General features: G+C 53.9%; 45 protein-coding genes (2 of these 45 running past the window's edge). 29 read left to right on the forward strand and 16 right to left on the reverse strand.

Annotated elements, in window-relative coordinates; all coding sequences use genetic code 11:
• Positions 1 to 181 carry the 3' portion of a DUF5655 domain-containing protein gene (locus VHE34_RS04485; protein ID WP_325585035.1) on the forward strand. It extends 164 nt beyond the left edge of the window, so the window shows 181 of its 345 coding nt (coding positions 165–345); its start codon lies beyond the left edge, outside the window; it ends in the stop codon at positions 179 to 181.
• 46 nt (positions 182 to 227) lie between these two features.
• On the opposite strand, the gene VHE34_RS04490 is transcribed toward VHE34_RS04485, so the two are convergent.
• From VHE34_RS04490 to VHE34_RS04505, 4 genes are read right to left on the reverse strand one after another with little or no spacing between them, the layout of a single operon-like run.
• Positions 228 to 1,103 carry an NmrA family NAD(P)-binding protein gene (locus VHE34_RS04490; RefSeq protein WP_325585037.1) on the reverse strand — a complete coding sequence of 292 codons (876 nt, stop codon included), beginning with the start codon at positions 1,101 to 1,103 and terminating at the stop codon, positions 228 to 230.
• A gap of 4 nt (positions 1,104 to 1,107) precedes the next feature.
• Positions 1,108 to 2,016, reverse strand: coding sequence for an alpha/beta hydrolase (locus VHE34_RS04495; RefSeq protein ID WP_325585040.1), 909 nt, complete (start codon positions 2,014 to 2,016; stop codon positions 1,108 to 1,110).
• Between the two features lie 58 nt (positions 2,017 to 2,074).
• Entirely contained in the window at positions 2,075 to 2,662 is a 588-nt protein-coding gene (locus tag VHE34_RS04500) for a TetR/AcrR family transcriptional regulator (RefSeq protein WP_325585043.1), read from the reverse strand.
• A gap of 46 nt (positions 2,663 to 2,708) precedes the next feature.
• Complete coding sequence (locus VHE34_RS04505) at positions 2,709 to 2,912, reverse strand: hypothetical protein (RefSeq protein WP_325585045.1); 204 nt, start codon at positions 2,910 to 2,912, stop codon at positions 2,709 to 2,711.
• 240 nt (positions 2,913 to 3,152) lie between these two features.
• On the opposite strand from VHE34_RS04505, the gene VHE34_RS04510 reads away from it, so the two are divergent.
• The gene (locus VHE34_RS04510; protein WP_325585047.1) at positions 3,153 to 3,359 is read left to right on the forward strand and encodes a YHS domain-containing protein; all 207 of its coding nucleotides are present in this window, start codon (positions 3,153 to 3,155) and stop codon (positions 3,357 to 3,359) included.
• Between the two features lie 42 nt (positions 3,360 to 3,401).
• Here VHE34_RS04510 and VHE34_RS04515 read toward each other — a convergent pair whose 3' ends face one another.
• Complete coding sequence (locus tag VHE34_RS04515) at positions 3,402 to 4,289, reverse strand: AraC family transcriptional regulator (RefSeq protein ID WP_325585049.1); 888 nt, start codon at positions 4,287 to 4,289, stop codon at positions 3,402 to 3,404.
• 249 nt (positions 4,290 to 4,538) lie between these two features.
• Between VHE34_RS04515 and VHE34_RS04520 the strand changes: the two genes are divergently transcribed.
• From VHE34_RS04520 to VHE34_RS04585, 14 genes are read left to right on the forward strand one after another with little or no spacing between them, the layout of a single operon-like run.
• The gene (locus VHE34_RS04520; protein ID WP_325585051.1) at positions 4,539 to 7,661 is read left to right on the forward strand and encodes a TonB-dependent receptor; all 3,123 of its coding nucleotides are present in this window, start codon (positions 4,539 to 4,541) and stop codon (positions 7,659 to 7,661) included.
• Between the two features lie 11 nt (positions 7,662 to 7,672).
• Entirely contained in the window at positions 7,673 to 9,157 is a 1,485-nt protein-coding gene (locus tag VHE34_RS04525; protein ID WP_325585053.1) for a RagB/SusD family nutrient uptake outer membrane protein, read from the forward strand.
• Positions 9,154 to 11,817 (forward strand): glycosyl hydrolase-related protein, encoded by a 2,664-nt coding sequence (locus VHE34_RS04530; RefSeq protein WP_325585055.1) that lies wholly within the window; start codon positions 9,154 to 9,156, stop codon positions 11,815 to 11,817. The genes VHE34_RS04525 and VHE34_RS04530 overlap by 4 nt, the downstream gene beginning before the upstream one ends.
• A gap of 6 nt (positions 11,818 to 11,823) precedes the next feature.
• Positions 11,824 to 14,523: a glycosyl hydrolase-related protein gene (locus VHE34_RS04535; protein ID WP_325585057.1), complete on the forward strand. Its 2,700-nt coding sequence runs from the start codon at positions 11,824 to 11,826 to the stop codon at positions 14,521 to 14,523.
• Between the two features lie 12 nt (positions 14,524 to 14,535).
• Positions 14,536 to 17,391 carry a glycosyl hydrolase-related protein gene (locus VHE34_RS04540; protein WP_325585059.1) on the forward strand — a complete coding sequence of 952 codons (2,856 nt, stop codon included), beginning with the start codon at positions 14,536 to 14,538 and terminating at the stop codon, positions 17,389 to 17,391.
• A gap of 2 nt (positions 17,392 to 17,393) precedes the next feature.
• The gene (locus VHE34_RS04545; protein ID WP_325585061.1) at positions 17,394 to 18,806 is read left to right on the forward strand and encodes a sugar porter family MFS transporter; all 1,413 of its coding nucleotides are present in this window, start codon (positions 17,394 to 17,396) and stop codon (positions 18,804 to 18,806) included.
• Complete coding sequence (locus tag VHE34_RS04550; RefSeq protein ID WP_325585063.1) at positions 18,791 to 19,945, forward strand: ABC transporter substrate-binding protein; 1,155 nt, start codon at positions 18,791 to 18,793, stop codon at positions 19,943 to 19,945. Before VHE34_RS04545 ends, VHE34_RS04550 begins: the two co-directional genes overlap by 16 nt.
• Positions 19,932 to 20,699, forward strand: a complete 768-nt coding sequence (locus VHE34_RS04555; RefSeq protein WP_325585065.1) for an enoyl-CoA hydratase/isomerase family protein — start codon at positions 19,932 to 19,934, stop codon at positions 20,697 to 20,699. The genes VHE34_RS04550 and VHE34_RS04555 overlap by 14 nt, the downstream gene beginning before the upstream one ends.
• A 3-nt stretch (positions 20,700 to 20,702) precedes the next feature.
• Entirely contained in the window at positions 20,703 to 21,872 is a 1,170-nt protein-coding gene (locus VHE34_RS04560) for a Xaa-Pro peptidase family protein (protein WP_325585070.1), read from the forward strand.
• A gap of 4 nt (positions 21,873 to 21,876) precedes the next feature.
• Entirely contained in the window at positions 21,877 to 23,088 is a 1,212-nt protein-coding gene (locus VHE34_RS04565) for a CoA transferase (protein WP_325585072.1), read from the forward strand.
• A 14-nt stretch (positions 23,089 to 23,102) separates the two neighbouring features.
• Positions 23,103 to 23,897: a glucose 1-dehydrogenase gene (locus VHE34_RS04570; RefSeq protein WP_325585074.1), complete on the forward strand. Its 795-nt coding sequence runs from the start codon at positions 23,103 to 23,105 to the stop codon at positions 23,895 to 23,897.
• 10 nt (positions 23,898 to 23,907) lie between these two features.
• Entirely contained in the window at positions 23,908 to 24,321 is a 414-nt protein-coding gene (locus VHE34_RS04575) for a hypothetical protein (protein ID WP_325585076.1), read from the forward strand.
• 48 nt (positions 24,322 to 24,369) lie between these two features.
• Entirely contained in the window at positions 24,370 to 25,062 is a 693-nt protein-coding gene (locus VHE34_RS04580; protein WP_325585078.1) for an RraA family protein, read from the forward strand.
• 17 nt (positions 25,063 to 25,079) lie between these two features.
• Positions 25,080 to 26,138 carry a mannonate dehydratase gene (locus VHE34_RS04585; RefSeq protein ID WP_325585080.1) on the forward strand — a complete coding sequence of 353 codons (1,059 nt, stop codon included), beginning with the start codon at positions 25,080 to 25,082 and terminating at the stop codon, positions 26,136 to 26,138.
• A 15-nt stretch (positions 26,139 to 26,153) separates the two neighbouring features.
• On the opposite strand, the gene VHE34_RS04590 is transcribed toward VHE34_RS04585, so the two are convergent.
• On the reverse strand, positions 26,154 to 27,083 hold the full coding sequence (locus VHE34_RS04590) for a DUF1080 domain-containing protein (RefSeq protein WP_325585083.1): 930 nt from the start codon (positions 27,081 to 27,083) through the stop codon (positions 26,154 to 26,156).
• A gap of 161 nt (positions 27,084 to 27,244) precedes the next feature.
• Here VHE34_RS04590 and VHE34_RS04595 point away from each other — a divergent pair, with 161 nt between their 5' ends.
• Positions 27,245 to 28,975: a GMC family oxidoreductase gene (locus VHE34_RS04595; RefSeq protein ID WP_325585085.1), complete on the forward strand. Its 1,731-nt coding sequence runs from the start codon at positions 27,245 to 27,247 to the stop codon at positions 28,973 to 28,975.
• Here VHE34_RS04595 and VHE34_RS04600 read toward each other — a convergent pair.
• The 3 genes from VHE34_RS04600 to VHE34_RS04610 all read right to left on the reverse strand — a co-directional run bounded on the left by VHE34_RS04600 (position 28,939) and on the right by VHE34_RS04610 (position 30,692).
• Positions 28,939 to 29,118 (reverse strand): cupin domain-containing protein, encoded by a 180-nt coding sequence (locus VHE34_RS04600; protein ID WP_325585087.1) that lies wholly within the window; start codon positions 29,116 to 29,118, stop codon positions 28,939 to 28,941. The two genes, VHE34_RS04595 and VHE34_RS04600, sit on opposite strands and share 37 nt — an antisense overlap.
• Positions 29,119 to 29,130: 12 nt before the next feature.
• Positions 29,131 to 29,958, reverse strand: coding sequence for an AraC family transcriptional regulator (locus VHE34_RS04605; RefSeq protein ID WP_325585089.1), 828 nt, complete (start codon positions 29,956 to 29,958; stop codon positions 29,131 to 29,133).
• A 152-nt stretch (positions 29,959 to 30,110) separates the two neighbouring features.
• Positions 30,111 to 30,692: a DUF417 family protein gene (locus tag VHE34_RS04610; RefSeq protein WP_325585091.1), complete on the reverse strand. Its 582-nt coding sequence runs from the start codon at positions 30,690 to 30,692 to the stop codon at positions 30,111 to 30,113.
• Between the two features lie 177 nt (positions 30,693 to 30,869).
• Here VHE34_RS04610 and VHE34_RS04615 point away from each other — a divergent pair, with 177 nt between their 5' ends.
• Genes VHE34_RS04615 through VHE34_RS04640 form a run of 6 tightly spaced genes read left to right on the forward strand, consistent with a single transcriptional unit; the run spans position 30,870 to position 36,948 of the window.
• Positions 30,870 to 31,823: an MBL fold metallo-hydrolase gene (locus VHE34_RS04615; protein ID WP_325585093.1), complete on the forward strand. Its 954-nt coding sequence runs from the start codon at positions 30,870 to 30,872 to the stop codon at positions 31,821 to 31,823.
• An 18-nt stretch (positions 31,824 to 31,841) separates the two neighbouring features.
• Positions 31,842 to 32,618: an alpha/beta hydrolase gene (locus tag VHE34_RS04620; protein WP_325585095.1), complete on the forward strand. Its 777-nt coding sequence runs from the start codon at positions 31,842 to 31,844 to the stop codon at positions 32,616 to 32,618.
• A 10-nt stretch (positions 32,619 to 32,628) separates the two neighbouring features.
• The gene (locus VHE34_RS04625) at positions 32,629 to 34,161 is read left to right on the forward strand and encodes an alginate export family protein (RefSeq protein ID WP_325585097.1); all 1,533 of its coding nucleotides are present in this window, start codon (positions 32,629 to 32,631) and stop codon (positions 34,159 to 34,161) included.
• Positions 34,158 to 35,189 (forward strand): alpha/beta hydrolase, encoded by a 1,032-nt coding sequence (locus VHE34_RS04630; protein ID WP_325585099.1) that lies wholly within the window; start codon positions 34,158 to 34,160, stop codon positions 35,187 to 35,189. The genes VHE34_RS04625 and VHE34_RS04630 overlap by 4 nt, the downstream gene beginning before the upstream one ends.
• 5 nt (positions 35,190 to 35,194) lie before the next feature.
• Complete coding sequence (locus VHE34_RS04635; protein ID WP_325585101.1) at positions 35,195 to 36,058, forward strand: SDR family oxidoreductase; 864 nt, start codon at positions 35,195 to 35,197, stop codon at positions 36,056 to 36,058.
• Positions 36,059 to 36,069: 11 nt separating this feature from the next.
• On the forward strand, positions 36,070 to 36,948 hold the full coding sequence (locus VHE34_RS04640; RefSeq protein WP_325585103.1) for an alpha/beta hydrolase: 879 nt from the start codon (positions 36,070 to 36,072) through the stop codon (positions 36,946 to 36,948).
• Between the two features lie 29 nt (positions 36,949 to 36,977).
• On the opposite strand, the gene VHE34_RS04645 is transcribed toward VHE34_RS04640, so the two are convergent.
• From VHE34_RS04645 to VHE34_RS04655, 3 genes are all read right to left on the reverse strand, one after another.
• Positions 36,978 to 38,345 (reverse strand): sigma-54 dependent transcriptional regulator, encoded by a 1,368-nt coding sequence (locus VHE34_RS04645; RefSeq protein ID WP_325585105.1) that lies wholly within the window; start codon positions 38,343 to 38,345, stop codon positions 36,978 to 36,980.
• The gene (locus VHE34_RS04650) at positions 38,342 to 40,651 is read right to left on the reverse strand and encodes a sensor histidine kinase (RefSeq protein ID WP_325585107.1); all 2,310 of its coding nucleotides are present in this window, start codon (positions 40,649 to 40,651) and stop codon (positions 38,342 to 38,344) included. Before VHE34_RS04650 ends, VHE34_RS04645 begins: the two co-directional genes overlap by 4 nt.
• Before the next feature lie 165 nt (positions 40,652 to 40,816).
• The gene (locus VHE34_RS04655; protein ID WP_325585109.1) at positions 40,817 to 41,260 is read right to left on the reverse strand and encodes a DMT family transporter; all 444 of its coding nucleotides are present in this window, start codon (positions 41,258 to 41,260) and stop codon (positions 40,817 to 40,819) included.
• Between the two features lie 155 nt (positions 41,261 to 41,415).
• Between VHE34_RS04655 and VHE34_RS04660 the strand changes: the two genes are divergently transcribed.
• The 4 genes from VHE34_RS04660 (at position 41,416) to VHE34_RS04675 (ending at position 50,475) form a co-directional block, all read left to right on the forward strand.
• Complete coding sequence (locus VHE34_RS04660) at positions 41,416 to 44,793, forward strand: histidine kinase dimerization/phosphoacceptor domain -containing protein (RefSeq protein ID WP_325585111.1); 3,378 nt, start codon at positions 41,416 to 41,418, stop codon at positions 44,791 to 44,793.
• Between the two features lie 584 nt (positions 44,794 to 45,377).
• Entirely contained in the window at positions 45,378 to 46,439 is a 1,062-nt protein-coding gene (locus tag VHE34_RS04665; protein ID WP_325585143.1) for a RiPP maturation radical SAM C-methyltransferase, read from the forward strand.
• An 11-nt stretch (positions 46,440 to 46,450) separates the two neighbouring features.
• Positions 46,451 to 48,067 (forward strand): condensation domain-containing protein, encoded by a 1,617-nt coding sequence (locus VHE34_RS04670; RefSeq protein ID WP_325585113.1) that lies wholly within the window; start codon positions 46,451 to 46,453, stop codon positions 48,065 to 48,067.
• 44 nt (positions 48,068 to 48,111) lie between these two features.
• A complete protein-coding gene (locus tag VHE34_RS04675) occupies positions 48,112 to 50,475 on the forward strand; it encodes an ABC transporter permease (protein ID WP_325585115.1) in 2,364 nt (787 codons plus the stop codon).
• A gap of 95 nt (positions 50,476 to 50,570) precedes the next feature.
• Here VHE34_RS04675 and VHE34_RS04680 read toward each other — a convergent pair whose 3' ends face one another.
• Genes VHE34_RS04680 through VHE34_RS04690 form a run of 3 tightly spaced genes read right to left on the reverse strand, consistent with a single transcriptional unit; the run spans position 50,571 to position 56,078 of the window.
• Positions 50,571 to 53,837, reverse strand: coding sequence for an error-prone DNA polymerase (locus tag VHE34_RS04680; RefSeq protein WP_325585117.1), 3,267 nt, complete (start codon positions 53,835 to 53,837; stop codon positions 50,571 to 50,573).
• An 11-nt stretch (positions 53,838 to 53,848) separates the two neighbouring features.
• Positions 53,849 to 55,339, reverse strand: coding sequence for a DNA polymerase Y family protein (locus VHE34_RS04685; RefSeq protein ID WP_325585119.1), 1,491 nt, complete (start codon positions 55,337 to 55,339; stop codon positions 53,849 to 53,851).
• Position 55,340: 1 nt separating this feature from the next.
• A complete protein-coding gene (locus VHE34_RS04690; protein WP_325585121.1) occupies positions 55,341 to 56,078 on the reverse strand; it encodes an Error-prone repair protein ImuA in 738 nt (245 codons plus the stop codon).
• Between the two features lie 185 nt (positions 56,079 to 56,263).
• On the opposite strand from VHE34_RS04690, the gene VHE34_RS04695 reads away from it, so the two are divergent.
• Positions 56,264 to 56,605, forward strand: coding sequence for a hypothetical protein (locus tag VHE34_RS04695; RefSeq protein ID WP_325585125.1), 342 nt, complete (start codon positions 56,264 to 56,266; stop codon positions 56,603 to 56,605).
• Between the two features lie 341 nt (positions 56,606 to 56,946).
• Positions 56,947 to 57,618 (forward strand): response regulator transcription factor, encoded by a 672-nt coding sequence (locus VHE34_RS04700; protein WP_325585127.1) that lies wholly within the window; start codon positions 56,947 to 56,949, stop codon positions 57,616 to 57,618.
• Between the two features lie 15 nt (positions 57,619 to 57,633).
• Here the strand turns inward: VHE34_RS04700 and VHE34_RS04705 are convergent, their stop codons facing one another.
• Positions 57,634 to 57,671, reverse strand: the end of a protein-coding gene (locus tag VHE34_RS04705) for a UpxY family transcription antiterminator (protein ID WP_325585129.1). The gene runs 469 nt beyond the window's last position; only the last 38 of its 507 coding nucleotides appear in the window; its start codon lies beyond the right edge, outside the window — the gene reads right to left on this strand; the stop codon is at positions 57,634 to 57,636.

Genomic DNA, 57,671 nt, shown 5'->3' on the forward strand with positions numbered 1-57,671 from the left:
CCGCAAAGAGTATATTAATCTGGAAGTCCACCTCAACCGCAAACTAACCGGCAAAAGGGTTGCCAAAGTGGAACAGGCCTCCGCCAATCGCTATCATCACACTATTAGATTGTCAGACCCGAAAGAAGTGGATAAGGAGTTGCTGACCTGGCTGCGCGAAGCGTACGAACTTAAAAAATAGTTCGTACAAGCCATGGATCGTGCCTATTCCCGGATCGACGAATTGGCTATTCAAACGCCGACCTGTTCTTTCGAATATACTCGGCCATCGACATCGGTTTTTGTCCCCCCAGCCGCTCGACGAGATCATTCATCCCCGCCGGCCGCCCCTCCTGGAGGTCCCGGCCGAGGGAAGCAAGATGCTGAAGAAGATAAGGATGGGCATCTTTGGCCCTCTTGACATTAGCGACGAAGGTTTCACTGTCTATCGGAACATACGTGATCGTTCTTCCCAGCGTCGCCGAGAAAATCTCGGCGACCTGTTTCATATCCAGGATAACGGGACCAAATAGGTCATAGCTCTTGCCGGCATGAGGTACGGGGTCGGCAAGGATCGACGCGGCTACCCGGCCGATATCCTCGGTCGCGATCGGCGCAAAGCGGGCATCGCCGAAAGGCAGGAAGAACCTGTTTTGTGTTTTGATAACACCCGCCTGGTACATAAACCATTCCGCAAAAAGAGTCGGCCGGAGTTGGGTAACGGCAAGGCCGGAACGTTCGAGCAGCCGTTCAGCCACCCAATGATTCTGCGCGCCATGGCTTCTTACATGGCGATGCGCGCCGAACTGGGATAGATTGACAATGTGGCCCACCCCGTTCTCCACCGCCGCCTGGGCAAAATAGGCGGTGGCTTCAACGATACCCGGCTTGTCGTTCGGAAAGACGAAGAAGGCGCTGCTAATGCCGTTCATCGCTTCGCTGACTTCGTCAAGGCTCAGGAGATCGCCTTTGACCACCTCCGCGCCCATCTCACCAAGCGCGGCCGATCGCTGATCGAGCTGACGCACCATTACCCTTACCGGTATTTTTTTCTCAAGAAGATTCCTCGCCACGCTTCCACCCGTATACCCGGTGGCGCCGGTGACTAATATATTTGTGTTCATGATTTTAATTTTTTAGAAAATTGGCTGTTTCTTGTACGAACAAGCCGGGATATTGAAAGAAAGACGCATGACCTGCATCCGGCAAAAGGACAAGCCGGGCATTCGGCAGCGTCTGATATAACCTTAATTCACTTGCGACAGGGATGAAAATATCATATTGACCGCCGACGATGAGCACGGGCTTCGTAAAAGCTTTTGCCCGGGCGAACGCAGGTTCGTTAGGCTGCGCCCAGCCCAGCACTGCAGCGACTTCCGCGCCAAGACTTGCCTGGGAGAGCGGAAGATCACGGCCTTCCTTTTTGGCTGAGATCCGGGCAAGAGATTCCTTCCCCAATGCTCTGCTGTGCTCGGAAGGCGAAAAGAATCCTCCCAGGAACTGTTCCTCCGGGCTCAGCCGCTGAGCCGCAGTCAGCTTCTGGCCGATCTGGTCAAGTCCTTCCGATCCCTGCGGTCCGGAGCCGACCAGGATCAGCTTGTTCACCAGCGAAGGCTCCGTCTCCGCGATCTCCTGGGCAATGAATCCGCCCATCGAGAACCCAAGCAGGTCGACCCTGGAATAGCCCAGGTTCCTGATAAAGGCAACCGCATCATGCGCCATGGCGGAAATCGTCGTCGGAGTGGCGCCCGACGATCCGCCGACCCCTTTGTTATCGAATACGATCACCTTCGAATATTTCGCGAGCCCATTGATGACGGCGGGGTCCCAGTCGTCCATGGAAGATCCCAGGGCCGAAAGCAACACCAGCGGCGTGCCGCTCTTATCCCCGTAAATACGATAAACGAGTTTGGCGTCATCGACGGCGATGCTCCTGGTTTCGGCATCGCGACCGCCGCCCGCATAAAGGGTAAAGGGTTGAAAACCGAATAAAATAATGGCGGCCATACCCAGCGCGCCCCTAAGTAACTGTTTCATAAATTAATGTTTGTTTGTTATAGATATGACCGATCGGTCATTTATTGAAGAAAAAAAATCAGCACAACTGTGCCTCGATCATTTTTTTAAGGGTTCGGTTGATGATCATCGTCTTATCGTTCTTCCGGGTTGTCCGGCTGATCATGACTCCACCTTCGATCATCGCGAACATTAACGCGGCAAACTCCTTATAGTCCCAGTCTGCCTTGAACACGCCCTGCCGGATGCCTTGGGTGATGATATCAACGATCATCTGCTGCGTCTTGTTCACTTGACCGGCCACCTTCTCCCGGACCACCTCATTCTGGTCATCCGCCTCCATCCCGAAATTCAACATCGGGCATCCACCTTCCACCGGTGGGTTCAGCGAGTTCCGGTTGATATCGATATAGGCAAAAAGCTTGTCCTTCGGATTGTCGAATTTATTGATGGCCATCAGCGTCCGCTGTTCCAGCAACGCCAGGTTGTAGTCCACCACAGCCTCTACCAGTACATCCTTGTTGTCGAAATGCACATACAGGCTGCCTTTGGAAAGACCGGTAACATCCATCACATCACTCATCGCCGTGGCCGCCATTCCCTTTTTATTAAAAAGAGCCGCACTCCGCTCGATGATCATCTCCCGGGTCTGTTCACCTTTCGTCATGTTCGATTGTTTTACGACACAAAGGTAAGGTGACCGATCGGTCATTTCAAAATTTATTTTTACAATTTCCTCCCCAGACAAACCCCCCCTTTAAATTTTTGCCGTTAGCGTAATCCCGTACGCCCTTGGCGCCCCCAACGAAAACGTTCCAAACGACCCATAAGGAATATATTTCTTGTCCGTCATATTTCTCATCCAGGCATCCAGCTCGAAATGCATGAAGCATCGCTATAAAGAATAGCTTCTTCATATAACAGTTGATTAAATGGGGAAGATTACGGCCGGATCTCAGGCGCGTAAGGCCAGGCCGATTCCGGATGCATACATCAAATGAAAAGCGCCGTTGTTATTTATAATTTTTTTATGGTTGATGTTCTACCTTCGCATCGAATCCACTCGTATTGTATCGTCAATCCATCGCCGAACATTTGTTCACTGAGAAGGGTATGATGATCCTGCTCGGACTCGCCATGCCATCAACAAAGACTCGATGGCCACCCGGGCCTTTTCGAAACCGAAACCCGATCTCCGCAAGCTTGCCTTCGGATATACAAAAGACCCTTACTGTGGAATGCTGCTTCATTCCGGTGTCGAAGATACCCTGACGTACAAAGGCAAGCTCTATGGCTTCTGCTCAAAAGAGTGCAAGGAGGAATTTTTGAAGGATCCGGCAGGCAACCTCGCAAGAGCCAAATAATCTACGCTTGAATAAGCCGCAGAAGGGTCGGGACCCGCACGGCTACATCCTGCCGCCCGCGAATGAATCGAGCAGCTCTTTCCTGTATTGAGAAGGCGTCTCCCCCGTGATTTCCTTGAAGAACTTATTGAAGTTGGTCATATTTTGGTAGCCGGACTGGTAACCCACGTCCGAGATGGACAGTTCATGATTTTGCAGCAGCTTGCAGGCATGTCCTACCCTCAGCTCGTTGAGGAAGCGGGAGAAGGACTTTTGCGTCCGTTTCTTAAAGAAATTGCAGAAGGCAGGCGCCGAGAGATTGGCAACGGCGGCTATTTCAGCCAGCGAGATAGGTTCGGTGAAGTTTTGTATCAGGTATTGATAGACAGTGCTCATGCGCCGGGTGTCCTTTTCATTGAAAGAGTGTTGATACCCGATAGACGCAAGGCACTCATACTCGGGGGCATCGAGGAAGAGGTTGATGATGTCTAAAAAGCCGATAACCTTTTCCAGGCCTTTCTTGTGGACCATCTTTTGCAGCTTTTGGATCGCACGCTGCTGTGTGTCGCCAAGGAACCGGACGCCCCGGCGCGCCTTTTCCAGCAGATGTGTCATCTTGATCCTGTAATGTTCTTCATGCGTCAGGTGCACAAGAAAGTTGGGGTTGAAATACGTGACGATAGCCTTTGCCGTGCTCCGGGTGGTATCTTTCAGGTAGTCCGGATCATTATACCAGATATGCGGCAGATTGGAGCTCATCAGGACGAGATCACCCGAGGAAAAATTGGCGATACTGTCTCCGACGATCCTTTTTCCCGAGCTTTCCACTACATAATTCAATTCACATAGCTCATGGAAATGAAAGGGAGTGTTGAAATGATCGCAATCGAGCTGCTTGATAAAAAATGTCTGCTCTTTCTGCAATCCTACTTCTATCAGTTGGGCCTTCATGACAAGCAGTATTAGGATATCTAAATTACAATATTCCCGGAGTATAAAAGTATTTTCTCCATTTCGGCATGATGCGGCGGGTAAAAGATTAAAAAAATTGTAATAGCCGATAATTGAGTTGTAGATGTGGCCGGTGGTGCGGTCTATCTTCGTATCGTTCATGTCAACATTCCTTCACTGCGGCCGGTTTCCCAATATACCTGACTCCTATACTTTTTAACAATATTATTAATACGACCAACTGCTATTATGAAAAGAGAATCCAGGTTCTTCCAACCTCTTATTACAGCGTTCAGCTTTATTGGTGTCCTGTTCATCAGTATTCTGCCGGCGTTCAGCCAGCAACCGGCGGGTACGGTGAACGGTGTTATTGCGGATAGCTCCGGATCACCCATCCGGGGTGCGAGCGTTCAGGTGCTGGGCAGCCCAACAGGTGTTGTCAGTGATGGACGCGGTGCATTTCATATAAAGGCTTCCGAGGGATCGACCCTTATTGTTTCCATTACAGGATACAGGACCGAAAAGGTGGAGGCACGGATCGGCGTCGAGATGCGAATCACGCTGGCGCCGCTGGCGGCCGTACTGAACGATGTAGTCGTCATTGGGTATGGTACGCAGAAAAAGGCGGATGTAACGGGTGCCGTAGCCTCGGTTAAAGCGGCCGACCTGGCCGACCGGATCACCGCCAATCCGTTGGAGGCGTTGTCGGGGAAGGTCGCCGGTTTGAGCATATACAGCAATTCGGGCCGGCCGGGCGGCGGGGTCAGTGTGAACCTGCGCGGTTTCAATTCCATCTCTGCCTCCAATTCACCCCTGTTTGTCATCGATGGGATCGTAGGGGCGGACTTTCAATCGATCAATCCCAGCGATATCGAGGCGGTGGACGTCCTGAAGGACGCGTCCTCCACCGCAATTTACGGTTCCAGGGGCGCCAACGGGGTTATCATCGTGACCACCCGCAAGGCGAAAAATGGTGATTTCGGCATTTCCTACAATGGCAGTGCCAGTGTCAATCAGCTGGCGAGACGTATGGATATGCTGGATTCGAAAGGCTGGCTGTCCTGGTTCAAACGAGCCTGGGCTTATGATCCCGCCCGCGGACCCCTGCCCGATCTGCATGCGGACTACCCCAACCTTTTCGACGGTAACGGCAACCCTCTCTATAATACGGACTGGCAAAAGGAGGCGACCCGTACGGCGGTGTCGAACCGTCATTACATTTCCCTGACGCAGGGAACCGCCAAATCGAAGAATGGACTCTATGCCGGTTACCAGGACGACGAAGGGATCCTTCGTAATACCTACTACAAGAAATTTTCGGCGCGGTACAACACCGAGATGAATTTGCGATCCTGGTTCACCGTCGGAGGCGACATCGGCTATAACCAGATCCGGACGAACAGGGTCGACGATTTTGCCGTTGGTGCGGAGAATGCCACGCGAATGATGGTTGAGTTCCTCCCTATTTTTCCCGTGAAATATCCCAACGGGGACTGGAGCCGGCTGGATGAGTTCGGCTATAATTTCGATGGTGCAGGCGGGCATAGCAAGGCCGGCATCTACCCGGCGGAGAATCCCGTGCGGCAATTGGACCAGATGGTCAATCTTTATCTTACCGACCAGATCCTGGCCAACTTCTACGGCAATGTCCGGCTTGCCAAAGGGCTGACATTTAAATCCACGTATTCCACACAGATATTATCGACAAAGAACAATCTGTATGTCGGCAAGGACCTCGAGGACATCGGGTTGCCGACCAGTGGGGCGGCAACGGTAGGCAATTCCCGGACGGTGTACTGGCAGGCGGAGAACTATCTCACCTATGACAGGAACATAGCATCGAATCATCACATCAATGCGGTGCTTGGCGCGAGTTGGATGGAATCGACGCAGGAGACGTCTTCGACCAGCGCTACCGGCTTTTCCACGGACTTCTACCAATTTAATAATCTCAGCGCGGGCGCCGTGCAGGGCACACCCCAGTCGGGATATAGCGATTATAAGCTGAACTCTTATTATGGCAGGGTCAATTATGCCTACCTGGACAAATACCTGCTCACTTTTACGGGCCGCTATGACGGATCATCCAAGTTCGGGGACAAGACCAAATTCGCCTTTTTCCCGTCCGGGGCCGTCGGCTGGATCATCTCAAAGGAGGATTTCTTGGCCGATAGTCGGTTTATTTCCTTCCTGAAGCTGCGCGGTAGTTATGGGATCACCGGTAACTCCGAGATCCTGCCGTATTCTTCGCTTGGCAACGTGGGAGTATACACCATCGCACTGAACGATCAGCGGGTAAAAGGCACCGGTCCTGTCAGCGTACCGAATCCTAATCTGAAATGGGAGCAGACTGCGCAGACCGACATTGGTGTCGATCTGCGGGTGCTGGACAACCGGTTGAGCCTTACGGCGGATTATTATAAGAAGAAGACCACGAACCTGTTGTTGAACGTACCTATCTCCTCTGTCACCGGTTATACGGCCGTGACGACGAACATCGGCAGCTTGCAGAATACGGGCTTTGAACTGGCTGTGAACGGAGACATCATTCGCGACCGGGACCTTAGCTGGAGCCTGGGTGCGCAGCTGTCCAGCAATACCAATAAGATCTTGGCGTTGGGTACTACCAATGCCGACATCTATCCCGGACCGAATTTTTTAGGACAAACGAATATTCTTCAAGTTGGCAAACCGATCGGCAATTTCTGGGGATTCCAACGGGTAGGAACATGGAGTGACAAGGAAGCAGGGGAGGCGGCTCTTTATGGCAAGAAGCCCGGTGATATCAAGCGGCTGGATGTCAATAAAGACCATGTATTCGACAACAGCGACGCCATGGTGCTGGGCAATATGTTTCCGAAGTACGAGCTGGATCTTACCACTACCCTGCGATACAAGAATTGGACGCTAAGCGCCGACGTGCAGGTACGGCATGGCAATAAAGTGATGAACATCACTACGCTGACCGTCGAAGACAGACAGTATTATGCCAACAGCTATGGCACCATTCTCAAGGACGCCTGGACGCCCGACCATCAAAATACCCCCGTGCCATCCCTGCGATTCGCCAACATCGATCCATGGGGTACCGATCTGCCGTTCTTTATGGACAGCCGGTGGGTGGAGGATGGGTCCTTCGTGCGAGGCAAGAGTATCAACCTTGGCTATGCTTTTCCTGCCAAACAGGCGGTTCGCCTTGGACTTACCGGTCTGCGGCTGTACGGGAATGTCCAAAACTTCTTCCTCCTTTCCAGGTACAGAGGGTTCGATCCCGAAGTCAGCACATTCGGCGGATCCTTCGCACAGGGTATCGAATTTTATGGGTCGCCCCGGCCACGCACTTATACGATAGGTCTTACTGCTAATTTCTAAATAGATAGAATATGAAAAATATTATTCCCATTTTCCTGATCGCGCTCAGTCTTTCCGGATGTAAAAAATGGTTGGAAGAGTCGCCGAAGTCAGTCATTACCACAAACCTGTATTACAAGACACAACAGGATGCGCAGTCTGCCGTCAACGGTATCTATTATTTTCTGTATCCTCCCTTTACGGGTGGCGGCAGGAACTATTCCTACGCCATGCTCGAACTGGTCACCGGTGAATTTCGCACCGTATCCGAGGGCAATGACCTTGTGAATGTTTATAATCTCCGCCAGAATTCGGCGAGCCCGCTCTTGCAGCAATGGTTCACCGCAGCCTATCAGGGCATCGAGGCAGCGAACCTCGTCATCGCCAATGTTCCGAAAATTTCGATGGACGATGCGGCAAAGAAGGCGATGGTCGGTGAGGCCAAATTCCTGCGGGCTTATTATTATTATACGCTGGTGAATATATTCGGGGACGTGCCGCTCAAACTGAAGCCTACCAGCCAGGCATCGGACGGGCTTATCGGCAAGTCGCCTGTAAAAACCATCTACGAGCAGGCGATTGTGCCGGACTTGCAGGATGCCGAGGCTAGTGGGCTTCCGGCTACGCCGGATGGCAGCGGGCGGGTATCGACAGGTGCCGCAAAGGCTTTGCTGGCAAAGGTCTATCTCAGCATGGCGGGATTTCCGGTCAATGAGGCGGACAAGTTTGCGCTGGCCCGCGATAAGGCGAAGGAGGTGATCGACGGCGGCGACTTCCATCTTTTCCAGTCCGACGGGTCGCTGACATGGTTCGATAAGCTGAACAATCCTGCCTTCGACAACAAAGAGGAAAACATCTTCAGCATCAACTTCGGGCTCGATATAGTCAACAACATTTTGCCGATCGAGCTTTATCCCAAAGGCGTTTCCTTCAACCGGAATGGCTATGTCAACAACGACATGGGGTTGCTGATCCCCGAGACCAGCTTCCTCGCTTCCTACGACCCGGCCGATCTTCGGAGGCAGGAGAACGGCTTCTTCTACGATACGATCAATGTAGACGGCGTGAAATATAATTTCCCTTGGAGCTTGTATAAGTTCTTCGACAAGAGTCTGTTGACTAATGCGCCAAGGTCCGGCAAGGATTTTACGCTGGTACGCTATGCGGATGTGCTGCTGACCTATGCGGAGGCGCAGAATGAGGCGGATGGCGGTCCCGGCGTCAATGCCTACAAGGCCGTGAACGATATCCGCAGCCGCGCCGGATTACCGCCGTTGTCCGGTCTCAGCCAGTCCGGCTTCCGTACCGCGGTATGGAAGGAGAGGGTATGGGAGCTATGCGCCGAGAACAAGGCTTGGTACGACATCGTGCGGACGCATAAGATCTTCGACGCGGTACACGGCAGTTTCGTCGACGCGGTGGGCTTCGTGCTGCCTTCAGGGGCTACGTTCCAAAGCAACAACCTTCAATTTCCCATCCCACTGGCCGAAGTACAGGTTAATCCCTTATTGAAATGAGAGGACTCGTAACCATTGCATTGGGTGTGACCATTGTACTGGCGCCGGCAGCCGGCCGGGGCCAGTACGCTTCACATGATTACTTTACCGGCGGAAGGATACATGTCGTACCTTCCTCTCACCAGGATATCGCGTGGATGGATACGCCTGACAGCTGCAGGAGGTTTCGCGACCTACACGTGATCACGCCCGCACTGAAGCGGCTAAGAGAAAGCCGGGATTTCCGATTTTCGGTGGAAAATGCATTGCTCCTGTATGAATACATCGACAGGCATCCCGAAAGGCTCGCCGAGATCGCCAAATACACAAGAGAGGGCAGGCTGGAGTGGGGCGCGACGTATAATCAGCCCTATGAAGGAATGTATGACGGTGAGGCGCTCATCCGCGAGGTTTATTATGGCAAGAAGAAATTACAGAAGCTGATACCCGGCGCGAATTTCAATTGCGCGTGGTCGGAGGACGTGCCGGGCCGGTCGATGCAGACCGCCCAGATCTTTTCGAAGGCCGGCATACCCTATTTACAGTTCAGCAGGTTCCAACCCGGAGTCTACAAATGGTTCAGCCCTGACGGCAGCCATATCACTTGCTGGACACCCGGGCAGTATGAAGAATCGGGACGGGTAATAAGAAATGCCACCGATGAGGCACAAAGGACAGCGGCATTCGCCGGCAAACTGGCTTCCTTCAATACCTATTACAGGTCGAGGTCGCTCGCGCCGGAATTTATCTACATCAGTTCCGAGGACTTCTCCGAGCCCCTGGACTACGACGCGTATTTTGGGAAATGGAATAAAGAGATAGCAGATAGGCGAAGCGACCTGCCGGCGATAAATTATGCCACCGGCGGCGAAGCGCTGGCGGCGATCAGTGCCGGCCACGGCAAAATCGACAGTGTCACCGGCGAATATCCGAATCTTTGGTTGTATATCCATGGTCCCACCCACGAGAAGGCGGTGAGGGCGGGGCGTTCGGCGTCCAGGCTGCTGACGGCAGCCGAGAAGTTTTCTGCGGTATCGGCGGCATTGAAGGGAAGTTTTTCGGATTATCCCCAGCACGCATTCGACGATGCCTGGCAGCATGCCATCTACCCGGACCATGGTTGGGGCGGGGTGCATGGCGACAGCACAGACCGGATCTTTGCGAACAGCTATGTAAAAGCGGCCCGCGCAGGGGATTCCATCCTGCGCAGCCGGCTGGACCAAATCAGCCACTCCATTAAATATAAAGGGGAAGGGAAGCCGATCGTCATCTTTAATCCGTTGTCCTGGACCCGCAGCGACCCCGTGCAGGTTACCATAAATACCGAAGGCATCTACGACAACGCGTTCCGGTTGGTGGATGACCGGGGCGAGGCCGTGGAATACCAGGTTGTATCCTCGCCGGCAGAAGGGACGAATGCAATGTTGACGATCAGCTTTATTGCCCGTGATATCCCTTCTATCGGCTATGCTACCTATTACCTGGTACCGGGGAAGACCGGCGATGCCGAAAGGCTTCGAATCAATATAACCGGAAATATCGTGGATACAAGATTTTATAAAGTGGAGCTTGGAAGCGGCGGTATTAAGTCTATATTTGACAAAGAGCAGCAGCGGGAGCTGATAGCGCCCGGCAGGCTGCTTGCCGGAGAAGTATTTTCCCTTCAATCCGTCGGCAATGGAGCAGGGGAGTTTACCAGTGTTCAGCAGCCGACAATGGAGGGCTTCGAGAAGATGAGCCAGTACAACACCGGCTGGTCGCTGTTGGAAAACGGTCCTGTGCGTACGGTCATCGAAACTGTTCACCCCTGGCGAAATTGTACGGTGCGCCAGCGGGTGATCTTCTACACGATGGCCAGAAGGATAGATTTCCAGGCGGATATCATCGGGTTTAATGGCGAGCGGAGCAGGGAATTCCGGATGGCCTTTCCCCTGGCGATGGACAGCGCAAGGGTGTCTTACGAGGCGCCGATGGGTGTTGTCGAGGTAGGCCACACCGAGTTGCCTTTTGCGCCGGGATTTTCGAAGCCCGAGCAGATCTATAATACGCCGTGCAGGGAGATCCATCCGAGGGAGGTCCAGGACTGGTTCGCAGCGGCGGACGGGAAAGGCTCGGTCACCATCAGCTCCGATGTCGCCGTCTTCGACTGGATAGACCCGACCGGCATCAACGCCAGGCCAATCCTGCAACCATTGCTCCTGGCCAGCCGGAGGAGCTGCAATGAAAGCCCGCTGGCCAACTGGTACCTGCAACGCGGCGATCACCATTTCACCTTTTCCTTTTTTTCCAATGACAGCAAGGGATACCCCGGCTGGAAGAATGGCAAACAGGCGGCGCAGCCGCTGCTGGTGGTGGACAATGTCCCCGATGGCCGTAGCCGCAGGGATGATGCGGGGGCGACGCTGCCCGAGAGGTATTCGTTCGCGGGCGTAGACAAGGACAATATCGTCATTTCCACGATCAAGAAGAATGACGACGAGGACAAGATCGTTTTGCGTTGCTATGATATGGAAGGAAAGGATACGGAGGTAAGACTAAGCTGGTTTAAAGGCATCCGTAACCTCGAGAAGACAAATATTATCGAACAAAACCCGGAAAGAACCGGAAAGGAAGGGAAAGTACCCGTAACGAAATTCAGTATCGAAACCTTTCAGTTCGATGCCGTGCCGGGTGTAAAATAATCGTATATGAAGCACTTGCTTGAAAAGATAATTTTGTGGATAACACTATTCCGGCTGGGTACGATCCCGGCCGCGGGGCAGGCGCCGGCGCAAGGGACAATAAGGGTCAGCAACGCTTCTTTTGCGCTCCTAAAGAAGGTAAGCGAGCTGTCGGCCGGGAAAGCTTCCATTTATCTCTCCGTGACTACCCACGAGGATCTCGCCTGGATCAATTCCATCGAGAAAAGCACGATAGCGAGGGACTCCCTGTGGCTGACGCCGTATCTTGCCCGCCTCCGCCAGATGCCCGGCTTCGAGATGGACATCGAGCAATCGTCCATAGTAATGGAATACATCCGCCGGCACCCGGAAATGAAGGATACCATGGCCATGTACATGAAGGAAGGCAGGATGCTCGTAGGGGCTTCCTATACGCAGGTATATGAGGATATGTATGCATCGGAATCGTTGGCGCGCCAATTTTATTTCGGCAAAAAGTGGCTCAAAGACAATTTCGGATATAATGCACAGACCTATTATAATTCCGATGTGCCCGGGCGCAGCATCCAAATGCCTCAACTGATGGCAAAAGCGGGTGTCACGGGAATGTTCTTCAGCAGATTCGGACTCGGGCTTTACAACTGGCAAAGCCCTGACGGATCGTATATTACGGCCTATTCACCCGGGCACTATATCGATTTCTACAATATCCTGGCAAAGGGCGATACGGCCGGCATTGCGGCCATGGCGCAGCAGGTCGTGTACTGGCTAACGCAATTCAACGATAGGAATGTCGAAAAGGCCGTACCGGCGGTCCTGAACTTTGAGTTCGGATGGCCCCAGAAGCCGGTACAGCACCTCTACGATTTTGTCAACCGGTGGAATGGTATTTCGGTAATAGAGAACGAGGCCGGTGAAAAGCTGCCGGTCGTCCTGCCGAAATTCCGGGGCGCGACCTTCGACAAGTTCTTGAGCGCTGTAAAGGCGTCATCGTCACACATCCCTGTCATCAGCGGCGAGCGACCGAATGTGTGGGTCTATATCCATGGGCCGGCGCACCATTGGGCGCTTTCGGCCAGCAGGGAGGCGGACAAGCTATTGCCGGCGGCGGAAGCATTCTGGACGGCCAACAGGATGATCGATGGCAACGCAGGCTACCCGCAATCCGAGCTGACGGATGCGTGGATGTCGAAAATATATCCTGACCATGGCTGGGGAGGTCTGGAGGGGCAGTCGACCGACGATATCTTTCTGGCTAAATATACTTATGCCAAAGAGAAAGGAGGAGAATTGCTGCGGGACGCCCTGCGGCGAATCGCCGGGAGGGTGGCAGCGCCGGCAGGCAAGGGTATACCGGTCATCGTATTCAACAGCCTGAGCTGGCGGCGGACCGATCCGGTCACAGTGCGGCTTCCAGCCTCTTTCAATGGCCGTGGCGTTAAGGTATATGATGCTGCGGGAAGGGTTGTGCCCTCTCAACGGAGACGGGAGAGCAGTGAGGCGGGGGTACCTATGGACATCCTGACCTTCGTGGCGGAAGATGTCCCTTCCGTTGGATATGGTAGCTGGTATCTCCGGCCGGTGGGCGAACTTTCCGGCGCGGAGCGGCCCGTGAAGGCAGGGGACAATTACGAAAGCCAATATTATAGTTTGCGGCTTGGCAGGGGAGGCATAACGCGGCTGGTGGATAAGACCAGCGGAAAAGCGGTGGTGGACGGCAGTACGTTCGCGGCAGGAGAGGTCTTTACCCTGAAGTCCGTAGGAACCGGCGCAGGGGAATTTGCGAGCGTGCAGCAGCCGACCATGGAGGGTTTCGACAAGACGGGTAACTATGAAACACAATGGACCATTACGGAGGATGGTGCGGTTTACACGGTGTTCCATTCGCGCCAGCCGATACAGCACGCGGTAGTGGAAGAGGATATCAAGCTTTACAAAGCATTGAAGCGAATCGATTTTTCCGTGGCTTTAAAGAACTGGGACGGAACTCTGTACCGCGAATTCAGGATGGCGCTGCCTGCGAATATTCCCGAAGGGCGGGTAGGGTATGAAGTACCTTACGGCATGGTCGAGGTCGGCAGGGATGAGCTGAAGGATCCGGCGGGGCAGATCTACCTGGACACGCCGAAAACCATCCATCCCCGGGGGACGCAGGACTGGATAGGCGTATCCGGCCGGGACCTTGGCCTGACCCTCAGCACATCGACGGCCGCCTTCGATTATGAAGATGTGACGGGACGGGAACCGAACCGTACCTTGTTGCAGCCCATCCTACTCGCGTCCCGGCGGAGTTGTCATGACCAGGGGCCTGAATATCTGCAGACCGGGGATCACTATTACAATTTTTCATTGACGACACACGCGCCGGGATGGGAGCAGGGCAGACGGAAAGGCGTTGAAGCAAATACCCCGTTGGAGGTCGTGGTAGCGGCGGATAGGATCGCGGGCCCCGGACTGCCGGAGAAAGACAGCTATTTGTCCGTCGATCGGGATAATGTCGTGGTCACCGCCCTGAAGAAGGCGGAAGATGATGACGGTACAGTGATACGGATGTATGAGACGGACGGCAAGGACGTGGAGGTTACGCTGACCTTCCGGAAGGCGATCCGGAAGGCCTATAGCACGTCGCTGACGGAAGAGGGGATGAAAGAGATACCCGTATCCGGCCATCAATTGAAGTACAGGCTCGGGCACCATGCGATAGAAACGGTAAAAATTTACTGGTAAGACTTGCGACATATGAAACGACGTTGGTTTTTTGCAGGTGTTTTGCTGGCCGGCTTATCGGCTGACGCGCAGCAGGCGGAGATCATTTATCCGCACCCCATGCGGTATGAAAAGGTAAACGGGCGGATGCAGGCGGATGCTGTGATCGTCTATAAAGGAAGGAAAGAGTCGCTCTCGGTGGAACTTGACGGGCGGCCCCTGAACTATAAAGCCGACGGAGATTCGTTGAGGCTGCAGCTGCCCCTCACGGGAGAAAAGGGCCGGCTGCTGTTCCGCCGGCGGGGGCAGGATGTCCTTGTACAGGAGTTCGAGCCGTATGTACCCGCCGACTGGAGCTATTTCGCAAAAGGCACCATCGACATCGTCTCCTCGTCCCACCAGGATATCGCCTGGATGAACACGCCCGACTCCTGCCGGATGGAGCGGATCGGGAAGATCATCGTACCTGCCATGCGGATCATGGATCGGGACAGCGCCTTCCGGTTTGGGATGGAGCAAACACTCAACCTGATGGAGCTTGTAAAGGAAGACCCTGCCTACGTGGAACAGGCCGCCAAGGTCTATCAACGGGGCCAGTTCGGCTGGGGCGCCACCTTCAATCAGCCGTATGAAGGCATGGAGTCCGGTGAGCAACTGGTTCGTCAGCTATACCTCGGCCGAAAATGGATAAAGGAATTTTTTAAGGGACGGATAGATGCCCGGACGGCCTTCAATGTCGACGTGCCGGCGCGGACGCCCCAGTTTCCGCAGATCCTGGCGCGGGGCGGCGTAAAGCATTTGTTCATCAGCAGGTTCAAAGAGGGTTTTTTCAATTGGTATAGTCCCGACGGCTCGAAGATCTTTACGTACAGCCCGGGCAATTATGGCTGGGCCGTCATGTTCTATAAATATTTCGATGTCGATGCGCCAACCGCGATGCACAAGCTGCATGAGGTGCTGAAGAATTGGAACGGTTATTATGCATCCCGAAACATCCCGCCCCATTATGCCGTTGTCATCAGCAACGATGCCTCCGGCCCGGTGTACTATGATCGGGTGTTGAAAGAATGGAACAGGCTTGCTGAAGCTATGGGCCTTCCCATTCCGCGACTGCGTTATACGACTGCAGACCAGTTCCTGGATGCGGTGGATGTGCCCGAAGCGCATATCGACTCGATATCGGGAGAGCGACCGGACTTATGGCTCTACATCCACGGTCCCGCGCATTTCGAAGCCATCGATGCCAAACGGGCGGCAGCCGTTCATCTTCCCGCAGCGGAGCTTTTCAATACCGTGGCCGGCCTGCTCGAAGGCAGCTTCGCCGGCTATCCGAAGTCTTCGTTCGACACGGCCTGGTATAAGTCCATCTACCCCGATCACGGGTGGGGCGGCAAACACGGCGACATCACCGACAGCATTTACCGATCGTATCTGGAGGCGGGTGACAGCATTGCGCTGGCGACCTTGTATCCCGCGTTGCGGCGCATCGCAGCCAGGGTTGCCGTCAAAGGTCCCGGCCAGGCAGTCGTATTCAACGATCTCTCCTGGCAGCGTGACGCCCTTGCCGTGTTACCCGTGAAAGACAGCCTGGAGCAGCATCTCGTCCGTGATGCGGACGGGAACATCCTGCCTTCGCAGCCCGTAGCGACGGCGGAGGGTCGTGGCGTCGCCATCCTGGCAAGGAAGGTCCCTGCGATGGGCTATGCCGCTTTTACCGTTTCGCCTGTCCCCGCCCGGCCGCCGCGCGAAATCGCCCACGAGCCCGTCAACGGGTATGAGAATGAATTTTACAGGATATCCTTCGGCGACGGTGGGATCAAGAGCCTTTACGACAAGGAATTAGGGCATGAACTGCTCAACACTACCCGCTACGCCGGGGGCGATATCCTGGACATGGGCTATGACGGACTGGATGCGGGCGAGTTTACGGAAATAACGCCCCCGAATATGCGTGATTTCGACAAGCTGAGCAACCATCCGGCGAAGTGGTCGAGGACCAGTGACGGTCCCGTATTCACCGTCTTCGAAAGCAGGAGTATGCTGGGCAAGGAGAAGATGATTCAGCGGATCACCGTTTACCGGCAGATGAAGAAGATCGATCTTGAATACGAGCTACCCGACTGGAAGGGCATTCGTAGCCGGCGCCTGAGCTTTGCGCTGCCGCTCAATATGTCCGCGGCGGACATCCGGTACGACGTCCCGATGGGGATGGCCGCCGTACACGGGACGGAATTGTCCATGCGGCCGGGGGGATGGGCCTGGGATGGGACATACCGGCAGAAGCCCGAAGAGATCCATCCGAGGGAGTCGCAGAATTTCGTGACCGCAGCTGCCGGCGATATCGCGATAACCCTATCCTCCAGGATGGCCGTCTTCGATTACATCGATCCGACAAGGGATGCCGTGAGCTATCCCGTCCTTCAGGCTGTGATGCTGACAACGCAGAAGAGCTGTCATGGAGAGGGACCCTGGTATTACCAGCGCGGAAAGCATGTATTCCGGCTTAGCATCAGTTCGCACCATTCGGACTGGAAACAGGCGTTTTCATTCGGGATGGGAAACAATCACCCCTTATATGCCGTCACCGCCGTTCCACTGAAGACGGCGCCCCTGCCCGGCCGGATGAGCTTCTTTGGATCCGCTGCGCCAGGTACGCTGATCACTGCCGTCAAAAAGGCGGACAACAGCGACGAAATTGTCTTGCGCGTGGTGAACATGGATAAAGTCCCGCAGCAAAACGAGATCCATTTATTCCGCGGGATAAAGGAATTGAAGAAAGTCAACCTCATCGAAGAGGAAGAGGATACCCTGACACCGGAAGGCGACAGCATCAGGGGAACTATCGGCGGCGGACGGATCGACACCTATTCCATCGGGTTTAAAAAATGACCATGATCAAAGGCAAATTATATCTGACCCTTATCTGTGCCACGGCTGGAATGGGAGGTTTTTTATTCGGGTTCGACACGGCGGTGATCTCGGGCGCTGTGAATTTCCTGCGGACGCAATTCAGGCTGAGCCCTGGCATGGAAGGATGGATCATGAGCTCCGCCCTGCTGGGATGTGTAGCAGGAGCGGCCATTGCCGGCTACGGATCGGACAGGTACGGGCGCAAGAAGATCCTGTTGGCGTCGGCACTGCTTTTTATTGTGTCCGCATTGGGATGCATGGTTGCCGGTTCGCCTTCCATGCTGGTGGTATTCCGGATCGTGGGCGGATTGGGCGTAGGTTTTGCCGCGATGGTGGCGCCCATGTTCATAGCCGAGCTGGCGCCGGCGCACTTAAGGGGTCGGCTGGTTTCCATCTACCAGTTGGCGATCACGCTGGGCATTCTCTGTTCCTACCTTTCGAACGCGACGCTGCTGGATTTTGCATCGGCGCACGGCGGGGCGCGGGAAGGACTGCTGCATTTTTATCTCGTGGAAGAAGTCTGGCGGGGGATGCTCGGTTCCAACGCGATCCCGGCAGTGCTGTTCCTGCTGCTGTTGCTTTTCGTGCCGGAGAGTCCCCGGTGGCTGCTGAAGGAAGGGCGACAGGAGCGGGCCTATAAGATCTTGAGCCGGATCAGCGGACCACAAAAGGCTACTGCGGAGATTGACGGGATCTCCATCGCCCTTGCCGAAGAGGGAAAAGGAAGTTTTCGTCAACTGTTGGCGCCCGGGATCCGCGCAGCCCTGGTGATCGGGCTGGCGCTTCCGTTCCTCAGCCAGCTGACGGGCATAACAACGGTAATGTATTATGCGCCGGCCATCTTCGAGCACGCCGGCTTTAAATCCGGATCTGCCATGGGGAGTGCCTCGGTGATCGGATTTTTCAATATGATCTTTACATTCGTCGCGATTTGGAAGATCGACCATTGGGGAAGAAAGCCCCTGCTCATCTGGGGCTTCACGGGGTTGAGTATTGCCCTGCTGTCCATCGGCCTGCTTTTTTACAGTGGCGGCGGACAACAATTTCTGCTGGGGGCCTTTGTATTTTATATCGTCGTCTTTGCGGCCACCATCGGACCTGGTGTATGGGTGGTCATTTCGGAGATCTACCCGACGAAGATCAGGGGAAGGGCGATGTCCATCGCGACCTTATCGCTTTTCCTCGGGTCGACTAGTGTAACACAAACCTACCCGCTGCTGCGCGAGGGCCTTGGCATCGGCGTCACTTTCGTCCTATATGGTCTGGCGATGGTGCCTACAATATTCTTTGTTCGAAAGGCGGTACCGGAGACGAAGGGGCGGACCTTGGAAGAGATCGAACGTCAGTGGACGACAAAAAACAGAAAAATGAAAATAGAATGGCCACGAAAATAAAAGGGATCACCTGGGATCATCCCAGGGGCTATCAGCCTTTGAGGGCTGTAGCGGCCGAGTGGGGCCGTAAGGCGGGAATACAACTGCAATGGGATGTGCGGACCTTGAAGGAATTCGGCGACATGCCCGTCGAAGTGCTGGTGGATCGGTATGATCTTATCATCATCGACCATCCCTATATGGGCGAGGCGGCTTCGAAGGCGTTGTTACTGCCACTGGAAGACCACCTGCCGCAAAGTTTTCTCGACGTGCAGGCGGCTCAGAGCGTAGGCCCGTCCTATGACAGCTATGGATGGAAGGGGCGGCACTACGCCCTGCCGGTGGATGCAGCCGCACAGGTAGCGGTGATGCGGGCGGATCTGGCAGATGCGATCGGCTGGGGGCCGCCGGTGTACACAGAGCAACTGCGGGCCGCGGCGGAACAACTCCCAACCGGGAAATTCATCGCTATTCCGTTATGTCCTACCGACATCTGGTGCGTCTTCCTCACCCTATGCGCCCAGTATAACGGAGGGGAGTTCTTTACGCCGGCGGGTATCGAGGAACCCGCCGGCAGATATGCGCTGGCGCAGTTGCAGGAATGGGCCACATTTCTGCACCCGAACTCTTTCCGGATGAATCCCATTCAAATGCTGGATAGGATGGCCGCCGAAGACGAGATCGTCTATTGCCCGTTCAGCTTTGGCTATACGAACTATGCGCGGAAGGATGCGGCCGGCATACGGCTGGTTTTTATGGACGCGCCGCGTCGAAGCGGGCACGGGATCTCGACACTGCTGGGAGGAGCCGGGATCGCCGTCTCGCGGAACAGCGCCAACCGGAATGCCTGCATGGATTTTATCCGGTACGTTCTGGACCCCGAAGTACAGCGGACCACGTATTATATCAACGGCGGTCAGCCCGCCCATCTGTCCGCATGGGAGGATCCGGCATGCAATGCGGACAGCGGAGACTTTTTCGGCCAAACCCTGTATACGCTGCAGCATGCCTACCGCAGGAAAGGGGCGCCGGGGTTCAACCGGTTCCAGGAGGCCGCGGCCGATATCGTGCACGTGAGTGCAATGGAAGGTATGGATGGGGCCTTGATGATGCGGCAATTGAATAACCTTTTTCAAGCGATATGTCATGACCAGCTATGAAACCATCACCTGCACCTTGGAAGCCGGCGTAGCGCGGCTGCAGTTTAACAGACCCGGGTTGTTGAATGCAATGAACAGACAGATGATGGATGAGATCATCCATGCCTTGGAAGCCATCACCGGCGATGAGCGGGTATTGGTGGGTGTGATCACCGGCAGCGGGCGGGCGTTTATGGCCGGGGCGGATATAAAGGAATACAGCAGGCAGACGCCCGAAGAGTTTAACAGCTTCCAGGCGAAAGGCAGGCGGCTGTATGCGTTGATCGAGCAGGCGCCAATCCCCTTTATTGCGGCCGTCAATGGTTTTGCGTTGGGGGGCGGATTCGAGATCGCGCTGGCCTGCGACTTTATCGTCGCCGCCGCATCCGCAAAGATGGGGCTTCCGGAAATTCACCTGGGGCTGATACCCGGTGGCGGGGGGGCGCAGCGCTTGCTGCTGAAGATAGGTCTTGGAAGAGTGAAAGAGATGCTGCTGCTGGGTCAGTCCTATTCGGCGGCCCGGATGGAGGAATGGGGATTGGTGTATGCGGTGGCCGAGGACCAGGCGCTGGAGGATACGGTTGCCGGGCTGGCGGAAAAATTGAAGCGGCGGCCAGGGCAGGCGGTGAAGGCCATCAAGGCCATGTTGGAGCCATCGGCAATCGAAGCAGCATTTGAAACGAGGCTGGACAGAGAGGGAGCCGCTGTGGCGGCATTGTACCAGTCACCCGAGGCAGCGCAGCTGATCCGGGAATTCACTGCAAAAAACAAATAAAGGATGGACAGGAAGCGAAAAGAAATAGTGGAAGAGCTAATGCGCCGGCGGCGGCTGGCGGCGCTGTTATTCTGGCGGCCGGACGAGCTGGTGATGATGCTGGGCTATATGCCGCTGTGGGGTGTTTCTGTCCTTCTGTATCCCGCACAGGGCGAAGCGGTGCTTTTTGTGCCGGAGCTGGAACCGGAAGACATCCTGCCCGCAGACGTCCAAGTGAGGAAGTATCCCTGGGGAGTGCTCGATGGCAAGGATCCCTGGGAGGTTTTATTCCAGGCTATAAAGGATCATCTGCACCAAAGAGGTCTTGGGGACGGCGCGGTATCCTTTACCCCGAACATCGGCGGCAGCGCGCCCTGCCGAATGTCGGGAGAGCAGCCGCCATTGCCAGCGGACCTGCCGGAGCGGTTGGGAAGGGTCAGTGATGCGGGCTGGACCGATTCCGGCGGGGAATTGTTACGGCTTTATGAACAAAAGACGCCGACGGATATTGCCGCTTTGGAGAAGACGCACCGGGTAGCTGCCCGCGCCGTCGAGGTGTTCTATCGGGAAGTGGACAAGGGACATCCGGAAGCGTTTCTGGCGGCGCTGGTAGAAACCGCTGTACAGGAGGCCATCGGACAGCCCGGCATCAGCTTCGCAAAGGCATGGCCCATGGTGCAGTCGGGAAGGAATTCGGTGGATGCGGGGAGGTTCAACAGAAGCACCCATAAAGTCATCAAAAACGGTGAACTGGTCCTGCTCGAGATGGGGGTCTGTGTGGAAGGGTATTGGGCGGATATCACCCGTACCGCCGTGGCCGGGGAAACGACGGATCTGCATCGGCGCATGTACGACGCGGTTATAGGTGCACAGCGTGCGGCATACGAACTGATCCGGCCGGGGATTGCCATGCGGGAGGTGGACAAGGTCGCCCGGGACTATATCGGTGATTGCGGATTTGGCGGGTATTTCCCGCATGCGCTGGGGCACCAGACGGGCTTTCGATACCATGATCCGGGCGAGACCTTATCGCCGTTCAGCACCGGCGTGCTCCGGGAGGGCATGGTTGTCACTGTGGAGCCGGGCATATATGGGGAAGCGCTTGGCGGCGGGCTGCGGATAGAGGACAACTTGTTGATCACGGCGGAGGGCTACCGGATATTGTCCGACAGCCACCGGGAATTGAAAGGATAGAATTATGGTAACTGAAAATAATAACGAAGGCGCATTACGCGGGGTTCGCGTTGCCGACTTCACACAACTGGTGCAGGGCCCCTGGGCTACTCAGATGCTGGGGGATATGGGCGCGGACATCATCAAGATCGAACCGCCAGGCGGTGATTGGATGCGCCATTATGCCTATGGCAACCTTTACCCGGCGGGCCAGAGCATTTCTTTTTTGGGATTCAACAGGAACAAGCGGAGCATTGCCCTCGACCTGAAGAGCACGGAAGGGTTGCAGGCCGCAAGGGACATCATCTCGAAATGCGACATCCTCATAGAAAACTTCCGGCCGGGCGTGATGGACAGGCTCGGCATCGGGTACGAATCGTTGCAGGCCGTTCAGCCGGGGCTGATCTATTGCGCCAGCTCGGGTTATGGCAAAGACGGTCCCTACCAGACGCGGCCGGGACAGGATCTGCTGGCGCAGTCGCTTGCGGGAGGCGCGTGGCTGAATGGCCGGCGTGGCGATCTGCCCGTAGTCACCGCCGTGGGCCAGGCGGACCTGCTCACCAGTCTGTTTATCGTCCAGTCGGTACTCGCGGCATTGTATCACCGCCAGCAGACAGGCAGGGGGCAGCGGATCGACGCCAGCCTGCTCAATTCCATCATTGCCTTCCACACCCAGGAGATCACCGCCTACCTGTACAAAGGGGCGAACCCCGAGCGTAGCGCTGCAGGCATTCCCAATCCGTGGCTGGGCGCTCCTTATGGCTTGTATCCTACACGGGACAGCTATATCGCCATCGGCATGAATTCCGTCCGGAGGCTGGCTGCCATCATGGGGATAGAAGGCTATGACCGGAAGGAGTTCGACAGCAATAATATCATCGGGGAGAGGGACGCCATCTACGAAAATTTTGCCGCCGTATTCAGGACGAAGACGACAGAGGAATGGCTAAGCCGATTGCTGCCGCATGACATCTGGTGCTCGCAGGTCAACACTTTCAGGGAAATGGCCGTTGATCCGCAGGTTCTGCATAACAAGATGATCATCGAATACGATCACCCTGCGGCGGGAAAAGTAGCAACGACGGGCATTCCGGTGCAGTTCAGCCGTACTCCGGCCGCCGTACGACGTCCGGCGCCCCTGCTCGGCGAACATACGGAGGAGATACTGACCGGAATTTGCGGCTATACACCGGAACAGGTGCAGGCCGTACACGGGTCTGTTAGGACCCCTTCATAAAAAATACTGGAGTTATGGACAATAGGATCGATCTGAAAGGGCGGCGGGTATTGGTCACTGGCGGAAGCCGGGGCATCGGCGCGGGCATTGCCCGGGCGATGGCCGCTTGCGGGGCGCATCTTTTGATCAATCACCTGGGGGATGATGCCCGGGCGCAATCGCTGGGCGAAGCACTGCGGCGCGAATATGGGGTGAACGTATGGGTGTACGGGGCGGATATCTCTCTCCGGCAGGAGGTCGCAGCGCTTTTCCGGATGGCCGATGAACAATTGGGCGGCGTCGACGTGCTGGTTAACAACGCCGGCTGTGAAACCGTAGATCACGCCCTCGACCTGGACCTGAAGGATTGGGACAGGATATTCAACGTGAATCTGCGGGGCGCCTTCATCTGCGCACAGGAGGCGGGGAAGAGAATGGTGGCCCAGGATAGGGGCGTCATCCTGAACATCTCCTCCATCCACGACAAAGTTCCAAGGAAGGGTTTGATCCATTATTGTTCGGCTAAGGCAGGGCTGAACATGATGACGAAGTGCCTGGCGCTCGAATTGGCGCCTCACCAGGTCCGGGTCGTCGCCGTCTCGCCCGGCGCCATCGAGACGGAGATGAACAGGGAGGAAATCGAGAAGTTCGGCCGGGAGAAGTTCAACGGTTGGATCCCGGCCGGGCGTGTCGGGGTAGTGGACGATGTCGCATGGACCTGCGCCTTCCTTGCCTCCGATCTGGCCGCTTATATGACGGCTACGGAAATTTACATCGACGGGGGGTATAAGGAAAGTACCATTCCTTATGATCCCCGGCCAAAAAAATAATAAAGAACGCATGATCGAAACATATGAACACAGGGGCGAGGGATACAACCCTTTTATCATCCGGGAGGGATGGCAGGTGGCGCAGCTGAATCACCTGGAAGCGCAGGATCTCGAAGGCATCGCGAAAGTGGACATGCATCGGAAGACAGACGAAGCGTTCGTCCTCCTGCGGGGATCGGCTGTGCTTATCGCAGCGGCTGAGAATGAGTCGGCAGACCTTTGCTTCACGTGTGTAAAGATGGAGCCGGGCATTACCTACAATATACCGGTGAACACCTGGCATAACATCGCCATGGACAAGGAAGCGTCGGTGATCATCGTGGAGCGAAGCGATACCCACCTGGGAGATTATGTTTACCGGCCGCTGACGGACCGTCAGCAGGGGGTGTTGAAGGCGGCTATAAGGGCAGCCATGACCATATAGGGCAGGATGCCGGACAATGATTATCCAATTTTTAAAATAGTAAGACCAATGTCAAGAGAAAAGGAACCACAACGGCCGCCGGCATGGAACAATGATGAAACACTGTTCGAATTATACAGGAACGAGCTTTATACGCCTGTTGTGGGGGACATCCTGGATGAACTCGGTTGTTATCATCAGTTCCTGCCCCAGCCGATACAACCCGCGCAAATGCATTTCAAAGTAGCCGGAAGGGCGATGCCTGTGCTGATGATCGATGTGTACGGGCCTCAGGAGCAGCCGTTTGGGAAACTGACCGAAGCGCTGGACCAATTGCAGAAGGATGAAGTGTATATAGCCAGCGGCGGCGATATGCGCTGTGCTTATTGGGGGGAGATCCTGACCGCCACCGCGAAGACCCGGGGGGCCTGCGGCGCGGTCATCAACGGGTATTACCGGGATACCGTCCGTGTCCTCGAACAGAACTGGCCGGTATTCAGCCGGGGGCGTTACGCCCAGGACTCCTGCGTCCGGACCCAGGTGGCGGACTACCGTTGCAGGATCGAGGTAGGCGGCGTGACCATCATGCCCGGCGACCTCGTTTTCGGCGACATCGACGGCGTCGTCATCATTCCGAGGGAGCATGAAAAGGAAGTTACCATCAGGGCCCTGGAAAAGGCGAGGGGGGAAAAGTTGGTGAGGAAGGAGATCGAGGCGGGCATGTCGAGCACTACGGCTTTCAGGAAATACGGCATTCTATAATTGTAAACACAAGGAGCATGAAACTGGGACTGGGTCTGTACAGGCATATGCTTGACCGGCAACATTTCGATTTCGCAAGACAGTGTGGCTGTACGCATATCGTCGTGCATCTGGTAGATTATTTCAACAAGGGCAATCAGACCAATAAGGATAACCAGCCGATCGGGGATGACAGCGGGTGGGGGTATGCCGGGGATGCCGGCAGGTTGTGGACGGTGGACCAACTGCGGGCGTTGAAGAGCGCGATCAACGAAGCCGGACTCGAACTGGAAGCCATCGAAAATTTCGATCCTGCCCATTGGCACGATATTCTGCTGGACGGGCCGCAAAAGGCGCGGCAGATGGAAGGGCTGAAGCAAACCATCCGCAACGTTGGCGCGGCGGGGATTCCTGTAATGGGCTATAATTTCAGCCTGGCCGGAGTCAGCAGCAGGATGGTGGGAAATTTTGCCCGCGGCAATGCCCAGTCCGTAGGCATGGATCGCGTAGATGACCGGCCGATTCCCAACGGCATGGTCTGGAACATGATCTATGATCCAAATGCTCCGGCAGGATATCTGCCGGAGATCACCCATGAGGAATTGTGGAGCAGGCTTGACTATTTTTTGCAGGAATTGGTGCCCGTCGCCGAAGAGGCGGGGGTAAAGCTGGCGGCACACCCCGATGATCCGCCCATGCCTCGGATCCGGCGCACCCCACGGCTGGTATACCAGCCGCAGCTCTACCGAAAACTATTGGATATCTATCCCAGCAAGAGCAATGCCCTGGAATTTTGCCTTGGGTCGATAGCCGAGATGACCGAAGGGGACGTATATGAGGCGACGCAGGACTATGCCCGCGATATCGCGTATGTTCATTTCCGGAATGTAAGGGGCAAGGTGCCGCACTACAAAGAGGTATTCCTCGACGAAGGGGATATCGATATGATGCGGATCCTGCGGATCTTAAAGAATTCCGAATTTAAGGGAGTACTTATCCCCGATCATACTCCCCAGATGAGTTGCGGGCAACCGTGGTATGCCGGGATGGCCTATGCGCTGGGATATATGAATGCCTGTCTGAAGATGCTGGGCTGAGCCCGCGAATATCCCCTATTTGGCCGGCGTCAGGATGATATTCCGGTACTCGATCGCCCGGTGGTCCCCCTGCAGAAAGATCGGTCCCGGCTCACCCTCCTGACTGTCCAACGCTCCGCCGGTGGTCCCCGGTATCTCGGACCGGCAGATCACGGTCTTCCCATTGAATACGACGGTCACCAACCTGCCCACCAGCGTGATATCGTACGTTTGCCATACACCCGGCCCCTTCGAAGCGCGCTCCACTGGCGGCAGAAATCCATACACGGAACCGATCACCTCGTTCGGGGCGGTCACCCCGCCTTCCTCATCCTCGATCTGTACCTCATAACGGCCACGCAGATAGACGCCGCTGTTGCCTCTCTTGGGATAACGGAATTCGATATGCAGCTTGAAATCGGTGAATTTTTGATCGGTGACGATATTCGACCCCGGTCGCGGACTGCGCAGGATACCGTCTTCCACCATCCATTGATTGGGCTTACCCGTAACATGCCACCCGGAAAGATCCTTTCCATTGAACAGGGGGATCGATTGACCCCACACCGGCTCGCCCTGACGTGTCAACGCCGGCGCGCGGTAACCTACCCAGTGAAGCGTTTCGCCCCTGGGCGTCACCATCGTACCCACAAGGCTATCCCCCTGCATGCTACCCTCGACATCTAAATTCCTGTCCTCACTCTCCCACTGCGGCGGGATCGAAAAATACATCTTCCCGTTTTCCAGGTTTACCCGCGAGATCGGCCGCGAACTGCCTCCTTCACCCACAAACCGTCCCACCATATAGCGCGAGCCGGACCTGTTGACTTCCAGCCAGCTCGCGAAATCCCTCCCCGGCGCATGCACCGTGATATCCCATCGTCCAAATAAGGCTGTCGTGTCTCCCTGTGCCTCAACCCCGATGCCGGCGAGCGCAAGCGAAAAGATCAGGAAAATTGTCTTCATATGCATAAAAATAGAACCCATCCGGGGACACTCCTACAACGGGGTTAACAGGTAATACAACTATCTTACTCGCCGGCGTCCATCGGGAAGCTTAATAAAGTGTCAAAGTATCTTAAAATTGATGTGCGGGAACCGGTGCCAAATCGTTTATTTTGTTGCATATGCCTCAGGATTCCCTTCTATTGAATAACAAAGCGAAAGAACAAAACACCTACGATGCCATTGTGATCGGGACAGGCATCAGTGGCGGCTGGGCTATGAAAGAATTGACCGAAAAAGGATTGAAAGTCCTGGCCCTTGAACGTGGCGGAAATATTGAGCATGTAAAAGATTACGATACAGCTTCGATGAACCCGTGGGATATGCCTCACCGGGGCAGCCTTACAGAAAGGTTTATCGATGAAAATCCTATTCTCACCCGTGCCGGCGTAGTGGATGAATTCACACAAAAGATGTTCTTAGGCGATAACGTACACCCCTATATACAGGATAAGCCTTTCGATTGGATACGGGGTTACCATGTCGGTGGAAGGAGCCTCATGTGGGGCAGATGGACACAGCGCTGGGGAGAAGCGGATTTTGAAGCGAATGCAAAAGAGGGAATCGGCATTGACTGGCCTGTTCGCTACAAGGATATCGCACCCTGGTATAGTTATGTAGAGAAATTTGCAGGCATTTCAGGAAACAAAGATGGACTGGCACAGGTTCCCGACGGAGAATTTCTGCCGCCTTTTGAGATGACAAAGCTTGAGGTATATTTAAAGCAGAAAATAGAAGCAAATTTTCCGGGCCGCAATCTGATCATCAGCAGGACAGCCAATCTTTCAATAGCAACAGATTTGCATACTTCCCTCGGGCGCAGTCATTGCCAGGCAAGGAATTTATGTAGCCGCGGATGCCCCTTTGGAGCCTATTTCAGCACACAATCCGCCACACTGCCCGCAGCCATGAAAACAAAAAATCTCACTTTACAAACAAACGCGGTTGTGCATTCCATTATTTATGATGACCAAAAGCAGAAAGCCATAGGCGTTCGGGTGATAGACACAGTGTCAAAGAAAATAAGGGAATATTATGCCCGCATCATTTTTCTGAATGCGGGTTCTATCAACTCGAACTTGTTACTGCTGAACTCCACCTCTCGCCGCTTCCCCAATGGCCTGGGTAACGACAGCGGCGTGCTGGGGCACTATATTATGACACATAATTACCGTGTCAGTGCAACAGCTACTTACGAAGGGATGGAGGATAGCTATTACTATGGCAGAAGGCCAACCGGCGTCTATATCCCAAGATTTAGAAATTTTGGCAATGACAAAAGGAGTGATTTTAAAAGGGGATATGCAATGGCCTGTTCAACTTCCCGGCAGGGATGGGGTTTGGGAAATAGTAGGGATGGCATTGGCGCCGGCTTCAAAGCGCAACTAACAGAACCCGGGCCCTGGACATTCTGGGGAGTGGCAATGGGAGAAATGCTTCCATACAAAGACAATCGCGTGTGGCTTGACAAAAATGAAAAAGATGCCTGGGGTATTCCTTTGCTGCATGCCGACGTAAGTTGGCACGAAAATGAAGACAGGATGGCCGGAGATGCCGTGGAACAGATGCAGGAGATGCTTGAGAAAGCCGATCTTAAGAACATCCGGACCCGGGATAATCAACAGGCGCCGGGAAGGGACATACACGAAATGGGTGGCTGCAGAATGGGCACTGACCCCAAAGACTCAATGCTAAACAGATGGAACCAGCTTCATGCCGTTAAAAATGTTTTTGTAACCGACGGCGCCTGTATGACATCGTCGGCCTGTCAAAACCCCTCGCTTACCTATATGGCAATAACCGCAAGAGCCTGTGATTACGCGGTAAGCGAATTAAAGAAAAATAACTTGTAACACACCTCGGTAGACAAAGGATTCGCTGCAGCGAACCGCGTTCCGGCCGGTATGAAAAGCACGCCCCCGCTCTTGAGTGTCACCGGCGACCGGCCCTCGACCCGGTACTCGAGCGTTCCTTCCAACACATAGATCACCTCCATACTCCTTCATCTTTATGCCGATTGGGTGAATTGCCTCCTGCAGTTTGACGGCGGAAAGCCGAAATGTGATTTGAAAAGCCTCGAAAAATGCGCGATATGTGAGAATCCGGTTGTATAACAGATCTCGGTAACGGTCATATTCGTACCGCTCAACATTTCCCTTGCCTTCTCCAACCGTTTCGACTTGATCCATTGGGAAGGGGTGGTGTTATAAATTGCGGTAAAATCGCGCCGGAAACTGGACAGGCTTCTTCCCGATAAGGCGGCCAGCTGTTCGATCGACAAAGTGTTCATGATGTTTTCCTCCACGGTTTCGGTGATATTGCCAAGAGAAGCAACGCGAAGGTCCAGCAATTGAGCCAGCACGGAGTGACCTGCGTCACACAAATGAAAAAGCAGTTCGAGCATCTTTATCTTGACAAATCCGGGTTGAGGCATCTTCACGCCGTATAGGAAGGGTTCGAGGGAAAGGGCATAGGAAGTCCATCCACTGCCGCCGCAGATGGTCGTGATCAGGGGGCGAATTTGTACGCGGGATACCTGTAAATCCATCCATCGGGTGAACTCCCTCACCAGGCTGGGTTTGATCGTGAAACGCAAATACCGTAACGGGGCCTCACCGCATTCGATGCGCTTATACTCGATCCAGATATTTCGCTTCAAAAGGACAATCTGATTGGTATATAGATCGACCCGCTCTTTTCCACTCGAAATAGACATCGCTCCTTCCAGCATAAAAATGAGATAAACGTCTTCAGCATAGTGCGAACCCGGAACGTCCGTTCCTGCGAAGCATTGGACAGCGGTATATCCTTCTAGCGTGAGTTTTGTCGCCGGCATTAGTCCTGTTTTTTGGTGATTTATCCTTCCGCTGCTTGATGATTCCAAAGCTGTGCCAGCTATGCAACTCGATTATTCCCAGGATGTTATCGTTTTCGGATCGAAAGGCGGACCATCGGATTTTCCGGATCGTCCGGCTAAATCGCGATATTTCACGAACCGGCGGAAGAAGAGCCCTTTCTGCTAAGGTATAAAGCGGCGGATTCACTCATGCAGACGACAGCGCCCCCCAGAATGGCCAGGTCCTTGATCACGAGCCTCCCCCGGCCAGACAAAAAGGGAAATCCCCAAACATCGTCGTTGATATTCGGTACCCAGCTTTCAGGGGTGGTTACCAGGAAGGACAACGTCCCGATGGTGAGCAGAACCATGAGGGCGCCTCCGATGGTGCTCAACAGGGGCGCGATAGGGTGGAGGATAACCATTACCCCAACCAGGACAAGGCATATCCCGAGTCCCCGCGAAAAGCCATAGGTGTTATTCGCTCGATGCCATTGATGATTCGCAGCTATCAATTCGCCCTCCTTATTGATATGCTGCTTATAATCGTCGGGATGGTTGTAAAAAAAGGATAGAAAGGGACTGTTTGCCACGAAGGGTACGATCCCATCGGCCTCATAGGTGAAGAATTTCAGCGTGCCGATCCAGATAAAAATGATAAAAAGGGCGACGCGCAGCATTTTCCTTCCAAATGCGTCAAGCCCGGCAAGATAAAATAGAATTCGGGTTTTCATGTTTTGAGTTTTGCGTACAAGGTATCAGTCGCAACCCACACTGATTTATCTATACGCGTTATGCTTTTTAACAATAAACGTCAGGTCCGGTACTTGGATCGAATCAACAAAAAACTTGGATCGTGGCCTCAACGGAGAGGAATAAGTGCAGGCGATCTTTGCTCAAAGAATATAAGTATGGAAAACAACACGACGTCGACCATGTCAAGAGGTCGCTTTCTTCGAACCGCCGGCATCCTCGGTGCCGGCTTGCTGCTAAAGCCCCGCGAAGGGTTCGCTCAGACAAGCCCCGTCATCACCATTAAGAATGCGGCCGCAAAAGAACCTATTGAGGTAACGCCGTTGCGCGGGAACCTCCATGTGCTTCAGGGGTCCGGAGGAAATATCTCTGTCTTCAATGGCCATGAAGGGTTCTTAATGGTGGATGCCGGCATCGCCGTATCGAAAAATAAGATAAAAGCTGCGATGGCCGGCATTGCAGACAAACCGGTGAAGGTTCTTGTCAGCACCCATTGGCATTTTGATCATACGGACGGGAATGAATGGGTTCACAAAGACGGCGCAACTATCATCGGCCATGAGATAACCCGCAGGAATCTCTCGAAAACCATCCGCGTAGAAGATTGGAACTATACGTTCCCTCCCGCACCCACGGGCGCATTGCCGACGGTGACGTTCAAAGACGAGCACCAGTTGCATTTCAACGGCGAAACCATCCATCTGAAATATTATCCGCCGGCGCATACCAACTGCGATATCTCGGTTTATTTCCCCCACGCCGACGTGCTACACGTGGCCGATACCTGGTGGAATCCCTACTACCCATTCATCGATCACAACAGCGGCGGCTCGCTGGACGGGATGATCGCGGCAAGCGAACGGAACCTGGGAATGACAACCGAAAAGACGCTCATCGTTCCGGGACACGGGGCGATCGGTACGCGCAGCCAATTGGCGGAGTTCCGGGACATGCTGGTCGCGGTGAAACACAATGTTTCCAAACTAAAGAAGGCGGGACGCTCACTGGCCGACACTGTCGCGGCGAAACCCACCGCGGCATTCGACGCAAAATGGGGCAATTTCGTGCTGGACGGCGCTTTCTTCACCAGACTGGTTTACGCAGATGTATAACCTTTGTAAAATTGAATCATGAAAAAGTATATGGCTCTATTGATCATTCCATTTATGGCAATTCTCTCTTCTTCCACCGCTTCGGCCCAGCAGCCGGGCCCGGTAAAAAACATCGTTATCGTTCACGGGGCCTTCGCGGACGGCTCGGGCTTCGAAGCGGTGTACAACATCCTCACCCGGAAAGGCTATCATGTCACCATCGTCCAGAATCCACTCACTTCACTGGAAGAGGATGTTGCAGCCACCAATTTCGTCTTAAGCCGGCAGGATGGTCCCGTTATTCTCGTGGGGCATAGCTGGGGCGGAACGGTGATCACCCAGGCCGGCGTTTCCGACAAAGTAGTCCGGCTGGTGTACCTGGAAGGGTTCATGCCGGAGGAAGGGGAGACCACCGCTCAACTGGCCGGTTCCGAACCCGCGCTGGCAGAGAATGGAGTAATGATGCCGGATGAGAACGGCCTGATCTGGTATTCAAAGGAGAAATTTCATGCGGGCTTTACCGGCGATCTCAGCCGGGAAAAATCGGATTTCATGTATGACTCACAAGGAGCCATTGCCGCAAAATGTTTCACCACCCCCGTAACTGCCGCCGCCTGGAAGACAAAGCCCAGTTATGGAGTGGTAGCGACCGGGGATAAAAGCATCAACCCGGTGATCCTGCGGAAAATGTACCGCCGGGCGGGGGCAACGATTACCGAGATAGACGCGAGTCATGTGGTGTACATCTCCCAGCCGGCTAAGATCGCAGCAGTCATCGAGATGGCGGCAAAGGGTCAAACGGCGCCGGCGCGGTAAAATGGAAAGTATGCGACTTTACAATTTGCTACTGCTTGGGCTTTGCTGCTCCGAAACATCCCGCCTGCAGGCCCAATGGTCCATCTCCGGCGAACTTCGGACACGAACGGAATGGCGGAACGGCTACGGCACCCTTAAACCGATTGGAAACAGCGCCGCTCTTTTCACTTCCCAACGCAGCAGGCTGACGATTGACTACCACTGGGACAGGGTAGTATTCCATTCCTCCGCGCAGGACATCAGGGTATGGGGCCAGGATGCATCCACCATAAGTGCGGCCGACGGGAACAAATTTGGCATCCACGAAGCTTGGGCGGAATTAGCCATCATCGACAAAAGGGACACCGCGACCACCATTTCCCGGCAGCAAACCGGCGTCCGCTACCTGGCCGCGCGAATCGGCCGCCAGGAGATAAGCTATGATGACCAGCGTCTCCTGGGTGGTCTGGACTGGTTGCAACAGGCCAGGAGACACGATGCCATCGTTTTGAAATTGCTCGCCGGCGGCTGGCAGCTGGATCTTGGCGGCGCGTTTAACCAAAACACGGATGCAGTAGGCTACAACGGGACTGTTTACACCGCCGCCAATACGCCGCCCTACGTAAAAGACAGCAAGGGCCGGCTGGCAGTGACGCCGCCCGCCTTTATCCCCTTTGTCAATCCGGCCGGGGTGAGCAGCGCAAACGGTGCACCCGCCGTGTCGGCGCCGGCGTCGACAAACGGCGCCTACCAGGATTACAAAGCCTTGCAGTACCTGTATGTGGCCAGAACAGTGGGGCATTCCCGGGTGAGCGCCCTGGTGGTGGCGGACTATTTCGGAAAGAATGTCAGCGATTCGGTGGTCAATATCGTCAACGGCGATTCCGCCTGGATCTACGGCAAAAGTTTCGATAAAAAAGGGGTGAACGCAAGGATCACTGCCGGGATCTACATCGCCGGCGGAACAAAGGGCATCGGCTGGACCGCGGGGTTTTATTACCAATGCGGCCGGGACAGGGATGCTCTCCGCCTGCAAGCCTGGACTTCTACGATCGGCCTGTCCTATACCTGGCCCACCTTCACGCTCACCGGCGGTTGGGATTACCTCTCGGGTAACAAGACCTCTTTAAACCCGGGGATGAACCACCGGTTCGATCCCCTCTATGGAACGCCCCACAAATTCTGGGGCTCGATGGACTATTTCTTCGTCAGCACCGGATCGCCGCCGGGTGGTCTCAGCGATCCTTTCCTGAAATTGAAATATACCACGCCAAAGCAGCGCTTCACCGCCGGTCTCGATTACCACTGTTTCCAATTGGCCGACCGGCAACGGGTTGCGGGCGGCAGGACGACCGGTCGCTATCTGGGAAGCGAATGGGACGGGGTCTGCGCATTCGCCCTGAACCCGGTGACAAAACTGGAGTGGGGGACCAGCCTCATGTCAGCAAGCCAAAACATGCCTTATGCCAAACTCCTTTCGCCCGGTGCATCGCATCTTGTCAACACCTGGAGTTATTTGATGATCACTATTTTATTAAACAAACATGTAAACACGTCAAAATGAACAGCACCATTGTTTTTCTCCTCACTCTCTTGACCGCGGTCCAACCGGCGGCACTTTTTTCCCAGGCTAAAAATTACGCGACGGACCCCTCGCTATCCACGGCGGTAAAAACCTTTCTGAAGGCGGTCAACGCCGGTCCCCCGCTCGAGACGCTGTCCCCCGTCGCCGCGCGGAAAGTCCTGGCGGACGCGCAAGCCTCGGTTCCCGTTGATCTCTCCGGTATCGACGTCTCCGAAAAAACGATCACAGGCGATGGATTTACCGTCCGGCTCAACATCGTCCGGCCCGCAGGCGTAACGGACGTGTTGCCGGTATTTGTCTATATCCATGGCGGCGGATGGGTGCTGGGAGACTTCCCCACCCACGAACGGATGGTTCGCGACCTGGTCGTCCTCTCCGGCGCAGTGGGCGTATTCATAAATTATACCCCGACCCCCGACGCGGTTTTCCCGACACAGATCAATGAGATCTATACGGGAGTCAAATGGGTCGCGGAGCACGGGGCCGACATCGGCGTGGACGGATCGCGCCTGGCCATCGTCGGGAACAGTGTCGGCGGGAATATGACGGCGGTGACAGCGCTGATGGCAAAAGATAAGCACGGCCCCGCACTCAGGGCGCAGATCATGCTCTGGCCGATCCTCGACGCGGACTTCAACACGGGTTCCTACAAGGAATTCGGAACGGGTGGCTATTACCTCACCTCGGCAACCATGAAATGGATGTATGATATGTACATCAAGGACCCGGCGAAAAGAAAGAACATCTATGCTTCGCCCCTCCGGGCGGACATCGAAGAACTGAAAGGACTTCCCCCGGCAATCATCGCCGTGGATGAGAACGATATCCTGCGCGATGAAGGAGAAGCCTATGGCCGGAAGCTCGACCTCGCCGGGGTAAAGGTCACCACCATCCGCTATGACGCCGTGATCCATGACTTCGGCCTGTTGAACGGCCTCGCGGAGATCCCGCAAACCAAATCGCTTTTCGTTCAGCTGGCAGCCGAGTTAAAAAACTATCTAAAATAAAAAACATGAGCAAAACAATTTTTATCACCGGAACCAACTCGGGTTTTGGAAAACTGATGGTCTTCACGCTCTCGAAGGCGGGTTACCGGGTGATCGCAGGCATGCGGGACATCGGCGCAAGGAACAGGGCCGTGGCAGCGGAATTGGCGGCCCTGCCAAATGTCGATATCGCCGAGATCGATATCACCAGCGACGAATCGGTTACAAAGGCGTTTGAAACCGTCCTGGCAAAACACGGGACCATCGACGTACTGGTCAACAACGCGGCCGTTACCGGCTACGGTCTGCTGGAAGCGTACAGCCTCGATCGCATCCGCCAGATGTTCGAGGTGAATTTCTACGGGGTCATCCGCACCTATCAGGCCGTGCTCCCCGCCATGCGCGCCGCAAAAAGCGGGCTCATCATCAATATCACCACCGGGGCAAGCGGCCATACCCTCCCCTTCATGATACCCTACTTCGCATCGAAATTCGGGGTGGAAAGCATTACCGAAGGCATCCAGGAAGAACTTGCCCAATTCGGCATCGAGAACGTAAGTATCCAGCCCGGAGTATATCCCACCGAAATGAACCGCAATGGCGCAAAGACAGGTGTTTCATCCGACAAACCGGCAATCACCGCAGCCTACGACCCCATCGGGTCACAACAATTTGCGGCGCTCGGCGCGGGATTGTTTGGAAAAATGGTCGAATTCAAAATGGACCCGCAGGTGATCGCCGATGGCGTCTTGGCCCTGGTCGAAATGAAAGCAGGCACCCGGCCGCTTCGCTATCCCCTCGATGCGATCGCCCAGGGCACGGACATCGAATTCATCGAGGCCCGCGCCCGGATCAAAGCAAAATGGCTTACCAAATACACAGCCCAATAAACAAATAATATATGAAGTACAAAACACATCATCGCGTGGTCAAAATTAAAGGGGTCGACATTTTTTACCGGGAAGCAGGTCCCGCCGATGCCCCGACGCTGGTCTTACTCCACGGCTACCCGACATCATCCCACATGTACCGGAATTTGATCATGGACCTGTCCGACCGCTTTCACCTGATTGCCCCGGATTACCCCGGCTATGGTAGAAGCGAACAACCCCCCGTGAAAGATTTTGCATACACCTTTGAAAACATTGCCTCGATCATCGATGCCCTGTTGGAACAGTTGAAAATAACGAAATATAGCCTCTATCTCATGGATTACGGCGCGCCGATCGGCTGGACGCTGGCCTATAAACACCCGGAACGGATCGAGACGCTCATCGTGCAGAACGGCTGCTGTTATGAGGAAGGACTCGAAACCTTCTGGGACCCCATCAAAGCCCTATGGAAAGACCGCAACGACAAGGACGCGATAAAGAAATGCCAGGCGTTTCACAGTCCGGACGGCCTGAAATGGCAGTATACCCACAGCGTGCCGGATCCTTCCGTCGTTTCCCCGGACAACTGGGAGGTCGATCTGCGCCATCTCCTTCGCCCGGAGAATGACGATATCCAGATCGCCATGTTCTATGATTATCGGAACAATGTTAAACAATATCCCAAATGGCAGGCCTGGCTCCGGGAACGCAATCCCGAAATGCTGATCGTATATGGGAAAAATGACTATATCTTTCCCGTGGCCGGCGCCGAGGCTTTCAAACGGGATGTGAAGAATCTCGAGTATCACCTCTACGACACCGGTCATTTTGCACTGGAAAGTTTCGGCCCGGAGATCGGCGCGGTGATCCGTGATTTCCTCGAACGAAAGGTATGCAATCCTAAATAAGGCTGATCATTACCCCTGTCTGTTGTTCATCATCGCCCGATATAGCTCTTTTGTATCCCCAATTTCTTCATCCTGGACCGGAGGGTCGATTCGTTGATATCGAGCAATTCCGCCGCCCCGCCTGTTCCATGCAATTTCCAATTGCACTGCTCCAGTACGGAAAGGATATGATCCCGTTCGTTCTCCTCCATTGTCTTTGGAATGCCGGTATCGTTTTTGGTTTTTGGCGCTTTGGGTAACACGATGCTGTCGATCACGGTTCCCTTGCAAACCACTACGGTTCTCTCGATGAGGTTTTCCAGCTCCCGCACATTGCCTGGCCACGAGTATTCCAGCAGTTGTTTGACCACCTCCGGGGAATATTCTCCGACGTGTTTGCCATGGCGCGCGGCAAACACCTTTAGGAAATGATTGGCCAGGGAAAGGATATCGGCCTTCCTTTCCCTTAGGGGCGGCATTTCGATGGGAAATACGTTCAACCGGTAATAAAGGTCCAGCCGGAACCGGCCCGCGGCGATCTCGGCTTCCAGGTTTCGGTTCGTGGCGGCAATAACGCGAACATCCACTTTCTTGAGCCGGCCGCCAATGGGTTCTACTTCGTGTTCCTGCAGAACCCGCAGCATCTTTACCTGGGCTTCGAGGGGCAATTCCCCGATCTCGTCCAGGAAAATGGTTCCACCCTCGGCAAGCTCGAACTTGCCGATTTTTTTGAAGGCGGCATTGGTAAAGGCGCCCTTTTCGTGTCCGAAAAGCTCGGATTCGATGAGGTTTTCCGGCAGGGCTCCGCAATTGATGATGACCATTGGTTTTTCTCTCCGGGGGGAGCAGCCGTGGATGGCACGCGCCACCAGCTCTTTTCCCGTACCGCTTTCACCCAGGATGAGTACCGATGTGTCAGTAGGTCCGACGACCCGGATATGGTCCACCACCTCGGCCATATTCCGGCTGATGCCGATGATGTGGCGGCAGGCGTCTTCGGCTTTCCCTGAAGCATCCGATTGCCTTTTCCGGTTAGCAGCTTCTTTTTCCTGCCGATGGAGATACCAGGCGATATCCAGCATCACCAAAACGTCTTTTTGGCGAAACGGCTTTACCAGGAAACCGTAGGGCCTTGTTTTTTTCGCAGCATCGAGGATTTGTTGATTGGAATTGGCGGAAACGAATACAAATGCGATCTCTCTTTCCCGAAGATACTGGGCAAGATCGATACCTGTCCGGTCTCCCTGCAGATAGATGTCTACCAGCACGAGGTCGGGCCGTTCCCGCTCGATGATTGGGATGGCGACGTCCACGGACCGGGCAATCGGACATACCTTATAACCGGCCAGCTGGAGTATCTCCAGCAGATTATTCGCTTCCACGAATTGGTCTTCGACGACAAGTATTTTTGTATTCACACGTATATAGCTTTTTTGATGATAGGATGCTCCGGTCCGGCGCCGCTTTTTGAAAATTTCGCCTGGAACCGGATGCGAATGACGGTGCCGTTGTCGTTTCCGATATGCAGGGTCGCACCGATATCTTCGCTAAGCCCTCGGATCAGCTTCAGGCCAAGGGAAGCGGACGGAGTGGTAAAGAGACTTGGCGGGATCCCCACGCCGTTATCGGCGATTTGAAGGGAAATACCTTCTGCATCCTGCTTCATCCCGATCGCGATGAGGCCATTCCGCTCTCCGGGAAAGGCATACTTGATAGAATTGGTGACGGCTTCGTTGACGATCAGCGCTAGCGGAACAGCCTGGGCCACATCCAGCTCGATGGGTTCGACGTCCAGGAGGAAATTGATCTTTTCCGAATTGTCAAAGCTGGTCCGGAGATAACGGATGAACTCTGCCAGGTATTCGGACATATCGATCGCCTTCACATCTGCGGATTGGTACAACTTCTGATGGATAAGCGACATGGCATAGATCCGGTGCTGGCTGATCTCGATGGCCTTCAGCGCATCGTTCTCCAGGTGCCGGGCCTGTGATTCCAAAAGACAGATCACGGTATGCAAATTGTTCTTCACCCGGTGGTGGACCTCCTTTAGCAGCCACTCCTTCTCCTGCACCAGGTGTTGAAGCGCAGCGTTGGTTTGGCTGATCTCGGATTTCTGAACCTCGAGTTGCTGATTGGCCCGCTGTTTCACCCGGAAGCGGTTGTACAACAAGGCCAGGAAAAGCAGGAGAGCCGCCGCGCCGGCGATGACCACATTCCGGGTGAACAGGTTTTGCCGGTTCCTGGCCTCCTGCAGCGCGGCCTGCTGGTTCAGGATCTTGATGTTGTTGTCTTTTTTATCGATCTCGTATTTTGCCCGCAACTCTGCAACCTGACGGATATCGCTCCTCGCTCTGAAAGAATCGGTCAGGGTAACATACCGCTGCGCGTGCAGGTAGGCGTCTTTAAACCGTCCCGCGGCGGAATCGATTCGGGCCAGGTCTTTTTGCGCTAGCCCGATACGCCGGAAATCCGATTCGCTCATGGGATAGGAAAGCGCGGTATTGAGATAAGAACGGCTCTTTTCGAATTGTCCTTTCCGGAAGAAGAGCTCCCCAAGCAGAAAATTCAGCAGGAATTCATGGAGCGTGCCCATTTTGAGGGACCATTTCATTTTCTCCTTTTCGGCCCGGAGCAGGTAAGATTTTGCCTTGTCGAGACTATCCATTTGGATATAAAAATCACCCAGGGTGAGAAAAGCCTGCGCATTTTCGGCTGGATTGACGGGCGGCGACGCATTCACCTGGTTCTGCATCAATTGGAGCGCCTCCCCCTGTTTCCCGTTTTCGGCAAGCAGATCGGCAACCGTAAAGACGATCGGATAGGCCTGCTGACCCTCTCCCCATCGGGCGAATACGGCCAATGATTTTCGTCCCCAATCCAGGAGTTCCGCTTTATTGTCGGATCTTCCCTGGTCGACAAACATCCGCCGGGCATAAATAATAGCCAACGCCGTACTGTCACCGGTCGACTCCGCGGCCCTGACCTCGTCGATGGCATACCTGACCGAGCTTTCCTTATCGCCGGCAATGATCGAATTCAGACACAGCAGGTCCAACGTATAGTGCGTATACCGGAATCCAATGGAATTCTCCAGCGTCAATGCGGTCTCGAAACTCTTTCGGGAATCCGCCGGCCTTCCGGCAGCCACGCTAAGATAGCCGATATTGGAAAGGGTATAGATCCGGCTCCGGATCTCGCCCATCTGTTGGTATAGGGTATCCGCCCGCTCAAGGCGCTCGATCCTGGCTGCGATGGTGGTCGGCAGGAACGCACTATAAGTCCCCCAGTACGACCAGGCCAGGGCCTCCGCCCGCTTGTTGCCGGAGCCGGCCGCCCGGCGGATCACCTCCAGGAACACGCCAGCAGCCTTCGCCGTATCCCCCTGTTCAAGATAGACCTTTCCCAGCAGGGTAACAATCGGGTAAAGCCGGTTGGCATCCCGGGCCCAATCCAAATTAGCCCTCGCCGCATCCAGGTTCCTGATCGCACTGTCCAGATCAGCAGGTCGCGAAGCCGGCCGGAAAGCATAGATAGCCCCTCTACGGCCAGGACCCCCATCCACCCCACTTTCATCGATCACCAGCTGGGGATCGAGATGCATTCGCTGCCCGGCCAGCGCAAGTCCGCTGTCGATGTCTATCTGATTTTGCCGGGCAACATTTAAATAACAGGAACCCAATTGCAACAACAATCGCTGGGTTTGAACATCTTCCTTGTTCATCTGGCAACTGGAAGACGCCGGAAGAAGGCAAAACAAGAAGGGCAAAATGATCGCCCCTCTAACGCAACAAACTAACGAGAGTCTTCGCCTCTTTTGCATAGTCACAGTTGTTTTGGATGGGGATACTCCAATGTACCCCTTTCCGGTCACAAAAACAAAATACGTTTAAAAACGCCGGACAAGGACTACCCCGGAAATGATAAGGACGATACCCAAAAACCGCCAACCGTTGAAGGGATGGGCCAGCTCGATCAGTACACCAAAATGGTCGAGAAGTACTGCCACGACCATTTGACCGGCCACAACAAGACCAAAGGTCAAGGCCATCCCCAACCGGGATAAGGCAAGCATCGTAAGCGTAATGAAAATAGCGCCCGTCAGGCCGCCGCCGATCCACTCGGACACAGACGCCGCCCTTGCCGCCTTCCAGGTGAACGACTCCCGGGCAAACGGAAGGCAGACGGCAAGCGACACGGCCCCAACAACAAACGTAAACATCGACGCAAAGAGGGGACTGTCAAGACTCTTACCCAATCGCGAATTGAGACCCGCCTGCACCGGCAACAACGCGCCGCAGCCAAGGGCGATGATTAGCCAAAGGATTTTCATGTCAGATTTTTAAAAGTAAAAATGCGGATTTGCCGGGACCAGGGCTTATCCCCATGAGTCAATTATTTTGATGATTGGGACTGGCAAAATTGATAAACTATTTGGATAGCATAGTCAATACAGTGGTCGGATCGCGAAATATCTTGGGGCATTGTATGATGAAAAATGCCGCCTTCATTCTTCTGTCCCTGCTCACCACGCTTCATTCCCAGGGACAGCAGGCTGCTCACTACCGGCAGGCCTATAAAATGGACTCGTTGCAGCACGAATATAAGTCGGCTGTCGAAAACCATATTCAATACATGTTTTTTGATGATTCGGAAAAAAAGGCCGACCAACGAAAAAAAATGGAGCAGCTGCTGATAAAATACTCGACACAAAAAAAGGACCGCGATATCCGCTTGCTCCGGCATCGGCAACTGACCGAACAGGCCCGGATCAACCAGAACAGACTTACCCGTGGTATCATGATCACCGGTGCAGGGATGATGATCTTCATCATCGGCCTTCTCTACAGGCAGTACAGGATCAGGCAGCGCGGCAACACTGCCATCTGGAATAGCAATCGCCGCCTCCGGCAAGTCATCGATGAAAAGGAGCGGCTGCTGAAGGAAGTTCATCACCGGGTGAAAAACAATCTGCATACTATTATTTGCCTGCTCGAATCACAGTCAAGACATCTGAACGACGATGCGCTGGAGGCCATAGAGATCAGCCAGCACCGCATTTACGCCATTTCACTTGTCCATCAACACCTGTACCAATCGGCAGATATCCAAACGGTCGACATGCGGGATTTTGTCAGGGACTATGTCCATTACCTGTCGGAAGGGGCGGACCCGCGCCTCGCCCATCGATTGATCCAGGATATGGGTACGGTTAAGCTCGATGTAATGCACGCCGTCCCGGTTGCATTGATGATCAACGAAGCCTTGGTCGAATTACTTGCTTCCTGTTCGGCATCCGGCAACGAACCGGAGATCCGCATCTTCCTGCAACAAGTCGGCGATAGGATCGTGCTCCGGATTACTGGCAACGGCAACTATGCATCTCCCGGCGTAAACCTCATACGGAAATTGTCCGAAACGATTGGCGCAGATCTTACCTTACCCGCCGGCAAGGACACTCATCTGCAGGTCGTATTCGACAAATACTCGATTTACTCCCCGTCCCTACGCACTTCTTCCGGGAAAAAAAACGGCGCAATCGTAACAGCAGCACTGACGATCGGGGCTCTCGGGTTCCTGCTGTCACCTGCCTCCGGACAAAAGCTCTCCGCGGCGGAGACGGTAAAGAATTATAGCCTGGCGCAGAAAAGGTTGCTGGTGATCAATATGCTCCAGTTCACCAATCTTATTTCTCAGAACAGCCTTGACCAGGATAGCCTGATGGCTATTTCCTGCCGGTTCACCGGCATGCCTTTTCTTCTGCCCTACTCGGAGGGCATCGAAGCGGACTCCCAGGGGAGAATTCCCCAGCTGCTGGCGAATGCGATGCGATATTTGCACCGGGCGGGAACCCATAAAAAGGACCTTGACAGTACCGCACTCTTCATCGATTCGGCCTCACGCGGGATCAGGTCGGAACACGGGGAAAGATGGGTTGATGAATGCGCCTTTATTCGGGCGGAATGGTATCGGCAAAAAAGAGAGGTCCGACGGGGAAGAAGTCTGCTCATCGGTATCCTGGCTAAAAGTCGATCGCACTCGAATGCGCTGGGTGAGGCCCGCGCCTGCCGGCTGCTTGCCGGTTTCAGTGACGGCGAATCACTCGCGGCATTGGAGTATAGAAAAAGGGCGCTGGAAATCTATAAACAACTTCGAATGCCCGAACTGCAGATCCAGATGCTGATGGATATTTTTGCCTCTACCTTTACGAGTGAAAGCAGCCCGAGTGAACAAATCCTTCGCCAAATCCTTTTCTTAATGGATTCAACCGGTTTTCGGCATCGGTTATTCGCGGAAAACTTCCTTGCTTATATTTTGCTGGCCAACTACAAAAACGCTGAGGGGCTTGACGTGGCCAACGCCGCCCTGGAAGATATGAGGTGGTCGGGCATCGACCAGGTACAGGGAAGTTTTTGGATAAGGTTGGGAGCAGTCTATGAATCACTTGACAAAAACAGGGAAGCGCTCGATTGCTTCAGGAAAGCCATCGCCAGGGGTACGGCCGAGACCCACCTTTTTTGGTATAAAGGCCTTTTTTACGCTGCAACATTGATGAATAGTATGGGTGATGGCCAATCTGCCATCGCCCTGATCGATACCGTAACCGGAAAATTCCCACCCATTACGGTATGGGAGAAATTACAGGTGATCTCCATGCGAGGGGAATGTTACGATCAAATGCGTAAAGTCGATTCAGCGGATAAATATTATATGGCGCTTTTGAGATTCGTCGATGGACATCCTGACGCGGATACCTATGGAGAGTTTTCAACCACGTTTTGGGAGATTGCCCGGTTTTATATATCCATCGGCCAGTTGAACAAAGCCACTCTTTTTGCCGGCCATGCCGACCCGGATGTGGCTTTTCCCACAGAGCTTAACTACTTCTGGTATCAGTTCCGCTTTGCAATGGATTCGGCAACGGGAAAATTCAAGTTGGCGCTGAAAGACCATATCCGCTACAAAGAGAGTTATGACTCTGCATTCAACTTCGAACAGAAGAAGATAATGGATGAACTGGCGGTCCGTAACGATGCGGAAAAGAAAGACCAGGACCTCCGCTTCCTGCAACAGCAGTCGATGATCCGGCAGGCGCAATTGCGTCGGGACGAATTGGCAAGAGGTCTGATCTTTGGCGGCATCGCCTCGCTCTTGCTGATCGCATCCCTGCTTTTTCACCAATACAGGTTAAAACAGCGGACCTATCGGGAAATGAAGCGAAAGAATCATTTGTTGCAGGGACTCATAAAAGAAAAAGCATGGCTGTTGAAAGAGGTGCAGCTTCGGGTAAATGACAATCTTCAAACGGTGATCTCGTTGCTGGGCGTCCAGGCGGCCGATCTGCACGACGACGCGCTGAACGCGATTGACAACAGCCAACGCCGTATCTACGCCATGTCTTTGATCCACCAAAAATTACTCGATCCGGATTGCGAAAAGGCGATCGATATGTCGGAATATATCGCCGAACTCGTACGCTATCTCGAGTCGAGTTTCGGCACGGACGGAAACATCCGGTTCGAGTTGGACATTCAACCGGTGAAACTCGGCGCTTCACAAGCGGTCGCCGTGGCGATGATCGTCAACGAAGCAACGACGAATGCTATCAAATATGCCTTTCCCGGCTTCCGCACCGGGACGATCACCATCCAAATGACTCGGGTGGACAGGACAATTACGATGGTCATCGCCGACGACGGGGTGGGGATGTCCCAACCCGCGTCGAATGACCCCTCCAAAACGCTGGGGATAAAGCTCATGCGAGGCCTGAGCGAGGATCTCGGAGCCGCCTTTACCATCCGGACGGACAAGGGTACTTCGGTGATCCTGCAAATGGATGCCGGGAGAATTCTGGAAACAATGTAATACCCGGGTTGACCCCTACGTCATAAAATGGCGTTCCGATAATCGGTGTAACCTTTTTCACCGCCCGTATAATAGGTCTCCCGATTACTTTCTGACAAGAGTAGGTTGTACTTGAAGCGTTTGACCAGGTCGTTTGGTTTTTTAAGCATGTACTGAAACAAGGGTATCGTTTCTTCGTCAGGGGTAACAATACCTTCTATGTAGACCCAAAGACGTGCCATTCGTTCATTTCGATAGCGTTCAACCTATTATATCGTAAAACCAAACAGTGCTTCGCTGAATCCCCCGGACTGACCCGCAAATCGCGGGATATCGCGTTGAGATTGGGAAGGCCGCTTTCTCTTCGATAAGCAAAGGGGCGCTCGAAGTGCCCCTGCTTTCTGATATTCATTAATCCCTGAATATTTGTTTTTCGATAGTCTGCCGGACTATGTCCACCCGCAACTCCTAGAATTGGTTGAGTATACCGATTAGCTCATGGGGTTTGGCGAAATAAGAGCTATGACCGCAATCGATGGAATATACCTTTTTGAACGTTCCATTATGAATCCCCATTTGTCACCGCCATGATCCTTTTCCCGCGGATGCTGGTGGGGGCAAAGGCTCATTGTACCTTTTGTGGATTGAACGGGGGTGGTATGGCCTACCGCGCGATGAAATGCCACAATGCCCTGGAAATGATCAATGGCCTTATAGAGCGATACCGGCACCGGGTAAAACATTTTTCATGTGTGGATAATATAATCCCGCGTGAATACATTTTGGATGTTTTTCCAAAGGTCGTTCGCCATCCGGGCATAACGATATTTTATGAGGTGCGGGCGGATCTCACCGACGAAGAGATGGAGATATTATCGGACGCGGGCGTATTGGAAATGCAACCTGGCATCGAGGCCCTGGCTACTTCTACGCTTAAGCTGATGAGGAAGGGAAGCTCGGCTTTCAATAATATCCGGTTCCTCCAACAATGTTTGAGGTATTCGGTACGCCCGGGTTGGAACTTATTGATCGGATTTCCAGGTGAGGAGGAGGCCGTTTATGAAAAATATGTTGCCGATCTGTCGCTGTTGCATCATTTGCCTCCGCCAAATGGTGTTTTCCCCGTACGGTTCGATCGGTATAGTCCTTACTTTACGCAATTTGAGAAGTATAACCTGGACTTGCATCCCCTGGATTATTATTTTTTCATCTATCCGCTGAACGAAGAGTCGTTAAATAAAATAGCTTATTATTTCAGTGACCATAATTATGAAGCGGAGTATATCGCCAATACCGGTAAATGGATCGACAGGTTGCAGGAGAGCGTCGAGAACTGGAGAGTGCAATGGACTAAGGTCAATACGGGTATTTTCCCAAAATTGTTTTTCAGCAATGAGGGTGATAATGACATGGTGATCGATACCAGGACATCCATAGAGCGCAGGCAGGTACTGGAGAACGGCGAAAAAGACATCTTGATCAACTTCAACCAACGGAAGAATATAAGCGGTATCAAAGATCAAATGCCGGAAATGTCCGAAGAAAAATTGACGAGATCTATCAGGCGCTTGAGGGACATGGGGCTTTTATTTGAAGAGAACGGCACCTATATGAATCTTGTTTTTGAATCGGAGCCTTCCTTGAAGGAGACGAAGCTTTTTCATTAATTTTTGATAAAATGGACATTAAGGTAATATTAGATGAGCTAGCGGTATTGAATGTCCGATTGTATGCTGAGGACGAAAATATCAAGCTTGTTGGTTTAAGGGAAAATATCAAGCCTGAGACTATCGCGGCAATTAAGGAAAATAAAGGATCGCTTCTCAGCTATCTGCGATCTATCGAAAGCCTCCCGGCGGCAATTCGAAATATTCCGTGCGCGGATCACCGGGAGTCTTATCCGGTGTCGTCGGTGCAGCGGCGGTTATGGGTGCTGAGCCGTTCTGAAGCCGGGAATACGGCATATAATGTGGGTAGGACGTTTGTGTTCGAGGGAAAGATGGACAGAGAGTTGCTCGAGAGATGCTTTCAGGAGTTGATAGGGCGTCATGAGATCCTGCGAACGGTGTTCCGGGAAGACAACTTGGGAGAGGTTCGTCAGTTCGTTCTCGACGGGAAGGAGGTTTCGTTCCACGTAGAGTACCGGGATATGCGGGGGGGGCGTGAAGAACAGGTCCGGGCACGCGTACAGGAAGAACTGGCGCGGCCGTTCGATCTGTCGTCGGGGCCGCTGTTACGGGCCGTATTGCTGGAGGTGGGGGACGGGAAGTATGTATTCACGTATGTGATGCATCATATCATCAGTGACGCATGGTCTACGGGGATATTGATCCGGGAGCTGCTGTCGTTGTACAATGGCGGGGTAAGGGGAGAGGCGGTGTTGCTTGCGCCCTTGCGCGTGCAGTACCGGGATTATGCGAGCTGGCAGCAGGAGCAGTTGGGTGGGACAGGGTTCCAGGCGGCGAGGGAATACTGGCTGGAGCAGTTCTCCGGGGAAGTGCCTGTGCTCGAGTTGTTGGGGGACAGGGTACGACCGGGGGTGAAGACATACCGGGGAGGGGCGATCGAACGCCGGTTGGGGGCCGGGACGGGTCGTGGGCTGCGGGGGCTGCTACAGGCGGAGCGGGTAACGCTGTTCATGGGATTGCTGGCGGCGGTGAATGTGCTGTTGTACCGGTACACGGGTCAGGAGGACATTGTGGTGGGAAGCCCGATAGCGGGACGGGAACATCCGGACCTGGAGGGGCAGTTAGGATGTTATCTGAATACGCTGGCCTTGCGTTGTCGGCTTGGCGGAGGGGAGAGCTACAGGGAACTGCTGGGCCGGGTGCGGGAGGTAACGTTAGGAGCGTATGCGCACCAGTCGTATCCGTTCGACGAGCTGGTGGACGAGCTGCGTCTTCGCAGGGACATGAGCCGAAACCCGCTGTTCGATGTGCTGATCAACGTGTCGCCGGTGGGTATCATAGGGAGTACGCCTGAGTTCGGCGATATCCGGGTAAGTGAATTCGTGGATAGGGAGCGTGAGATCAGTAAGTTCGACCTGAGTTTCATCTTTGTAGAGCTGGGAGAGGAATTGCGGATAGGCATCGAATACAATAGTGATATTTATGACAGGGATACGGTAGAGCGCATGGGGGATCATCTGACGGGTCTGCTGGGAGCGATCGTGGAGTGTCCGGACAAGCCGATCGGGCAACTGGAGTACCTGAGTGCGGCCGAGCGGCATCAACTGCTGACAACGTTCAATGCCAGGTATGCCTCTAATTCCGGCACTGGTAATTTATTTGGTTAATTAGGCATTTTGACTTATTTTTTCCGCAAACCATTTAACCTCCTATGATCTTCAGGAACTATATAAAAATAGCGATCAGAAGTTTTATAAAGAACAGGCCTTATAGTTTCATGAGCCTGGGCGGTCTTTCGATAGGTATGGCCGTCGCGATATTGATAGGGTTATGGGTTTGGGACGAGATCTCATTCGATACTTATTTTACAAATCATAAGCGTTTAACCTCCATATTGTCGACTACGACTTTTTACGGCGTGACCGGCTCCGCATCGAATACCGCCGTGCCTGTCGCAGCTGAATTGCGTACAAAATATCCGAATGATCTCAGAAGTGTAGCAATTTGTTCGGAGCCCAATGATCACAAGCTCTCGATAAAGGATAAAGCGATATTGGCTTCGGGGAATTGGGTGCAGGAAGAATTCCCGGAGATGTTCACATTAAAGATGGTGCAAGGCGACCGACATGCATTGAATGACCCATCCGCCATACTGATAACACAGTCTCTTGCCAGATCGCTTTTTGGAGACTCGGATCCCATTGAAAAGATAGTAACGGTAGATGACGATATCCAGCTCAAGGTCAAAGGCGTATTTGAGGATCTGCCGGCAAACACCACTTTGTCGGATATAAAGTTACTTCTGCCGTGGAATAACGAAAACAATGCAAATAGACAAAATAACAGTTATAACGACCATCACTTTCAAGTATATGTACAGGTAAGGGACCCGGCCGACATTGAGAACATAAACAAAAAAATAAAGAATCTTACGCAGCCACATCTCGAAAGAAAGGAGGAGATCGCTTTATATCCCATGGATAAGTGGCATTTATATAATGAGTTCAGCAATGGGAAGATCTCAGGGGGCAGGATACAGATCGTTTGGCTATTCGGCGTTATAGGCATTTTTGTTCTCGTTCTGGCTTGTATCAATTTTATGAACTTAAGTACGGCGCGAAGTGAAAGGCGGGCAAAGGAAGTTGGTATAAGGAAGGCGATCGGATCTTCCCGAAGCCAGATAACGTTCCAGATGCTCGGCGAGTCGGTCGCCACTGCATTTTTTGCTTTCCTTTTTGCAATTTTGATCGACCTGGTCTTATTGCCTAATTTTAATTCATTGGCAAATAAATTGATAGAATTTCCTTGGGGCAATGTAGTCTTCTGGCTGTTGGGATTGGTCTTTATCTTTTTGACCGGCATAATTGCGGGCACTTATCCGGCCTTTTATTTGTCAGGGTTTAAGCCGATAAAAGTTCTGAAAGGGATTTCCAGTAATGGCAATTCTTCTTCTGCACCCAGAAAAATTCTGGTCGTTTTCCAGTTTGCGGTGTCGGTTGCGCTTATAATCGGAACAATCATCGTTTTCCGCCAGGTGCAGTTTACCAAAAACAGGCCGGCCGGCTATGATTTTAACGGACTAATTACCCTGAATATACATTCGGAATCGCTGGTCACGCATTTTGATGCCTTGAGGAAGGATCTTATAGGAACCGGAATGGTTGAGGAGATAGCAGAGTCGTCCAGTCCATCCACAGACGTGCGGAACCATTTTATAAGATTTAATTGGCGGGGTAAGGATCCGAATGAGGTACCGGTATTGGGGGTGATTTTTGTGACACCTGAGTTTGGAAAGACGATGAAATGGGAATTAAAAAATGGCAGGGATTTTTCCCGGGATTTCCCGTCCAATTCGGATGCGATAATTTTAAACGAATCCGCAGTTGCGCTAACTGGAATGAAAAGCCCAATTGGTGACCGGATCGAGATGAGCGGAAAGAACAAAACGATAATTGGAGTGATCAAAGACATGGTAATGGAATCTCCCTACCAGAAACCATCGCCTACCGTGTTCATTTTAGATTCCGGAGAGCTGAAATATATAACAATAAGAATAAGCCGGAATTTCCCGGTGAGCCAATCGATAGCCAGGATCAGGGATGTCTTTAAGACCTATGATCCCGGCAGTCCATTCGACTTTGCCTTTGTCGATCAGGAATTTGGAAAGAAATTCCTGGATGAGGAACGCATTGGCCGTCTTGCGTTATTTTTTACTGTCTTTGCCATTTTTATTTCCTGTATAGGATTGTTTGGATTGGCTTCATATGTTGCACAGCAACGTACAAAGGAGATCGGGGTGCGGAAAGTGTTGGGAGCTTCTACCATCAATCTATGGGCGCACCTGACAAAGGATTTTTTATTGCTGGTTATTTTATCATGTGTTATCGCCACCCCGATAGCCTGGTATTTTCTTGATAAATGGTTAAGCCAATTTGCTTTCCGCACGAAGATCTCATGGCTCCTTTTCATCGGCGCCAGCCTGTGCACACTTGTACTTGCATTCCTCACGGTGAGTTATCATACCTTTCGGGCGGCTTCTGCAGCGCCGGCAAAGAGTTTAAGAAGCGAAGGGTGACACGAACAAAGGAGTAAAGACAGGCAGGCATGTCCGGGCATGCTGTACACATTCCGGGTGTATCATCAAAAACCTAAGCATAAGGAGCATGAACTTCACCTGAAATTCCTCCCATCCGGCATGACGGCGGCGGCGCCTTCTTTTTTGAGGGATTCCGGGAAAGGGGTTCCGTCTTTTTCGTCGGCGCGGGAGAAGCGCAACGCGATATCGTCGCGCAGGTCGGGGCTGAGGAGAGACAACAGGTTGTTCAGATTCATAGCTTTTTGCACGATGATGTGCCGCACTCCATCCTTCAGCTGCACGTGGCCCTTGACCAGCAATAATTTGCTGCTTAACAGCGCGTGGCGGTATTCGTCAAATACTTTGGGCCAGACGATGAGGTTGACCACCCCGGTCTCATCTTTTATTGTCACGAAGCAGACGCCCTTGGCGGTCGAGGGCCGTTGTCTGACAAGGATGAGACCGGCGGCGCTGACGAACCGGCCGTTGGCCGCTTCTCCGATCTCGGCCGCGCTAAGGGCGCGAATTTCCCTGAGGCGGTAGCGCAAAAAGTAGACGGGATGCGCCCGGAGGCTGAGGCCCGTTGTTGCAAAGTCCTCGACGACATGTTCGGATAACTCGAGCGCCGGTAAGTGCACACCTTCTTCCATGGTATGCTCCGCGGCCGATTGGGTAAAGAGATCCAATTGTCGCACCAGCCGGATAGTCCCATCGGCCTCCTTTCGGCGGTGAGTGGCGGGGGTGCCCAGTTTGGCTATCTGCCAAAGCGCGGCTCGCCGATCGAGACCCATCGATGTGAAGGCATCGGCGTCGGCGAGGCGCTCGAGTGCGGATAAGGTTAATCCGGCGTCCAATAGGGAGGCGACGTTTGGGTAGGGTCGTATGCGGCCGGCGATCAACAGCAGGATATCATCTTCCCGGATACCGTCGATCGCGCGGAAGCCCATGCGGACAAAACAGCGGTCCTGGCCCTCTTCGCCAACCAACTCATAATCCCATTGGCTACAGTTGACATCGATCGGCAGGAATAGTACGCCATGCGCCTTTGCGTCATCGATGAGTTCTGCCGGCGCGTAGAAACCCATGGGCAGTGAGTTCAATATCGCCGTGGCAAACACGTCCGGGTGATAGTATTTCAAGTAGGAAGAGACATAAACGAGATGGGCGAAACTGGCGCTATGGCTTTCCGGAAATCCATAAGACCCGAAGCCGGCAATCTGCGACACGAGTTTGTCCGCGTATTCCCGCGTGTAGCCCTTGCGCAGCATGCCACTGATGAGGCGATCCTTGGCATGCGGCGGGATACCCTGTCCTTTAAAGGTAGCCATGCTGCGCCGCAAACCGTCGGCCTCGGCGGCGGTCAGACCGGCGGCTTCGATGCCGATGGACATGACCTGTTCCTGGAACAAGGGCACGCCAAGAGTACGCTGCAATATTTTCTTCAAGGCCTCAGAAGGATAGGTGACGGGCTCTAGGCCATTGCGGCGGGCAAGGTAGGGGTGCACCATGCCACCGACAATGGGACCCGGACGGACAATCGCTACCTCGATGACCAGATCGTAAAAGCAGGTGGGCTTCATGCGTGGCAACATGGCCTGCTGGGCCCGGCTTTCGATCTGAAAAACACCGATCGTGTCCGCGGCGGAGATCATCGCATACACGAGCGGGTCATCCTGCGGAATATTATACAGCGTGTACTCCACACCGTAATTTTCCCGCGCATAGTCGAAGGCCTTGCGGATCGCCGTCAGCATGCCCAACGCGAGTACATCGATCTTTAAAAAGCCGAGTGCATCGATATCGTTCTTATCCCAGCAGATATTTGTCCGCGCCTCCATCCGCGCGTTGAAAATGGGACAGAGATCGGAAAGTTGGCCATCGGTGATGACAAAGCCTCCTGAATGCTGCCCCAGTTGGCGCGGAAATCCCAGGTAATGGGCGGTCAGCTCCAGTATCTTCTGCAGCAACGGATCGGCCGGATCGAAACCCTGCTCGGACAGGCGGCGACCTTCGAACCATTCCGGACTGAACTCCCAGACGGAATCGGAAAGCCGCTTCAACGCGTCCTCCGACAAACCCATCGCCTTGCCCACATCCCGCACCGCGCCTTTTTGGTGGAGTTGGGTGACGGTGGCGACAATGGCCGCCCGGTCCCGGCCGTATTTGTCGTAGATGTACTGGATCACCTCTTCCCGGCGTTCGTGCTCGAAGTCTACGTCAATATCCGGCGGTTCGTCCCGTGCATCGCTTAGAAATCGCTCGAAGAGCAGATCGAACCTGGCGGGATCCACGTTGGTGATGCCCAGATAATAACAACAGGAACAGTTAGCGGCGCTACCCCGTCCCTGGTAGAGGATGCCCTGCTCGCGGGCAAACCGGCAAATGTCTTCCACGGTCAAAAAATACTCGGCAAAGTTCTTCCGGGCGATGAAATCCAACTCGAAATCGACCTGGGATTGTATTTTTTCCGGTATGCCGCCGGGGAACCGCTGCCCGAGTCCACGATAAACCAAAAAGGCGAGTTCCTGTTGCGGTGTCCTGCCCGCAGAGGTGATCTCGCGCGGGTAGACATATTTCAATTCGCTCAAGGAAAAAGTGCAGGCCTCTGCGATCTCCAGGGTACGGCGAAGGGCCGAGGGGTAGGCCCGGAAAAGACGTTCGATCTCGTCCCGGTGCTTCATGTGTCTTTCGGCATGCGGGTGCAGGCGGTAGCCGGCCTGCTGAATGGTGACATGTTCCCGCGTGCAGGTCAGCACGTCCTGCAGTTGACGTCGATCGGGAGAATGATAGTGGACATCACCGGTCGCAACAAGGCCAATGTCCAGCCGCCGCCCCAATTCATGCAGCCGGTGGAGTTGAATGTCGTCATCTTCCCTGAACCGGCGAATCGCCGCGAGATAGAGCCCGGCGCCAAGGGCTTCCCGGTATTCGGCGACCATCGATTGGAACGTCGGGTTGAGATCGAATAAGGTGAGGACGCCAGCCTCCGGGGGGATGACTATGAACTTTATACCGCGGCATTTGGCGTAAACATCCGTTCGGTATAAGGCACATTGGCCTTTTTCCACCCGCCGCATGCCAAGAGTGAGGAGGCTGGACAGCCGGGCATAGGCATCTTTATCGGTAGGGTAGGCAAGTAGGTCCGGACCATCCACGAGATCAAGCCGGGCGGCGGGAATAAACCGGATACCGGCGCTTTTGGCCGCCTTGTGTGCGCGGACGAGGCCGGCCAGGGAGTTCCTGTCTGTCAGGGCAACCGCGGCATAGCCATATCCCGCCGCCTGCTCGACAAGTTCCTCCGGATGGCTCGCTCCGCGCAGGAAAGAAAAGTTTGACGTTACCTGTAATTCTGCGTATTCCATTGCCATCCTTTTCAAGCGAACAGCCCGTGTAAAAACCACTGTGCGGGCGTTTCTTCGCCATAGTGACCAGCCCGGAAGATCCAGTACCTCGCGCCGTCTTCATCTTCGACCGTGTAATAGTCCCTTGGCCGAGCATTGTCGATCCACCATTCGTTCTCTATTCTGGTGGGGCCGTTTGCTGCCACTACTTTATAGACCCTGTTTCGATAGCGGAAGCTCATGGGTGGATAGTCGGGTATCGGCGCCGTGACGATAATAGGCTCCGGCGGATCAAGCAGGTGAATCGGTCGCGCGTCCGCCGGCCATTCCCCCGCCTCCCCCGGCTCGCCCACCGGCACCCTGACGAAGGATCGTTCGGGCCAGTGGTGTTGGGCCGGGAAAAATCGGGCTACTGCGTTACCGCCGACCTTATTGGCGATGCGATCTAATAACTGCGGCAGATCCATCGTTCCGGCGCCGCCCCACAACGCTTCCTGTTCCGCAGCGGCATCATCTATCTTTGGCGCCTCGAGGGTAAATAACTCGATGCCCAATCCCGGCTCTATCTGTGGGATCTTTTCGGCGAACAGCCGGAATAAATGGGTGACGTTCCATGTCGCCTTCGTTGTCCCAATGGTAAGGCCCATGATCTTGCCGTCGACGCGGTAGCATTGGAACAAGGCAGTGCGCACCCCTTTGCCTTCGCGCTGCAATCGCAGACACAATAATTCCAGCAGAAGCGTCAATGCGTATTCGATGCCGCCAGCCGTTGCGACCGGATCGAGACAGGGTAGGCGCTCCCGATAGGGTACCGGCGCCACCACGGAGGTAAGGAATTCTTCCCGCTGACCGAACGCCTGGTCCAAGCGCTGCAATAATTCTTTTCCAAAACGCGGGGTCAGCGATGTCCGGGGTTGATCGAGGATGTTCCGGACCTTGCTCAATCCCAGTTTTCTCAGACGGGCCAGCGTCGTTGGCGGAAGGCGCAGCGCCGTTGCCGGAAGATCGCGCAATGCTTCGGCGTGTTTGCCGATGGGAACGATCAGCGGGCGTTGTACGAAACGGGCGGCCGCCCAGGCTGCTCCCGCGGTGTCCGCGATAGCGGCCCGCACCTGGTAGCCGCCGGCTAAGAAGCGATCGACTATTTCCTTGTAGTAAGGTTCTTCGCCACCCCACAGGTGGGCGCAGCCGGTGATGTTCAGCAACAGGCCATCCGGTGGATCGACGGACACTTCGGGACTGTACCGGATACACCGCAGCGCGATGCGGTGAAGCAGCGTTTCCGGATCCGCGTTGGCGAATTGCACCTCGAGGCCGGGCGCCAGCACTTTCGCGTCCGATAAAACCATTCCCGTGTGAATACCCTTTGCGCAGGAAAGCTCGTTGGCGAAGGTGACGACTTGTCTGTTCTTTTCGGTAGCGGCAAAAACGAAGGCGCTTTCTTTCAACGCAAGCTTTTGCCGCGTATACCAGTCCGTCATCAGGTGACGGAACCATAGGGACATATATCGACGTTGACCCATATTATCCAGTTTTGAGATGAACCGATTCGAGCTGTGTTGCGACTTGCTGTTCCGCGGCCGACACGATGCGACCCGCCACCCACTCCAATTCCCAAATCCCCGGTTTGCCGTTTCGTACCCGTTCCAGTTGCACTCTCCAGCGTGGGTACCCTACCCGGTTGAGGCCGGGGATGGGCGTTCGACTCCGCGCGGGCGACACCCGCCAGCGGGCGGTACTGGCGATGGGCGCCGGTATGCGCGAGGTATGCCGGAGCAGGAAGCCGGTGACGCGGCTGTCTTCGATGGCGAGTTGCAGGCGAAGTGAATTCACATAGGAAATATCCGGCACTTCGGCTACCACCGCGGCGATGCCATTGCATTGCAATGCCTCTTCTGCGGCCCATAGGAGTTGCTTTTCACGGGAAATGTCACAAAAAACGACGCGGTCGGCCGGTACTCCGTACGCTGCGAGTCCCGGCGGATATATCCGCCGGCGTTTGGCTATCCAGATGCAATCTCCGCCGCGGGCCATCAGCGCGCCTACCAGGGTTGCGACGAAACCGCCGGACGCTGCCGCCTTTTGCAGGGTGGGGGCAAGGAATTCATGCAGTTTCCCGGTCGGAAAGCGACGGTTGGGAAATGCGTCCGCCAGGGGTCCCACCGGGATGTCGGGGGAGCCGGCTTCCGGGGTTTTGTACCCTTCGACCAGCAGGATCTCCTGGCGGAGAGCGCTGAGAATATCGTTTTTTATCTGAGTCATCCCGATGGCTTAGCGGTTTATTTTATGCAATTAAAATGCTAAATAAAATAGTATTTGTAAGCTAAAAAAATTAGTACTTTTGGCTAGCCCGGATATGGGAAGTGGAAAAGGTCAATCTGGGGTTAGAAAAATGAACTGTTGGGAGGGCAGGTAACCGGTTATGTCTTTTAAAAACATAAAAATCGATGATAAAAACGGACAAAGGGCGGAAGGCGATGGATGAAGTCTGCCGCCGGGGTTTGGGTAAACCGGTGGACGTTCGATATAAGACGATCAGGCCCATGTTCCGGAGCGGAGATATCCGCGTGTTTAAGGACATCTTCCTGTACATTAAAAAGACGGTAGTCGCGAAGGATATAGGAAAGAGTGGCCGGCGGTTTACTTTTTTATTATCCCGCCCGGAGAAGTTTACGGTTGAAGAGGCGATGACGGTTGGTAAATTGTGTGATCTCAGTTTTGAGGAGATCATGGGGTTGATCAAGGCGCAGGTAGAGTCGAGAAGAGTGGGTAGGGGAACCTCGGAATGATCGGAGGCTCCATTATCACCCCAGATGGGTTAGATCATATCGCGTGTCTCGCGGGCATTTCGTCGCTGCTACTGGCTGATCCTGGCATTAACTTTTATTCGCTGGTCCTGGCGCGGTAAAGGGCGTTTCAGTTGAGGGGTAGTAGTGCTATAGGTGTCCTCATAATTTTTTACTGCGGTAATAGTGCAGTGGATGAGCGGCGGGGTTTTTGGGTAGGTAATTCAGACTAAATCAGTTGTGTAATGTTTAGTCGTTTGTGCAGGGATAAGATTAGACAAAAATTGATATGGGACAATTTATTGTTTAAGTTCCATTAGCATTACATCCCTTATAAACTTCCTATGCGAAAGGATCCTATTAAGATCGCGATAATCGAAGATCATCATCTTGTCCGAAAGGCATTCCGGGAACTAATTTCCCAATCCCCCAATCTGAAAGTGGTATTTGACGTCAGCGATTCCGACGATTTGTTTCAAAATCTGGACAAAAAGGAGACTGACGTGCTATTGCTCGATATTTTCTTGCCGAAGATGAGTGGGAAGGAAATCATGATGATCCTGCGGGAACGGTATCGGAATTTGCGTGTGGTGGTCGTGTCCTTTTGCGTTTCGGAGCCGTTGGTGATCGAAATGCTGGAACTAGGTGCGCTGGCGTACCTTTCGAAGGCGACCGAGTTAGATGAGCTGATAAAGGCTATAGAAACCGTGTGTGAGGGGAAAATCTTCAAAAATGAGATAGCGGCCAATTCCTTCTATTGGAAGATCAATAATAACCTGAAGAAAAACAACGGTGCAATGAAACTGAGCGACGTGCAGATTAAGATCCTGCAGCTGCTGTGGCAGGAGAAGAACAACCAGGAGATAGCGGATGAAATATTTGCCAGTGTCAGCTCAGTGGAGAAGATAAAGCAGAGCTTGAAGGAAAAATTAGGGGTAAAATCAAATGTGGGATTGGTGAAATATGCGCTGGATCATCATATTATCATACCCGAGGTGGGATATCCGGTAGCTTAGCGATACGCGGGGTTATCATTCGATCCTGGCGAGATAGTCTTCCGGCATTTCCA

The organism is Puia sp., from assembly GCF_035546395.1.
GTDB lineage: Bacteria > Bacteroidota > Bacteroidia > Chitinophagales > Chitinophagaceae > Puia.

Coding starts and splice junctions, on each gene's coding strand:
- VHE34_RS04695 (WP_325585125.1), top strand. CDS start 56,264: ATGATAAAAACGGACAAAGGGCGGAAGGCGATGGATGAAGTCTGCCGC.
- VHE34_RS04500 (WP_325585043.1), bottom strand. CDS start 2,662: ATGACGAAAGGTGAACAGACCCGGGAGATGATCATCGAGCGGAGTGCG.
- VHE34_RS04540 (WP_325585059.1), top strand. CDS start 14,536: ATGAAACGACGTTGGTTTTTTGCAGGTGTTTTGCTGGCCGGCTTATCG.
- VHE34_RS04620 (WP_325585095.1), top strand. CDS start 31,842: ATGAAAAAGTATATGGCTCTATTGATCATTCCATTTATGGCAATTCTC.
- VHE34_RS04530 (WP_325585055.1), top strand. CDS start 9,154: ATGAGAGGACTCGTAACCATTGCATTGGGTGTGACCATTGTACTGGCG.
- VHE34_RS04590 (WP_325585083.1), bottom strand. CDS start 27,083: ATGAAGACAATTTTCCTGATCTTTTCGCTTGCGCTCGCCGGCATCGGG.
- VHE34_RS04650 (WP_325585107.1), bottom strand. CDS start 40,651: ATGAACAAGGAAGATGTTCAAACCCAGCGATTGTTGTTGCAATTGGGT.
- VHE34_RS04520 (WP_325585051.1), top strand. CDS start 4,539: ATGAAAAGAGAATCCAGGTTCTTCCAACCTCTTATTACAGCGTTCAGC.
- VHE34_RS04660 (WP_325585111.1), top strand. CDS start 41,416: ATGATGAAAAATGCCGCCTTCATTCTTCTGTCCCTGCTCACCACGCTT.
- VHE34_RS04610 (WP_325585091.1), bottom strand. CDS start 30,692: ATGAAAACCCGAATTCTATTTTATCTTGCCGGGCTTGACGCATTTGGA.
- VHE34_RS04490 (WP_325585037.1), bottom strand. CDS start 1,103: ATGAACACAAATATATTAGTCACCGGCGCCACCGGGTATACGGGTGGA.
- VHE34_RS04685 (WP_325585119.1), bottom strand. CDS start 55,339: ATGGGTCAACGTCGATATATGTCCCTATGGTTCCGTCACCTGATGACG.
- VHE34_RS04600 (WP_325585087.1), bottom strand. CDS start 29,118: ATGGAGGTGATCTATGTGTTGGAAGGAACGCTCGAGTACCGGGTCGAG.
- VHE34_RS04675 (WP_325585115.1), top strand. CDS start 48,112: ATGATCTTCAGGAACTATATAAAAATAGCGATCAGAAGTTTTATAAAG.
- VHE34_RS04560 (WP_325585070.1), top strand. CDS start 20,703: ATGGACAGGAAGCGAAAAGAAATAGTGGAAGAGCTAATGCGCCGGCGG.
- VHE34_RS04665 (WP_325585143.1), top strand. CDS start 45,378: ATGCTGGTGGGGGCAAAGGCTCATTGTACCTTTTGTGGATTGAACGGG.
- VHE34_RS04625 (WP_325585097.1), top strand. CDS start 32,629: ATGCGACTTTACAATTTGCTACTGCTTGGGCTTTGCTGCTCCGAAACA.
- VHE34_RS04605 (WP_325585089.1), bottom strand. CDS start 29,958: ATGCCGGCGACAAAACTCACGCTAGAAGGATATACCGCTGTCCAATGC.
- VHE34_RS04640 (WP_325585103.1), top strand. CDS start 36,070: ATGAAGTACAAAACACATCATCGCGTGGTCAAAATTAAAGGGGTCGAC.
- VHE34_RS04565 (WP_325585072.1), top strand. CDS start 21,877: ATGGTAACTGAAAATAATAACGAAGGCGCATTACGCGGGGTTCGCGTT.
- VHE34_RS04545 (WP_325585061.1), top strand. CDS start 17,394: ATGATCAAAGGCAAATTATATCTGACCCTTATCTGTGCCACGGCTGGA.
- VHE34_RS04615 (WP_325585093.1), top strand. CDS start 30,870: ATGGAAAACAACACGACGTCGACCATGTCAAGAGGTCGCTTTCTTCGA.
- VHE34_RS04680 (WP_325585117.1), bottom strand. CDS start 53,837: ATGGAATACGCAGAATTACAGGTAACGTCAAACTTTTCTTTCCTGCGC.
- VHE34_RS04550 (WP_325585063.1), top strand. CDS start 18,791: ATGGCCACGAAAATAAAAGGGATCACCTGGGATCATCCCAGGGGCTAT.
- VHE34_RS04595 (WP_325585085.1), top strand. CDS start 27,245: ATGCCTCAGGATTCCCTTCTATTGAATAACAAAGCGAAAGAACAAAAC.
- VHE34_RS04555 (WP_325585065.1), top strand. CDS start 19,932: ATGACCAGCTATGAAACCATCACCTGCACCTTGGAAGCCGGCGTAGCG.
- VHE34_RS04670 (WP_325585113.1), top strand. CDS start 46,451: ATGGACATTAAGGTAATATTAGATGAGCTAGCGGTATTGAATGTCCGA.
- VHE34_RS04700 (WP_325585127.1), top strand. CDS start 56,947: ATGCGAAAGGATCCTATTAAGATCGCGATAATCGAAGATCATCATCTT.
- VHE34_RS04570 (WP_325585074.1), top strand. CDS start 23,103: ATGGACAATAGGATCGATCTGAAAGGGCGGCGGGTATTGGTCACTGGC.
- VHE34_RS04510 (WP_325585047.1), top strand. CDS start 3,153: ATGGCCACCCGGGCCTTTTCGAAACCGAAACCCGATCTCCGCAAGCTT.
- VHE34_RS04580 (WP_325585078.1), top strand. CDS start 24,370: ATGTCAAGAGAAAAGGAACCACAACGGCCGCCGGCATGGAACAATGAT.
- VHE34_RS04515 (WP_325585049.1), bottom strand. CDS start 4,289: ATGAAGGCCCAACTGATAGAAGTAGGATTGCAGAAAGAGCAGACATTT.
- VHE34_RS04535 (WP_325585057.1), top strand. CDS start 11,824: ATGAAGCACTTGCTTGAAAAGATAATTTTGTGGATAACACTATTCCGG.
- VHE34_RS04505 (WP_325585045.1), bottom strand. CDS start 2,912: ATGAAGAAGCTATTCTTTATAGCGATGCTTCATGCATTTCGAGCTGGA.
- VHE34_RS04575 (WP_325585076.1), top strand. CDS start 23,908: ATGATCGAAACATATGAACACAGGGGCGAGGGATACAACCCTTTTATC.
- VHE34_RS04495 (WP_325585040.1), bottom strand. CDS start 2,016: ATGAAACAGTTACTTAGGGGCGCGCTGGGTATGGCCGCCATTATTTTA.
- VHE34_RS04655 (WP_325585109.1), bottom strand. CDS start 41,260: ATGAAAATCCTTTGGCTAATCATCGCCCTTGGCTGCGGCGCGTTGTTG.
- VHE34_RS04635 (WP_325585101.1), top strand. CDS start 35,195: ATGAGCAAAACAATTTTTATCACCGGAACCAACTCGGGTTTTGGAAAA.
- VHE34_RS04525 (WP_325585053.1), top strand. CDS start 7,673: ATGAAAAATATTATTCCCATTTTCCTGATCGCGCTCAGTCTTTCCGGA.
- VHE34_RS04630 (WP_325585099.1), top strand. CDS start 34,158: ATGAACAGCACCATTGTTTTTCTCCTCACTCTCTTGACCGCGGTCCAA.
- VHE34_RS04585 (WP_325585080.1), top strand. CDS start 25,080: ATGAAACTGGGACTGGGTCTGTACAGGCATATGCTTGACCGGCAACAT.
- VHE34_RS04690 (WP_325585121.1), bottom strand. CDS start 56,078: ATGACTCAGATAAAAAACGATATTCTCAGCGCTCTCCGCCAGGAGATC.